49 protein-coding genes and 2 pseudogenes are annotated in these 56,043 nt (G+C 65.4%); 16 read left to right on the forward strand and 35 right to left on the reverse strand.

The genetic code is table 11. The features are described 5' to 3' along the window. Positions 1–173: 173 nt before the first annotated feature. A pseudogene (locus C7443_RS20630) lies at positions 174–284 on the reverse strand (DUF736 family protein); the annotation flags it as partial. A 707-nt stretch (positions 285–991) separates the two neighbouring features. Here C7443_RS20630 and C7443_RS14945 point away from each other — a divergent pair. Next, on the forward strand, positions 992–3,412 hold the full coding sequence (locus C7443_RS14945) for an SIR2 family protein (RefSeq protein WP_170123633.1): 2,421 nt from the start codon (positions 992–994) through the stop codon (positions 3,410–3,412). A 75-nt stretch (positions 3,413–3,487) separates the two neighbouring features. On the opposite strand, the gene C7443_RS14950 is transcribed toward C7443_RS14945, so the two are convergent. The 3 genes from C7443_RS14950 to C7443_RS14965 form a co-directional block, all read right to left on the reverse strand. Continuing rightward, positions 3,488–5,521: a ParB/RepB/Spo0J family partition protein gene (locus C7443_RS14950; protein WP_110019426.1), complete on the reverse strand. Its 2,034-nt coding sequence runs from the start codon at positions 5,519–5,521 to the stop codon at positions 3,488–3,490. A gap of 79 nt (positions 5,522–5,600) precedes the next feature. Then, a complete protein-coding gene (locus C7443_RS14955) occupies positions 5,601–6,428 on the reverse strand; it encodes a DUF932 domain-containing protein (RefSeq protein WP_110019427.1) in 828 nt (275 codons plus the stop codon). A 764-nt stretch (positions 6,429–7,192) separates the two neighbouring features. Then, positions 7,193–7,579 (reverse strand): hypothetical protein, encoded by a 387-nt coding sequence (locus C7443_RS14965; protein ID WP_053245393.1) that lies wholly within the window; start codon positions 7,577–7,579, stop codon positions 7,193–7,195. A 774-nt stretch (positions 7,580–8,353) separates the two neighbouring features. On the opposite strand from C7443_RS14965, the gene C7443_RS14970 reads away from it, so the two are divergent. From C7443_RS14970 to C7443_RS14980, 3 genes are all read left to right on the forward strand, one after another. Next, positions 8,354–9,139, forward strand: a complete 786-nt coding sequence (locus C7443_RS14970; RefSeq protein ID WP_146213318.1) for a hypothetical protein — start codon at positions 8,354–8,356, stop codon at positions 9,137–9,139. Positions 9,140–9,178: 39 nt separating this feature from the next. Further along, complete coding sequence (locus C7443_RS14975) at positions 9,179–10,126, forward strand: phage exclusion protein Lit family protein (protein ID WP_110019429.1); 948 nt, start codon at positions 9,179–9,181, stop codon at positions 10,124–10,126. Between the two features lie 277 nt (positions 10,127–10,403). Then, the gene (locus tag C7443_RS14980; protein WP_146213319.1) at positions 10,404–10,946 is read left to right on the forward strand and encodes a hypothetical protein; all 543 of its coding nucleotides are present in this window, start codon (positions 10,404–10,406) and stop codon (positions 10,944–10,946) included. On the opposite strand, the gene C7443_RS14985 is transcribed toward C7443_RS14980, so the two are convergent. Both C7443_RS14985 and C7443_RS14990 read right to left on the reverse strand, forming a co-directional pair. Then, complete coding sequence (locus C7443_RS14985) at positions 10,927–11,982, reverse strand: PDDEXK nuclease domain-containing protein (RefSeq protein ID WP_110019431.1); 1,056 nt, start codon at positions 11,980–11,982, stop codon at positions 10,927–10,929. The genes C7443_RS14980 and C7443_RS14985 overlap by 20 nt on opposite strands. Continuing rightward, complete coding sequence (locus C7443_RS14990) at positions 11,979–13,178, reverse strand: tyrosine-type recombinase/integrase (RefSeq protein WP_110019432.1); 1,200 nt, start codon at positions 13,176–13,178, stop codon at positions 11,979–11,981. Before C7443_RS14990 ends, C7443_RS14985 begins: the two co-directional genes overlap by 4 nt. Positions 13,179–13,468: 290 nt before the next feature. On the opposite strand from C7443_RS14990, the gene C7443_RS14995 reads away from it, so the two are divergent. Further along, on the forward strand, positions 13,469–13,849 hold the full coding sequence (locus C7443_RS14995) for a COG4315 family predicted lipoprotein (RefSeq protein ID WP_110019433.1): 381 nt from the start codon (positions 13,469–13,471) through the stop codon (positions 13,847–13,849). A 5-nt stretch (positions 13,850–13,854) separates the two neighbouring features. Here the strand turns inward: C7443_RS14995 and C7443_RS15000 are convergent, their stop codons facing one another. The 7 genes and pseudogenes from C7443_RS15000 to C7443_RS15020 form a co-directional block, all read right to left on the reverse strand. Continuing rightward, the gene (locus tag C7443_RS15000) at positions 13,855–15,057 is read right to left on the reverse strand and encodes an adenylosuccinate synthetase (RefSeq protein ID WP_110019434.1); all 1,203 of its coding nucleotides are present in this window, start codon (positions 15,055–15,057) and stop codon (positions 13,855–13,857) included. A gap of 1 nt (position 15,058) precedes the next feature. Beyond that, positions 15,059–15,991 (reverse strand): hypothetical protein, encoded by a 933-nt coding sequence (locus tag C7443_RS15005; protein ID WP_246004682.1) that lies wholly within the window; start codon positions 15,989–15,991, stop codon positions 15,059–15,061. Between the two features lie 137 nt (positions 15,992–16,128). Next, positions 16,129–16,269, reverse strand: a complete 141-nt coding sequence (locus tag C7443_RS15010) for a hypothetical protein (protein WP_342774241.1) — start codon at positions 16,267–16,269, stop codon at positions 16,129–16,131. Between the two features lie 148 nt (positions 16,270–16,417). After that, positions 16,418–16,870: a hypothetical protein gene (locus tag C7443_RS19955; protein ID WP_146213320.1), complete on the reverse strand. Its 453-nt coding sequence runs from the start codon at positions 16,868–16,870 to the stop codon at positions 16,418–16,420. Positions 16,871–17,041: 171 nt separating this feature from the next. Continuing rightward, complete coding sequence (locus C7443_RS20155; protein WP_170123634.1) at positions 17,042–17,182, reverse strand: hypothetical protein; 141 nt, start codon at positions 17,180–17,182, stop codon at positions 17,042–17,044. Between the two features lie 11 nt (positions 17,183–17,193). Then, positions 17,194–18,354 carry a Fic family protein gene (locus C7443_RS15015; protein WP_110019435.1) on the reverse strand — a complete coding sequence of 387 codons (1,161 nt, stop codon included), beginning with the start codon at positions 18,352–18,354 and terminating at the stop codon, positions 17,194–17,196. A gap of 212 nt (positions 18,355–18,566) precedes the next feature. Beyond that, positions 18,567–18,968: pseudogene (locus C7443_RS15020) on the reverse strand (type I restriction-modification enzyme R subunit C-terminal domain-containing protein); the annotation flags it as partial. A 276-nt stretch (positions 18,969–19,244) separates the two neighbouring features. Between C7443_RS15020 and C7443_RS15025 the strand changes: the two are divergent. Both C7443_RS15025 and mdcB read left to right on the forward strand, forming a co-directional pair. After that, positions 19,245–19,907, forward strand: a complete 663-nt coding sequence (locus C7443_RS15025) for an NUDIX hydrolase (RefSeq protein ID WP_110019437.1) — start codon at positions 19,245–19,247, stop codon at positions 19,905–19,907. Between the two features lie 453 nt (positions 19,908–20,360). Next, positions 20,361–21,230, forward strand: a complete 870-nt coding sequence (mdcB, locus tag C7443_RS15030) for a triphosphoribosyl-dephospho-CoA synthase MdcB (protein WP_246004683.1) — start codon at positions 20,361–20,363, stop codon at positions 21,228–21,230. A 59-nt stretch (positions 21,231–21,289) separates the two neighbouring features. On the opposite strand, the gene C7443_RS15035 is transcribed toward mdcB, so the two are convergent. From C7443_RS15035 to C7443_RS15050, 4 genes are read right to left on the reverse strand one after another with little or no spacing between them, the layout of a single operon-like run. Next, the gene (locus tag C7443_RS15035; RefSeq protein ID WP_110019438.1) at positions 21,290–22,924 is read right to left on the reverse strand and encodes an MFS transporter; all 1,635 of its coding nucleotides are present in this window, start codon (positions 22,922–22,924) and stop codon (positions 21,290–21,292) included. Next, positions 22,924–24,756 carry an amidohydrolase gene (locus C7443_RS15040; RefSeq protein WP_110019439.1) on the reverse strand — a complete coding sequence of 611 codons (1,833 nt, stop codon included), beginning with the start codon at positions 24,754–24,756 and terminating at the stop codon, positions 22,924–22,926. Before C7443_RS15040 ends, C7443_RS15035 begins: the two co-directional genes overlap by 1 nt. 31 nt (positions 24,757–24,787) lie before the next feature. Beyond that, positions 24,788–25,363, reverse strand: coding sequence for an antibiotic biosynthesis monooxygenase (locus C7443_RS15045; RefSeq protein ID WP_246004684.1), 576 nt, complete (start codon positions 25,361–25,363; stop codon positions 24,788–24,790). Then, the gene (locus tag C7443_RS15050; protein ID WP_110019441.1) at positions 25,360–26,031 is read right to left on the reverse strand and encodes a hydrolase; all 672 of its coding nucleotides are present in this window, start codon (positions 26,029–26,031) and stop codon (positions 25,360–25,362) included. Before C7443_RS15050 ends, C7443_RS15045 begins: the two co-directional genes overlap by 4 nt. Before the next feature lie 253 nt (positions 26,032–26,284). Between C7443_RS15050 and C7443_RS15055 the strand changes: the two genes are divergently transcribed. Next, entirely contained in the window at positions 26,285–27,958 is a 1,674-nt protein-coding gene (locus C7443_RS15055; protein WP_170123635.1) for a sigma 54-interacting transcriptional regulator, read from the forward strand. Between the two features lie 3 nt (positions 27,959–27,961). On the opposite strand, the gene C7443_RS15060 is transcribed toward C7443_RS15055, so the two are convergent. Continuing rightward, the gene (locus tag C7443_RS15060; protein ID WP_110019443.1) at positions 27,962–28,627 is read right to left on the reverse strand and encodes a hypothetical protein; all 666 of its coding nucleotides are present in this window, start codon (positions 28,625–28,627) and stop codon (positions 27,962–27,964) included. Between the two features lie 122 nt (positions 28,628–28,749). Between C7443_RS15060 and C7443_RS15065 the strand changes: the two genes are divergently transcribed. From C7443_RS15065 to C7443_RS15080, 4 genes are all read left to right on the forward strand, one after another. Next, entirely contained in the window at positions 28,750–29,778 is a 1,029-nt protein-coding gene (locus C7443_RS15065) for a ChuX/HutX family heme-like substrate-binding protein (protein ID WP_110019444.1), read from the forward strand. A 105-nt stretch (positions 29,779–29,883) separates the two neighbouring features. Continuing rightward, positions 29,884–30,447 (forward strand): alkyl hydroperoxide reductase subunit C, encoded by a 564-nt coding sequence (gene ahpC, locus C7443_RS15070; protein ID WP_110019445.1) that lies wholly within the window; start codon positions 29,884–29,886, stop codon positions 30,445–30,447. A 142-nt stretch (positions 30,448–30,589) separates the two neighbouring features. After that, positions 30,590–32,152 (forward strand): alkyl hydroperoxide reductase subunit F, encoded by a 1,563-nt coding sequence (gene ahpF, locus C7443_RS15075; RefSeq protein WP_110019446.1) that lies wholly within the window; start codon positions 30,590–30,592, stop codon positions 32,150–32,152. Between the two features lie 142 nt (positions 32,153–32,294). Further along, on the forward strand, positions 32,295–35,228 hold the full coding sequence (locus C7443_RS15080) for an EAL domain-containing protein (RefSeq protein WP_170123636.1): 2,934 nt from the start codon (positions 32,295–32,297) through the stop codon (positions 35,226–35,228). A gap of 26 nt (positions 35,229–35,254) precedes the next feature. On the opposite strand, the gene C7443_RS15085 is transcribed toward C7443_RS15080, so the two are convergent. The 4 genes from C7443_RS15085 to C7443_RS15100 form a co-directional block, all read right to left on the reverse strand. Beyond that, positions 35,255–36,946 (reverse strand): family 2A encapsulin nanocompartment cargo protein cysteine desulfurase, encoded by a 1,692-nt coding sequence (locus tag C7443_RS15085; RefSeq protein WP_246004685.1) that lies wholly within the window; start codon positions 36,944–36,946, stop codon positions 35,255–35,257. Between the two features lie 85 nt (positions 36,947–37,031). Continuing rightward, positions 37,032–37,961, reverse strand: a complete 930-nt coding sequence (locus C7443_RS15090; RefSeq protein WP_110019449.1) for a family 2A encapsulin nanocompartment shell protein — start codon at positions 37,959–37,961, stop codon at positions 37,032–37,034. Between the two features lie 37 nt (positions 37,962–37,998). Beyond that, positions 37,999–38,967, reverse strand: coding sequence for a serine O-acetyltransferase EpsC (gene epsC, locus C7443_RS15095; protein ID WP_110019450.1), 969 nt, complete (start codon positions 38,965–38,967; stop codon positions 37,999–38,001). Positions 38,968–39,012: 45 nt separating this feature from the next. Next, complete coding sequence (locus tag C7443_RS15100; RefSeq protein WP_110019451.1) at positions 39,013–39,504, reverse strand: rhodanese-like domain-containing protein; 492 nt, start codon at positions 39,502–39,504, stop codon at positions 39,013–39,015. Positions 39,505–39,790: 286 nt separating this feature from the next. Between C7443_RS15100 and C7443_RS15105 the strand changes: the two genes are divergently transcribed. Together C7443_RS15105 and C7443_RS15110 are read left to right on the forward strand one after the other, a co-directional pair. Further along, positions 39,791–40,396: a TetR/AcrR family transcriptional regulator gene (locus C7443_RS15105; protein WP_110019452.1), complete on the forward strand. Its 606-nt coding sequence runs from the start codon at positions 39,791–39,793 to the stop codon at positions 40,394–40,396. Next, positions 40,393–43,011 (forward strand): PEP/pyruvate-binding domain-containing protein, encoded by a 2,619-nt coding sequence (locus C7443_RS15110; protein WP_110019453.1) that lies wholly within the window; start codon positions 40,393–40,395, stop codon positions 43,009–43,011. Before C7443_RS15105 ends, C7443_RS15110 begins: the two co-directional genes overlap by 4 nt. Positions 43,012–43,044: 33 nt before the next feature. Here the strand turns inward: C7443_RS15110 and C7443_RS15115 are convergent, their stop codons facing one another. Beyond that, entirely contained in the window at positions 43,045–44,052 is a 1,008-nt protein-coding gene (locus tag C7443_RS15115; RefSeq protein WP_425467097.1) for an SDH family Clp fold serine proteinase, read from the reverse strand. Between C7443_RS15115 and C7443_RS19960 the strand changes: the two genes are divergently transcribed. Further along, the gene (locus C7443_RS19960; RefSeq protein WP_146213321.1) at positions 44,051–44,641 is read left to right on the forward strand and encodes a hypothetical protein; all 591 of its coding nucleotides are present in this window, start codon (positions 44,051–44,053) and stop codon (positions 44,639–44,641) included. The two genes, C7443_RS15115 and C7443_RS19960, sit on opposite strands and share 2 nt — an antisense overlap. Positions 44,642–44,644: 3 nt before the next feature. On the opposite strand, the gene C7443_RS15120 is transcribed toward C7443_RS19960, so the two are convergent. The 10 genes from C7443_RS15120 to C7443_RS15165 all read right to left on the reverse strand — a co-directional run bounded on the left by C7443_RS15120 (position 44,645) and on the right by C7443_RS15165 (position 53,562). Next, entirely contained in the window at positions 44,645–45,238 is a 594-nt protein-coding gene (locus C7443_RS15120; RefSeq protein ID WP_110019455.1) for a 2-hydroxychromene-2-carboxylate isomerase, read from the reverse strand. A gap of 82 nt (positions 45,239–45,320) precedes the next feature. Further along, complete coding sequence (locus C7443_RS15125) at positions 45,321–46,193, reverse strand: SphA family protein (RefSeq protein WP_110019456.1); 873 nt, start codon at positions 46,191–46,193, stop codon at positions 45,321–45,323. Between the two features lie 121 nt (positions 46,194–46,314). Then, positions 46,315–47,106, reverse strand: a complete 792-nt coding sequence (gene dmpH / locus C7443_RS15130; RefSeq protein WP_110019457.1) for a 2-oxo-3-hexenedioate decarboxylase — start codon at positions 47,104–47,106, stop codon at positions 46,315–46,317. Then, positions 47,103–48,140, reverse strand: coding sequence for a 4-hydroxy-2-oxovalerate aldolase (gene dmpG / locus C7443_RS15135; RefSeq protein ID WP_110019458.1), 1,038 nt, complete (start codon positions 48,138–48,140; stop codon positions 47,103–47,105). The genes dmpH and dmpG overlap by 4 nt, the downstream gene beginning before the upstream one ends. Positions 48,141–48,154: 14 nt before the next feature. After that, positions 48,155–49,054, reverse strand: a complete 900-nt coding sequence (locus C7443_RS15140; protein WP_110019459.1) for an acetaldehyde dehydrogenase (acetylating) — start codon at positions 49,052–49,054, stop codon at positions 48,155–48,157. 24 nt (positions 49,055–49,078) lie between these two features. Further along, a complete protein-coding gene (gene dmpE, locus C7443_RS15145) occupies positions 49,079–49,864 on the reverse strand; it encodes a 2-oxopent-4-enoate hydratase (protein WP_110019460.1) in 786 nt (261 codons plus the stop codon). Then, positions 49,861–50,724, reverse strand: coding sequence for an alpha/beta fold hydrolase (locus C7443_RS15150; RefSeq protein ID WP_110019461.1), 864 nt, complete (start codon positions 50,722–50,724; stop codon positions 49,861–49,863). Before C7443_RS15150 ends, dmpE begins: the two co-directional genes overlap by 4 nt. Before the next feature lie 7 nt (positions 50,725–50,731). After that, positions 50,732–52,192 (reverse strand): 2-hydroxymuconic semialdehyde dehydrogenase, encoded by a 1,461-nt coding sequence (locus C7443_RS15155; RefSeq protein ID WP_110019462.1) that lies wholly within the window; start codon positions 52,190–52,192, stop codon positions 50,732–50,734. Between the two features lie 66 nt (positions 52,193–52,258). Continuing rightward, positions 52,259–53,182: a catechol 2,3-dioxygenase gene (locus tag C7443_RS15160; protein ID WP_110019463.1), complete on the reverse strand. Its 924-nt coding sequence runs from the start codon at positions 53,180–53,182 to the stop codon at positions 52,259–52,261. A 17-nt stretch (positions 53,183–53,199) separates the two neighbouring features. Next, on the reverse strand, positions 53,200–53,562 hold the full coding sequence (locus tag C7443_RS15165; protein WP_110019464.1) for a 2Fe-2S iron-sulfur cluster-binding protein: 363 nt from the start codon (positions 53,560–53,562) through the stop codon (positions 53,200–53,202). A 200-nt stretch (positions 53,563–53,762) separates the two neighbouring features. Between C7443_RS15165 and C7443_RS15170 the strand changes: the two genes are divergently transcribed. Beyond that, positions 53,763–54,500: a GntR family transcriptional regulator gene (locus C7443_RS15170; protein WP_110019465.1), complete on the forward strand. Its 738-nt coding sequence runs from the start codon at positions 53,763–53,765 to the stop codon at positions 54,498–54,500. Positions 54,501–54,507: 7 nt separating this feature from the next. On the opposite strand, the gene C7443_RS15175 is transcribed toward C7443_RS15170, so the two are convergent. Both C7443_RS15175 and C7443_RS15180 read right to left on the reverse strand, forming a co-directional pair. After that, the gene (locus tag C7443_RS15175; RefSeq protein ID WP_110019466.1) at positions 54,508–55,569 is read right to left on the reverse strand and encodes an NADH:ubiquinone reductase (Na(+)-transporting) subunit F; all 1,062 of its coding nucleotides are present in this window, start codon (positions 55,567–55,569) and stop codon (positions 54,508–54,510) included. A 76-nt stretch (positions 55,570–55,645) separates the two neighbouring features. Then, complete coding sequence (locus C7443_RS15180; protein ID WP_110019467.1) at positions 55,646–56,008, reverse strand: phenol hydroxylase subunit P4; 363 nt, start codon at positions 56,006–56,008, stop codon at positions 55,646–55,648. Positions 56,009–56,043 lie beyond the last annotated feature (35 nt).

Below are 56,043 nucleotides of genomic sequence, written 5' to 3' on the forward strand. Positions count from 1 at the left end.
CGTCTGCATTGAGCGGCATGTTTTTCCACACAGCAACGGCGCTCATCTGTAATTACCCGATGTGGCGGGCACGTTGCTGACTCGCTTCGAGGTCGTGGCATTGCGCTGAACACCGCACCATGCGCGACCGCCCCGCCCGGCCGCAGGCAGATCAAAAAAGTTCCGGTGTCAAGATTCTCGCTGTCGCCCTTGTCGTTGGGAACCAGCTTGACCTTGACGTTGAGCGTCAGGGTGCGAAGCGTGCCGGTGAAGCCGTCTTTCTCTGCGGTGAAGGTGCTAGCCATGATGTTTCTCCTTTCGGGTTGAACAAGGTCGCGCCAGTGCGTCCTTGTTGTGATCCGGCCGGCGGGGGATGGGCTGGCCGCACCGCGCAGCGGTCGCAACACCGTGGAGAACCTGGAAGCGAAAAGAATTTGTCCCGCGAGGAATGCGCGCAGCGCAGGGGAAATTGTTTTCGCTGGAAGGTTGCGGCCATGAAGCCCAAGGCGCAGCCGCTCCCTCGCCAGGATTCACGACAAGCCAAGGACGCACAGGCCGCCCGCTCCCGAATGGAGACGTGGCCGACTCGGCATCCCCGCGTGACGGCTTCACCGGCTTGCACCCTGACACTGGCAAGGCCAACACCCCAACGACAAGCGAGAACGCTCCTTGCCGCAGATTGCGGCGACGGGCTTGAGGCGTGGCATGGATGCTCCGTAGCGAGGCCGGGTGGCATGTCGGTGAACCGCCCTTCGTGACGTACAGGCGCGAACCGCCAGCGTCGAGGACGGCACGCTTTGGCACAACCTGCCGCAGCAAGCCGGGGCGTAGCCCGACAAGCCTTGCTACGGCAACCTTTGTGTGGCGCAAGCACGCCGTAGCACACAGGTGCACGATGCTCCGGTGCCATCAAGCGTGCGTGAAAGCAATGGCCACTCACCGGCATGATGAACCTTGGCTGGCCAATGGTATATCGTCATGGTTTCAGAGATTTACGGATATGGAGGCTACCTTGAGTTCCGATGATTTCCCTACGGTATTTGATCCTTCTAGTTGCGTTATTTTTCTCGGAGCAGGTTTCTCCGCCGACTCGACAAACAAGGCAAATGGCTGCCCCCCTGTTGGAGACGGGTTAAACAAAGCGATAAAAGAGCTGGCAAATATCCCAGCAGACGAGCCTTCTGATTTTACCGATTCGGCAGGGTATGCCATATCGCAGAAGCTTGACCTATTTAGCTTGCTTGAAGGGCTTTACACTATTAGAAAACTCACGGATTCTCAGCGAAAAATCCTGTCTTTGCCTTGGCGGAGAATATACACAACAAATTACGACAATTCGGTTTCTGTCTTCAGGGCGGAGAAGAATGGAAACGCCAGCGGGGATATTTTTGACCTGACAGACGATCCGCCTCGGCAGCTCCGCAAAGGTGTCGTCGTCCATCTGCATGGATCAATTGCCAAGTGTCAACCGGACAACCTAGATCAGTCGCTTGTCTTAACTCGTCGCTCATACGTAGAGCAGAGAGTTAAGAAATCCCTTTGGTGGGATTGGTTTGATCGGGATATCAAAACTTCACAGTACGTATTTTTCCTCGGGTATGACATAAACGATTTTGAACCCGCAAGCTATTTAATTAAATATCCAGGCATGGAGGGGAGGCGGCACTTTATTCTGAGAAATCCCAAGAGTCCGATAATTGCATCAAAGCTAGTGGACTATGGTGTGCGACATTCGTTTGAGCTGACGGGGTTCGTAGATAGACTGGATCGAGCTAAAGTTGAGGCAACCCCGGCTCACGAAAGAGAACTGAGTTCTTTTCGTTATGTTGATCTCTCAAAAGATAATAAGCTGCCATCAAAGCCAACTTCCGCTGAAATTCAAGAACTGCTTGCATTCGGCAGAATCAGATTTGATGCCATAAGGTCATCTTTTCCCAAGTCGGAATACGTTGTAATCAGGGCAAGTTCGCTGGATGCATGCAAGAATGCGTTAGAAGAAAACAAAACACTTGTTATTCATAGCAAAATTGGAAATGGGAAAACAATTGTCAGCGATGAGTTGAAAATTGTGTTGTCGCAAGAAGGACGCCGCTGCTTTATATTGAGAGATAACATTTCTCCGCTCCCTCAGGACATCGAATTCCTGAAGGGTATTGATGCACCAGTAATATTTTTCCCCAACTACGATAGTGCGATTGCAAATATTCATTTGTTTGACGGACTATCTGAGAACTCAAGATATGTCGTGGAACTATCATCCAGCACACTACAGGTTAGGATGCAAGAGGTTCACAGCAGGCTCCGAGGTAAGATAGCTAGGATTGGAATTGATAGATTAGATCAAGACGATGCGACTGCTCTTGTTGAGCTACTTGGGAAAGCCGGGCTTACTGCTCTTTCCCGTGCTGTCGATATTCGTGAAGGAATAGAGTTTCGCGATTTTTTGCTAAAATCTTACGATTATCCAGAGATTGCGAAGCGGCTAAGATCTGTTATTGATCCGCTGCTTCAAAATGCTCCGGCAAGAAGATTGATATGCATTAGCTCAATATTGAAATCAGCCGGCCTTCCTGTTGATGTCGGATTTATCGAAGATGTCACCGGAGAAGATCCCTATGCAATATTGAGTGGCTTGGGAGAGAGCGTTCTTGAGTTAATGGCGTACAGCATGGATAAGCTTGAGCCCCACTCATCGGTTCTGTCCGAACACATATTGCAGAAGTATGTTGACTCCAAAGATTTTGTCGGAATTATCTTTGATCTCACCGCAGAGGCGGCGCGCCGAATTGATGAGGCACATGATTTTTCTTCGGAGCGGTTTCGCAGGGCGCGAGCACTTCTTTCGGCAGTGATTCGATTTGGATTTGTTAATTCAATTATCGGGCAAGCCGCCGACAAGCGGAAAACAATAGGAAAACTTTATGAATCATGCCGCCGTGATGCGTTAATTGAAAAGGAGCCTTTGTTTTGGCTTCAATACAGCATATTTTGGCAGGATGAGCCTCGATGGGACTTGGCTGAATCGCATATGGCTGAGGCATATTCGCGTGGAGCCGCACGCCCTAACTTCAAGACCTTTCAGCTTGATACAAATTATCTTGGGCTGCTGTGCGACCTGGAGCTATTTTTTTCCAATGTGGGGCAGCCCGTTGCCAGATTTGAAAAGCTTACTGGAATCATGGAAACCTGCCGCGCCATGATTGACGACGGAAATCACAGGAATCACGTAATAAAGGCATTTCTCAAATTAGAGCCAATGATTTCCAAGCGAAAAGGTGATTTTACTGATGTGCAATGCACAGCTCTTTGCTATAGTTTGAATTTGGTCGCGGAAAAGTTGGCCGCCTTGCCTACAAACGAGAAGGCACTCTGGGGGACTGAGCCATGCAGAATGAGTATCGAAAATTGTATTCGCATATTGACACGGCAGTAATACCATCAATCTTCGTCGGCAGCGTAGTCTAGATAGCGCCTCGGCCTGAACCGAGGCGCTGGCCTGCAATGAAGATCAAGCCGCCAATACCTCGATCTGCTCATCCTCCACAACGACGGCTTTCTCCGCATTCTTCGATTCTGCTCTCTGCGGACTTTCCGCCGTGAGCACGGCGGGCATCCAGCCCGTACCACCGGCCAGCCGTTCCGCTTCGCTGGCAATGTCGGCCTTCTTCAACTTCGCCAGCCGGGCAGCGTGCGACGGTGCGAACTCGCCCACGGCTTCCAGAATCGCGGCCTTCGGCACATGCTGGAAGTAGCCGTCTGCGGTGGGCTGCCACCATGCGGCCATGTCCAGCCCCACGGCCTGCGCCAGTTCCGCGCCCGGCTGGTGCGCCGTGGCGCGAGGCGTCACCACGTCCACGGTCGCCGCTGCGCATACCGCCAGCAGCCGCACCAGTTCGCCTTGCTCCATCACCAGCAGCGCGGCGAACAGTTCGGCGCTGTCCTGCGGCAGCGCTTCGCCCGCGAGCTGCTGCAACTCGCGCAGGGCCACGGCGGCGGGCGACTCGGGCCAGTCGGGGGCCATGCCTTCCAGCCGGTCTTGCACTTTCAGGCTCACGCCCAGCGGCAGGTCGTGGCCGTAGTGGTTGTCCTGCAAGACGCTCTGCACCATGCCATGCACCAGCGCGGCCAGCGCGACGTGCGGATGCCGGGCGACTTCGATTTGCAGCGCGGCGGTGCGGTGCGCGCTCAACCGCTGCGCCAGCCGGTCGGACAGGCTCGCGGCCTTGGGCTGTTCTGCGTCCTCGCCTTCGTCGTCGTTCCCGGCTTCGCCTTCCGCGCCGCCGAAACCCTGCCGCAAGCGTTCCAGCGTGCGCAGCGCCTTGGCTTCGGCTTCGCGCAGCAGCCCGCGATGAATCACGGCTTCGCCGCTGCGGTCGAGGGTGACGATGGCACCGGCCACGGCGCGCACATCCGGGGCGTAGCCCTGCAAGGCTTCCTCCACGGCTTGCAGTTCCCCGGCGACCTGTTCGCGGCGCGGTTCCAGCGCCTCGGTCTTGTCCTCGTCCTCGGCGTCGTAGGCGTCTTCCAGTTCGGCGTCGATCTTGTCGAGGCGGGTTCGCAGCGAGGCGATGCGGCGGGCTTCGCGGGCGTTCGGTTCGCGGCGCTGGCGCGGCGCGTTCTGGAACGCCTGCCGCTCGGCATAGCTCATGTGCGGTACGGCTTCCACCCACGCCCAACCCTCGGCGCGCACGTCCCCGGCCAGTGCATCCAGCTTGCCACGCACCAGCGATTCCAGCAGCGCGGCGTCGGTCAGGTAGGTTCCGGCATCGCCTTCCGCGAACAGGTCGCGGCGGATACCGCCGCCCGCCGCCGTGTAGGCATCCAGCCCGGCGAAGCGCACCAGCGGATGCGTGACGTCGATTTCGCGTTCGGTCAGGCGTTCGCGCAGCGCGGACGCTCCACGCTGCCATTCGGGCGCACCGTAGAACGCGCTTTCCTGCGCGGCGTGGTCGTCGGTGATGGTCAGGGCCATCAACTGTTCCAGCGTGACGGCTCCGTCCCGGTAGTCGGCCAGCAGGCGCGGCGAGACGCTGGCGAGTTTGAGACGGCGCTGCACCACCAGCGGGGTCACGCCGAAGTCGGCGGCAATGTCTTCGATGGGGCGGCCTTCCTTGACCAGCGCGGCGAACGCCTCGAATTGGTCGGCCGGGTGCATCTGCTCGCGCAGCAGGTTTTCCGCGAGGCTGACGGTACGGGCCGAAGCGTCGGGCACCAGCAGGCACGCCACTTCGTAGTCGGCAGGGATGCGCTTCTTCTTCGCCAGCAGCTTCAAGGCGGTCAGGCGGCGGTCGCCGGCCACCACTTCGTAATGCTCGCCATCAGCGGCAAGGATGACGACGAGGTTTTGCAGCGGGCCGACGCGGGCAATGCTCGCGGCCAGTTCGGGGATGGACATGCGCGAGGTCGTCCGCGCGTTGCGCTTGGAGCGGCGCGGCAGCAACTGCGAGAGCGGAACCAAAATCAGGTTCTTGCTCGGGTCGGCCACTTCCAGCGGCGCGGCGGTTTCGATGGCGATGGTTTCGGTTTTCAGGACGGCGTTCATGGTGATGACTCCTTGCGGTTAGGGATGCAGCAGCGAGAGAAGCGGCAAGGGCTGCTGCCTGCCCCTGCCGCGTGGGGATTCAGGCTTTCAACTGGCGCATGCCATCGGCCAGTAGCCAAAGCGCACGGTTGAGGCGGATGTTCTGGTCGATGCCCTGCACCGGGCGGGTTTGTTGGCGGCGTCCGTTGGCGCTGCGCCCGCGCAGGCCGCCTTGGGTCAGGTTCTCTTGCGTGCGGTTGAACACGCTCCACAAGTCCGGGCGGCGGTCATCGAAGCGGCGCGGCATCAGGATTTGCGATTCCGTGATGGGCGCGGGCTTGTCGGGGTCGTCGTACTTGAGGGCCAGCGCGGCGCGGGCGAACACTTCGGATTCGCCATCGTTCAAGGTGATGGCGCGCATGGAATCGCGGGATTCCTGCACGCGGTCGAAGCCTCTCAACACTTCGTAAGCGCCTTCGATGACGGAACCGGCCACGTCGCCTTTGTGGGGCACGCGCACATCGGCCACGGTGTCGCCGCAGACAAGGCCATTGCTGCACACGAACCGGAACATGCCCGCGAGCATTTGGTAAGAACTGGTGCCGTCGTGCGAATTGAGAAGCACGATTTCATTTGCTTCCGCGCCGTTGATCTGGCTGGCGTGGCGCAGGCGCAGCATGTGTTTGGTGTAGTCGCGGCGGTCGTCGTGGCGCACGCGGGTCTGTGCTGCCATGAAGGGTTCAAACCCTTCCTTGCGCAGTTCCGCCAGCACGGCGGCGGTCGGGATATAGGCGTACCGCTCGGAACGGCTTTCGTGCGGGGCGTCCGCGAAGATGGACGGGGCCACGCGGCGGATTTGGTCATCGGACAGCGGGTAATCGCTGCGCAGCGAGGGGGAGCGGGAAGCGAATCGGGATGCGAGTCGCATTGCATTTCTCCTGACTAAAAGGGTTTGCTGTTCAAACCGCACACCGGATTCCTAGATTCGGAAGCCCAGCCTTTCGGCTGTTCGGTGCGGTCGGCACGAGGAACCCGGTTGGCCTCGTTGCCACCGTCTTTCCTGAGTTCATCGCCCGCGGCCAAAGGAGCGCGCGGACGGGGGCCGTCAAGGAGGCAAGCGCAGGGTTGGTGCGGCCCGCAGGCGCAGCCGAGGACACGGCCCTGCGCGCCTTGACGGCACACGGGAGCGGGCTACGGTCGCGGGTAAGGTGATGAAGTCAGGGGAGACGGTTGGATAAGGCAACGGCCGCCCTTGTGTGCTGAACCGCACGCAAGCGAAGCGCGCAGGCCCGAAGCTGGAAGCCGGGCCGTAGGCGTCAGCCGAGCGGAGCGAGGGAACGATGGAAGCCCGTCAGGGGCGAGACGCCGCAGGCGGCTCGATGCGAAGCACGACAGCGCGACCGGCCATGTTTCTTGGCCGGGGACGCCTATGCAGTCGTGGAGATGCAGCGTGGATCTTCTGTGGTGGACAAGCAGCCTTTGCGGCATCGGTATTGCCGCGCCGGCGCAGCCGGGGCGGCGGTGTTGCAGGGGCGCCAAGCGAAGCGCGGCGCGGATGTGCCGAAGGCACTTCCCCCGGAGTGCAAGCGTCAGCGCGCAGCGCCGCAGGCGCGAAGTCATCGGCACCAGGGCGCAGCAGAAAAAAAGGTGCGCCGCCCCGCAGGGCAGCGCACCGGATGGCGCCAGGCGCGATCAGTTCGCCGTCATCGTCTGCAACTGCTCGATCACGCCGGGTTCGACGAAGACGCACGGCTGGTCGGCCGCGATCGGCACGTTGAACACCTGTGCGAAGGCTTCGCGCTTGAGGTGCGCCAGGCGGCCCGTCCGGTACGCCTGTTCGGGCTTCACGCGGCCACCGCCCGCCGGCGAGCCGCTGCGCTGCGGGTCGCACTCGACCAGCGCGACAAAGCCGTCGTCGGACAGCTTCTGATGCTCGGGGCACAAGCCCCAGCCGGTTGCCGTGTGACGCTCCATGCTCGCGCGCAGGCGGCGATCCAGCAGGATGGCGCCGGTGTCGAAGCGAGTACCGCAGACAAGGCAAACGTGTTGTTCAAGCGAAACGTGCGATTTGTCGTTCATAACGATCTCCGGTTGCACGGGCGGAATTGCCCGGAACCGTCGCCAGCACGGCGCAGCGCAAGCAGTCAGGGGTCGCAGACGGCCGCCAGGACGCAAGCGCGCAAGGCGCGTGCAGCCCTTTGACGGCGAGAACGCCGTGATACGGTGGAGGGACACAGCAAGACCGCCCCCACCTTGTCTGTCAGCCAACAAGCAAGCGGAGTGCGCAGGCCCGTATGAAGTCGGGCGGAAGGCGTCAGCGATATGGAAGGCTGGCGAACGCCAGTCCCGTCAGGGATGAGCGAACAGCGAACCTGAAGCAGCGCGATCCGCGAAGCGGAGACGCTCAGGGTTGTTCTGCTTGCTATCCATTTCCGAATAAACTGCTTGTACGCTGCCAGAAGCAGGCTATTTGACTCATCGCACCAGGCTGTAAATCACATTGCCATAGTGAACAGGGGCTTACTCGTACATCTTATGTCGCCATCCCTCGATTCAGCCATCAGAGCGTCCGCCAATCGGATCAGCCATTACATTGAGGTGCATCGAGGCCATCGCCAGGTGCCTCTCTACGACCACATTAGGAAGCGACGTAGCGAAAGGGCCGCCCGTGCGCGTCCACTCAAACTGATTTATCTCGACACGAACGCATGGAAGTGTGTGTCGGACTTCCGGCGAAATAAGGAAAATCTTACGCCCGCAATGAAGACGTTTGGGGTAAGCATCGAACGGGCTGTTCAGACGGGGCGATTCGCATTTCCCATCGGTGTTCCGACATACTTCGAGTTGGACTCGATGACTGACCCGGCGACACGAGAAACGCTTACTCGACTGGTTGATGAGCTATCTCAAGGGTTCTGCATCCCCCCCTTTCCCGATCGTGTCGGCTCTGAGTTGCGCAAGCTGCGGATGGGCAAGCTGGATGAGCCAGAAGAACTAGAAGATTTTTTATGCAGCCCCATCGAACTAATGGGAATACCGACGATTTCTACGCTCGGATTTCTCGAATCGCACGTAGATAAAGAGACTTTCAACAAGGCTTTTTTTGATGCTTTGTCAGAGCTGCCATTTTCCTTTCAGTTGGAAGTTGCCGGAACGTACCCTGGGGCAAAGTGGGATAACTCGCGTGGCATTGCCGATCTGAACGGTGGAAAGGCGGCGCACCAGTCGGAAATGGTGAATCTCAATACGGGCATATTCGTTGAGCTGAAGGGCTGTATAGAAGCGTGGTTCAGAGAGGAAGTGATAACTATTTCTCAACAAGAAGTTGGGCTATATGCGCTTCAGGCGCAATACCACTGGCATGAGACCCCAGCCTCACGGGCACTGCCAACACTGAGAGTATTGAGTTCACTTTATGGGTTGATGCGATTCGATCCGCAGCGCCGATACCAGAACGGAGATCCAAGCGACTTCATGGTGGCGGCATCTGCACTTCCCGTAGCGGATGCTCTTTTCACGGACAGAAAACTTGCGAATCTTTTATCCGACAAACGAATCGGACTGGACAGATTTTCGGACTGCACGGTAGTCAGTGGGTTCGAGAGTATGGCGATGTATCTCGAAGAACAACTGCGGTGAGAAAAGTGCCGCGCTTATGCGCTGCATGGGGATATAGAGATGAATTCAAACACGCCTCCGCGCGAGGATGAACAGGTAAAAACCGCAGTTCGGAACGTCCTGCTAGGTTCGGCCCCAGAACGTGAAAGCGAGTTGGCCTCCTTGTGGAGCTTGCTTGAGCCTCGTTTTCAACTGACTGCCGACACGCACAACGGCGAGCGATTGGTCATGGAAGCGGGGATGTATCGCTTCGTCCGCTTTAACCATCGCGTAGTGCGTGCATTCTGGATCGCGGGCTTTGCAGCTTGGGAAGCGTATCGCGTTGTAGCGGAAACACCCGAACTAGATCCACTAGACCTCAAGCGCCTAGTGGAGTTGATTGATGCGTTTGAGCGCGTCTTGGAGAGCGATACCCCGGAGCTGGAAGCACTTCCCAAAGATGTTCCCGAGCCGGGCCACTACGACGACAACCCACAACTTCGCGCACCGGAGGAGCTTGCAACGCTGGGTGTTGGTTGGGCGCTTCTGCACGAGGTTCGGCATCTGAAGCATCAGCAGGATGGTGATTCGGCCGACCCCGATGAGGCAGACCCTACCCAGCGCAGGAGCGAGGAACTGTCATGCGACGCCTTCGCGACGAAATTCCTGCTTGACCAGCTTGTTCCTTATGCCCAACGGGAAAATGTAAGCCCGAACCTTGTTCGCAGAAAGAGAGAACTCGGAATCTATTTCGCGCTATTTGCAATGACCTTGATGGCACGCGATAAGTGGGGTGCGTCCCAAAGCCATCCGTCCATTCAGGCCAGAATCGACGCAGTTCGTGCCTTGATGGGAAGCCAACGCGATGAAGTGGCCGAGGCAATCGCAAGTGTGGCATTTGCGACGCTTCATACGCTGATGCCCGGTTCTCCGGGCATTGTTCCTGCCCCAGACGATGCAGGCCCCTCCCACCCAGAAGAAAGACTTTGCGGGCGAACCAATCCTCAAGGAAATGCCGTGTGTTCTTGAATGGCTCAAGGGAAAAGGGCTTAACGCACTAAACTCACGGTACTCAAGATACGAGAAAGACATAGATCAATTTTTCTCGTGTGACGATCCCACTTCCGCTGACGGCCGGGCCAAGTTTGACAAGCTGACCAACTCGTATATCGAGTGCTTGAGCATTGTTCTAATTCACCGGGCATTTCGAGACGAAGCGAGTCAAGGCTTTGTCGATAGACTAAGCAAGGTGACAGACGGGCAAGATCATCCTGATGCCAGTTCGGCAGGATCATCAAGAGACTTTTTGTTCGAGCTACTGATTGCAGCAAGAATGTCGCTGTCCGGCTACAAGATCGACTTCAACAAAGTCACGGATGTTGTCGCCGAAGACGATGAATTCCTTGTTTTCGGCGAGTGCAAGCGACTGTCTTCCGAGAAGAAGTTTGAGGAAAACTTCAAGAAAGCAGGCAAGCAAATTATCGCCCAAGCCGCAGGGATGTCCCAAAGGGTCTATGGCTTGGTCTTCTTGGATGTGTCCAGTTGTCTTGACGGGATTCCAAAGATGGAGCTTCCCAATGTCGAAGCAGCTCAGCGGGCAATTCACGAAAGCCTTGAGGCATTCGTGGCGAGAAACGCATCAAAAATAGAGCAGTTGGCCGAACGATTTTCTGAGTCTTCGCTTGGAGTCTGCCTAATTGGGCAGGCTCCGATTTGGACACGAGACGGCACCCTCTACATCGCGGCCAGGACAAGGGTAGTCGCATCACAGAGTTTGTCGGATGAGGATTTCAACTCCCTCAACAAAATATTGGGCAGATTTTCAAGTTCTATGCTTTCCCTTGTTTGATCTGCGATTCCGCTCGACGTGCCGCCTGTTGCAACCGTTCCCCCAACACTGCACGCGGCGGCAGACTGGTCAGGTATTCGGCAACGTGGATGCCCGACTTGTCCAGTTCCAACAACTCGATCTGCTCGCGCTTCTTGCCGGTGCAAAGGATGATCCCCAGCGGTGAGGCTTCCTCCGGCTCCCGCTCGTGCTTGTCGAGCCAGCGCAAGTAAAGCTCCATCTGCCCCTTGTAGGCTGCCTTGAACTCGCCGATCTTCAATTCGACGGCCACCAGCCGGCGCAGCTTGCGGTTGTAGAACAGCAAGTCAAGGTGGAAATCCTCGTCGTCGATCGGGATGCGCTTCTGCCGGGCGACGAATGAGAAGCCCGCGCCCAGCTCCAGCAGGAAGGACTCCATTTCGCGGATGATCGCCGCTTCCAAGTCGCCTTCCTGCCAGGTGTCCCGCAGGCCCAGGAAGTCGAGGATGTACGGGTCGCGCATGACCAGGGCCGGCGACATGCGCTGCGCATCGCGCAGGGTCGCCAGTTCCTGCGCGATGGTTTCTTCCGGCTTTTGGGACAGCGCCGTGCGCTCGTACAGCATCGAGTCGATGCGCTCGCGCAACGTCCGCGCGCTCCAGCGTTGGGTGCTGGCCATCTGTGCGTAGTAGTCCCGCTGGAGCGGGTCTTTCAGCGGCATCAGGGCGATGAAGTGCGTCCAGCTCAATTCTCGTATCAGTGATACGAGAATTGGCTCGTCGGGGAAGGTGGCGGCGAACTGCACCATCCGGCGCAGGTTCTGCTCGGCAAAGCTGCCGCCGTACTCCTTCACCAACTGCGCCGCCAGGTTCGGCAGGACTTCCTTGCCATAGGCCCCCCTGCGCCCGTCCAAGACCTGCGAACGGATGCGCTGGCCGATGCGCCAATAGAGCATCGTCAGCTCGCTATTCACCGTCGAGGCGGCGCGCTTGCGCGCCGCCTCGATCAATGCCCGAATGTCGCCCAGCAGCGCCGAAGGCGCTGCGGGCGAAGGAACGGATGCCTTGCGCCTGTTCATGCGATGGCCTCCTGGGGCTGCCGCGCGCCCGTGATGGCTTGGCGTCGGCTCGCCACCAGTTCGGCCGCATCGCGCACCGGCTTGTCCTCCGTGTGGACGTAGTGCATGAACATCGCCACGGTCTTGTGGCCCGTCAGCTTCATGCCTACCTTGGTTGGCACGCCCGAATTGGCAATGTCGGTCGTGGAGCGGTGGCGGATGCCGTGCGTGCCGACATGCGGGACGCCGGCGGCCTTGAGCACCCGGCACCAGCCGCCGTAGTGCTCGCCAAAAGTCAGGTGCTTGGTCGGGTCGTTGGGCGACGGCAGGACATAGGGGCAGCCCTCCCGGCGCGGCGCCGTCGAAAACAGCCGGTAGGCTTCCGCGCTCATGGGCTTTGAAAGGCCGCCGGTCTTGCTGTCGGGCCAGACCACGCGCCGGTTCTCCAGATCGACCCAAGCCCATTCGAGCGTGCAGATTTCGGAGCGACGGCCAGCGAACTCAAATTGAAGGCGGATCGCCAGCGGGATGACGTAGTTCTCCAGTCCTTCCGCCTCCAGCTTCTCCAGATGGCGGAAGATCAGCGCCAGCTCGTCGTCCACGATGAGCCGGGGTTCCTCGCCGGGCGGGTACATCGGGACGTGGCGGCACGGGTTGGTGCCGTCCGGGCGGTAGCCCCACACTTCGGCCAGGTTGAACATCTTGCGCATCACGCCGAAGGCGTTGTTCGCCTCGGCCGGCTTGTAGGCCAGCTTCTCCATCAGTCCGGCAATGTCGGGCCGCTTCACGTCCTGCACCTTCTTGCGGCCGATCAGCGGGACGATGCAGGGGTCGATGACCGCCTGATAGCCGCGCTGCGTGCTCGGCTTGTTGCGCTTCTTGGAGTAGTCCTCCATGAACTTCTTACACAACGCTTCGACCGTGGGCGCTTTGCGCGCCTCGGCCTTGGCCCCGCCGGGGTCGCCGCCCCGGCGAACCTCTGCCAGCCAGTCCTGCGCCATGACGCGGGCCTGCTCAACGGTCAGTTCCCCGAACAGGCCCAGCGAAGGCTTGCGGGGCTGTCTGGAGTTCGTGCGGTACTGGAGCATGAACACCCGGCGGCCCTTCGGGGTAATCTTGCACAGGAAGCCTGGCACCACGGTATCCCGTAGTTCGATGTCTTTGGCCTGGGGTTGCGCTGACTCTACGGCGGTCTTGGTGAGCTTGATCTTTGCCATGATGACTCCTTGGAACGACCCGAATTCCAAGAGCCAGATAGGAGCGGCGCGAGGGAAAACCGGGTCAAGTTTCAGAAAGCACCGGCATATGATGGACGCGTATAAACTTTTGATAAACCTGACGTATCTAGCTACGGCGCAGTCCAGCGAAGTACCGGGCTGGAGTCATCGTCAAACAAAAAAGTTCTCGTCTGCCTGTCTCCAATCCCCCGTCGCCGGCGTATCGGCTGCAAGGGGGCCACGGCTTCCTTGCTGACAAGCTCATGCATCGCCAAACGGAGATCCACATCATGCGCGCTCATCCCATCGCCTTTGTCGCCGCCCTCGGTTTTGCCATGACAGCCTGTGCCGGCACGCCGGGCGCCGGCATGCTGACCAGTGCCGACGGGCGCACGCTCTACACCTTCGATCAGGACACCGACGGCAGCAGCCACTGCCAGCAGGCGCCGTGCTCGACCAACTGGCCGCCGTACAGCGTCGAGGCAGGCGCGCCGCAGCCGGCCGGGCTGACGATGATCAAGCGTGACGACGGCAGCCAGCAGTGGGCGCTCGGCGGCAAGCCGCTGTACTTCTTCGCCGGTGACCGCAAGCCGGGTGATGCCTTCGGCGACGGCCTCAAGGGCGTGTGGCATGTCGCGCGCAAGGCCAGCAGCGGCGGTTACAGCTACTGAGTGACTCAGGCCGCCCGCGCCAGTGCGCCATCCAGCCGCTGCAGCGTCGCCCGCGTCGGCCCGTAGCTGCCGTAGAGCGCGTGCAGTCCGAGCCGGCTGCGCAGCTCGTCGAGCAAGGTGCCGACGCCGGCTTCACACGGCCGGCCGTCGCACCAGTAGCGCAGCCGCGGCGGGCACTGGTCGAGGCAGCTGAGCAGCAGTTGCGGGCGCAGCGGCAGCGGGCCGGCATCGCTCAGATCGGCGGCGATGTCGGCGCACAGGCGGTCGGCATCGAGCCAGGCGAAGCGCAGGCTGCCCTGCCAGGCGTTCGGCCGGTTGGTCGGATCGTCGATGCCGGCATAGGGCGGCGCACTGAGCTCGTGCGCCAGCGGCCCGGCGCCGTGACGGGTGACGTAGGCGCGGCTGGCATAGAGCACGTCGAGCGCATCGATGCCGGCCTCGCGCACCAGCGTAACGACGTTGCGCAGGCCGGTGTGTGAACGGGTGACGTGCGGCCAGTCGCCGCGATCCATGTCCAGACGCAACCCCTGCGCGCCCTCGAACACCACCCGCCCGGCGCTGCGCAGCCGCTCGACATCACCCAGACGCACATGATCGAGGAACTGCGCACAGTCGCCGGCGAAGCGCTCGATCAGCGCATCGGCCGCCAGCGCCGGCGGCAGCGCGAGGCTGAGCTCACCCAGGCGCAGCGGCAGCCAGTCGCGGCGGATCGCCTGCAGCCGCTCGCGCAGCCGGCGCGGATCGAGCAGATCGCTGACCTGCAGGCGGTAGGCCGCATCGCGCTCGTGGCGCTCCAGCGTCTCGCCGAAGCCGACGCCGCAGGAGCCGTGCCGCGCCGCGCCGCGCGCGGCTTCGAGCATCTGGTTCATCCACATGTCCCACGGCGTGCTCACCGCGCAGGCGCCGTCGACCCAGACTTCCGGCACTACGCCGAGCGCCCGCAGCGCCGCCCGCTCGCGCAGGTACAGCAGCGGATTGACCACGAAGAAGCGGCTAAGAAAAGTCGGCGCGCCGACGAAGGCGCCGCTGCCGATGTGGCCGAAGACGTGGCGGCGGCCGTCGGCGCACTGCACCGTGTGCCCGGCCTGCGCACCGCCGTTGGCGCGCACGACCAGCGTGTCCGGCCGTGCCGCGGCGAGCCAGTCGGTCGCCAGCCCCTTGCCCTCGTCGCCGTAGCCGGCGCCGATCACCGCGATCGCGCGCGCCATCTCAGCGCCCCCCGAACAGGTTGCGCCAGCCGCTGCGCCGGGTCGGCGGTTCGGGCGGTGCCAGTCGCGCCAGGCCGCGGGCGACCACTTCGGCGGTCTCGCCGCGCCAGCTGCCGGCCACGCTCGCTGCATCGCTGCCTTCGTTGACCGCGATCGCCGAGACGATCAGCTCGGCGAGCCGGCGATAGTCGGCGAGATACAGCACGCGCTGACCGAGCAGCGCCTCCCAGCCGCGGCGTACCGTACCGCGATCGCTGCGGTAATAACTGCCTTGCTCGACGACGACGTGGAACACCTCGTACATACGCTGCGCCGCCGCCAGTACCTCGCGGGTGCTGAGGTCGCGCGGCAGTGCATCGCCGCAGACCTCGCGCACGTGGGCGGCGAGCAATGCCGGCGGTGGCGGCTCATCGCCGACGGTGAACAGATACCCCTTGCGCCCGCGCTTCTCGAAGCAGTCGATCGCGGTGTGACAGGCAGCGAAGTACCACGGCAGATTGTAGCTCTCGAAGCGGTTGCCACCGCCACCGCCTTCGAGCCACAGCCGCGTCAGCTGCTCGGCGATGCGGATGTCGGCCTCGAACTGTGTCACCTGCAGTGGCGCCGAATCGCACCAGGCATCGCCCAGCCCCATGATCATCACGTGCGGATCGCTGACCGGGCGGCGGTTAAGGATTTCCTCGACCAGCGTGCCCAGCCCTTCACGGACGAAGGCATCGGGGATGCTGCCCATCGAGCCGGTTTCATCGAAGGCGATGATGATCGCGTTCGACTGCGGGTTGAGGTCCGAATCGCGCGACTCGCGCATATCGATGCGGCGCGGGTCGAAGTCGGGGTCGAGGCTGCGGCGGGCGAAGACATCCTCGCGGCTGCGGCCGCTGGTGCTGCTCGCGTAGTCGCTCCAGTCGGTGGAATCCCAGCGTGCGAAACCCATGATCGTCACTCCTCTGTCGTCGTGCCGGCGTCTTGCGGCATGGGCATCAGCTTGGGCTTGTGACTTGTAAAATGCAATATGCAATTTACAAATTTATTCGACAGAGGCCGACGCCGGGATGGCATCGGTCCGGCGACTCAGGCAGACGTATCCGAGGCCGGCCGCCGCCCGCGCCTGGCCTTCGGCGCCGCCGCCCGACTGGCAGCCAGCCGCTTGAGCAACTCCGCCGCCGGCTCGTCAGCCGGGTCCGGCGGCACCAGCTCGCCACGAAATGTCATATTAGTTGCTTTAATTAAGAGCCCGATTTAACCGCATGGGGGGTTAAGATTTTTAAATCGGATTTGACATAATAAAAAACGACGACTCATTTGGTTTTTTATATGATTTTGTCATCAGTTTTATATCGTGCCTATTTAGCCAAATAAATCATTCGTCTACAAACACCTGGACCAATCGCCACCCTTCCGGCGTGAGATCAAAAACCCATGCGCCTACATACAATTGATTTCCTCCTGAGTTGCAGAACCCATTTAAAATGCTCTGAGTACCATTAATCAGTGATGCCATCGTTGTTGAGCTTTGATATAGCCCAGGGTCTGCTTTTAGCAGGTTGTTAAATTTTTCAGTAAATTTTTCAGTAATGTATGTGACCTCACCATCATCCAGTGTTTGACTGATTTTCACAGGAAACCGCGTCGCAGCGACGATCTCAAGCATATCGTTATTTAGAACCGCCGAGCGAAACTTCATCCAGAATAGTTGTGCTTCATCCGGACAAGTATTTTTGCTTTCATCTGCAAAAGATGATGCACACCACAAAACAAGCATAATAAAAATCAGATGCTTAATCCATTTGAGTACATGTGCTGGTGACGTCATTTATTAAAAATCCATTTTATGCCGATAGGTGCCAGGTGATAGCCGTAGCTTCTCCTGCATACGCCTATTCAAGCTTATTACCACTCCGTGACGGCGTCAGCAGCTTCGTGTAGCTGCCATTTACGCACGTTCATCTCACTATTGCCGCAGCGCTCGGGGAAACTGGCCGATTCAGTCGGCGCACTCGATTTGTGCACGAATCGCCGAAGTGATGTAAAGATTTTTACGCAGTTGCATCTGCATCAAAATGCCGTCGTCGCGCAGAACGTCGCAGAGGTTCCAGAGTTTCTGGACGATTTCGGTATTGCTCATGGTCGATCCGGTCAGGGAAACAGCGGCTCGCCGGCGGCGGGCCAGATAATCTGGTAACGGGTCGAGCGACCGCCGCCGGGCAGCCGGTACAGACAGCCTCTGGCGACGAGGTCGGCGAGGTGGCGGGTGGCGGTGGCTTTGGACACCTGCGTCAGCGCCTGATACTGACGGGCGCTGATGCCCTGCTCGAAGCCGCCGCGGCCGGGACGCGCGCCGTCGAGCAGGCGATTGAGCACTTTGACCTGTTCGGCGGACAACGCCTGTGCATCGTGCTCGCGCCAGAAGCGGCTCTTGCCGAGTACACGCTCGATCTGCGCCGCAGCATTCTCGATCGCCTGCAGCAGCGTGTGCAGAAACCACTGCAGCCAGGGCGTCAGATCGAGCGCATCGGCGGTGCGCATCTGCTGCGCGGCTTCGAGTTCGGCGTAATAGCGCTTGCGCTCGGTGAGGATCGCCACCGACATTGCATAAAAGCGAATGCTCTGGCGCTCGCCTTGCGCCAGCGCCAGATCGGTGAGCGCGCGGGCGATGCGGCCGTTGCCGTCCTCGAAGGGATGCAGCGTGACGAACCAGAAATGCGCCAGCGCCGCCCGCAGCAGTGGATCGAGCGCGGCGTCGGTGCGGCTGGCGGCGAACCAGTCGAGAAAGGCGTCGATGCGCGTGTCCAGCCCGTCGCGCGGCGGCGCTTCGAAATGCACGGTCGGCCGATCGAGCCGCCCGGAGACCACCTGCATGGTGTCGGCGCCGCGCCAGTCACCGATGCGCAGCCGCCGGCCAAGGAACGCCTCTTCACCGGCGAACAGCCAGGCGTGCCACTGCCACAGGCGTGCGGCGTCGAGCGGCGCGTCGAGATTGGCGGTGGCGTCGCACATGATCTGCGCCAGCCCTTCGCTGCCCGCCTCGACTGGCCCGCCCGCTTCCAGCCCCAGCCGCCGCGCCAGGCTCGAACGCACCGAGCCGACGTTCAGCGGCTCACCCTCGATGGCGCTGGAATCGACGAGGTTGCGCAGCAGGGCATCGAGCGTGAATTCCGCCTGCAACGCCGGCTCACTGCCCCGCGCCCGGCCGAGCAGTGCCCCCTGCGCCAGCGTTACCTGCCGCAGCAGCGGCGCCAGCACATCGGCCTGCCAGCGAAACCGCGGCCACTCGGGGTGTTGCCAGATCCAGCGCATCAGAACGGTATCGAGAAGGGAAATGAGCCGAATGCTAACAGTATTCGGCTCATAATATTGATATTCATGAGCCGAATGAAGCGACCGATTCGGCTCATCCGTTCGCGAGCACCGATCAGTGCAAGGCAGACAGGCTCTCACAAACCTGCGCGAACTTAAAATAAGCAGGACGCTTATTTTAAGTTCGGCCCTAAGTTGAAATAAGGCGCCGCTCAGGCCGCCGGCCACAGCCCGTCGGCGAGCTGATCGAGCACCGTGCCGAGCTGGCCGCCGAGGATTCGGTCGAGCCGTTTGGCGCCGCCGTCGGTGGCGAAGGCGCGGTTGATGAATTCCTGGTCAATGATCGTTTCGTGCTGGAGCTGCTTGCCGATGCGCTCCAGCCATTTGCGCTGCAGCGGCGTCCACGGCGCCAGCGCGTAGATGCGCGTCATCGCCTGCTCGACGCGCTGGCCGAACGGAATCAGCGCCTCGCCGAGCGCGGTCTGACGGATGTAGCCGACGATGCTGGCGGCAATGTCCTGATTGGTCTTGCCGCGCCACGCCGTCTGCAGGCGGGCTTCCTTGAGCTGCTCGCGGCTCAGGTCGCGCGGACGCCCGACCACCACGCCGAGCGCGCCGCGATCAACGAGGAACAGAATGCTGCGCAAGCGCTCGGCCTTGGGCAGCCGGTACTTCGGGTCGATGACGGGGCACGTCTTGCCGGCATTGCCGACAGGCAGCGGCGCTGATCGTAACCATCTCCTGAGGATTCATCATCGAACGCCTGTCCTGCGCATCGCCAGTCGACGGAATGTAGCGCGGCCGCGCCTTTGGCGGGGTGAGTCGTGACACACTGCACGGCTGCGGCCGCGCCCGGCGGCCACCGTTCCCTCTGATCCACACAGACTGCGATGAGCGCTTACGAAAAACCGATCGCCACCGTCGACGTGGCGCTGTTCACCCTGCGCGACGCTGCCCTGCAGGTGCTGCTGAGCCGGCGCGAACGGGCGCCTTACGCCGGCGAATACGCCCTGCCCGGCGGCTTCGTGCACACCCAGGAAGACGCCGACACCGCCGCCACCGCGCGCCGCGTGCTGCATGACAAAGCCGGCGTCAGCTCGCCGTACCTGGAGCAGCTCTACACCTTCAGCGGCCGCGACCGCGATCCGCGCGGCTGGTCGATCAGCGTGGTCTATTTCGCGGTGGTGCCGGAACAGGCCCTGCAGACGCTGCCGGCCGGCAGCCGGCTGCAGGCGGTCGATACCCTGCCGGCGCTGGCCTTCGATCATGTGGCGATCGTGCGCAAGGCGCTGGCGCGCATCCGCGACAAGGCGACCTACTCCTCGCTGCCAGCCTTCCTGCTGCCGGAAACCTTCACGCTGCCCGAGCTGCACGCGGTCTACGGCCAGGTGCTCGGCAGCACGCTGGACCCGGCTTCGTTCCGCCGCAAGATCGAGAGCCAGGGCTTCATCGAGCCGGTGCCCGGCGCCCGCAGCCAGACCCGCTCGACGCGCCCGGCGCAGCTCTACCGGCTGGTGGCGCGCGAGCTGCGCGCCTTCGACCGCACCATCTGAGCAGAACCAAGATTTCATCGTGCGTGTATTTGTGCGCTGCAAAAAAACACTCGCTCTAGTCTGCTGCCTAGGCATAGACTGTTCTGTACTCATGATTCGCAGGCAGACAAAAACTGTGCTGCGAATCCCGTTTCCCGAACAGTCGGTCACCGCCCCCGCCGGTGAGATCACGCAGGCAGCCGCACGGCTGTGGCGATCGCTGGTTAGCGCTACCATTGCGCGATCCTGCGGAGCCGATGACGGATGTACGGCAAACGGTGCCGACGCGCCGCGGCGTCAACCGCGCACGACCGCCGACAGTGCTAGCTACATGCGGGGCCTGCTCGCCGGCCGCCGCCGCGCCCGGCGTGGCGGCTTGCAATCCGGTCCGCAGGTCATGGATGGCGGCTCGATTCACGCACTTCGCCGAATACGGCAGGTGCTGTCAGCCACAGGCCGGACCGAGGACTAATCGTGATTCCCACTCAGATCGCCTGCCCACTGCGTCGCTCCCGGGCGCGCATCCCTGATCCCGGGCGCACCGCGGTGCGTGCGCTGTACGAGGAGCTGGCCCTGTACCCGAAACCGGGGCTGGTCAGCCCGGTCGATGCCGGCAGCCACAGCGACATGAACATGCAGACCTTTCTGCGCAGCCTGTTCGCGCTGCGTGGCTACTTTCGCGAGATCAGCGCCGCCGGTGCCGCGGATGCCGACTTCACCACGCTCAACGCCCTCGGCCGCACCGCCGAAGCGCGCATGCTGACGGCGACCGGCGGCATCAACACGCACCGCGGCGCGGTGTTCGCGCTCGGCCTGCTGGCCGCCGCCGCCGGTTATCTGCGCGCCCGCAGCGAGGAGCTCGACGGTCAGCAGCTCGGCCGCACCGTGGTCGAACGCTGGGGCGCGGCGATCGCCGCCGCGACGCCGCCGGCCCATGCCGCGCCGAGCAGCAACGGCGAACGCGTCGCCCGGCGCTATGGCGCCGGTGGTGCCCGTGCCGAGGCGCTGGCCGGCTTCCCGGCGATCTTCGAACTGGCGCTGCCGGCGCTGCAGAGCACGCTGGCCGCCACCGGCTGCCTGCGCCGCGCGCGCATGCAGGCGCTGTTCGTGACGATGGCACGCCTCGAAGACACCAATCTGCTGCATCGCGGCGGCACCGCGGGACTGGCCTTCGTGCGCGAGCGCGCGCAGCGCTTCGTGGCCCGCGGCGGCACGCTGTGCGACGACTGGGTGCACGAAGCGCAGGCGCTGCACGAGGCATGCGTCGCCCGCCGCCTCTCCCCCGGCGGCAGCGCCGACGTACTCGCCGCCACCTGTTTCGTGCACGCCCTGCAGGACGCCTGAGCGCGCGACTCAGGCCAGATGCCGGCGCGACGTCGACATCGACGGCAGCGCCGCCCGACTCAGTGCCCGCCAGTTACCGCGGGCAGCCGGTGCGCGGCGTCGGCGGCGACGTGGTGGCGGATGCGCGGTCCGTCGGCGGCGCGGTGCAGTGCGCGGACTCTGGCCTCGCAGGCAGCTTCGCTGCGGGTAACGCGGCCGTGGTGGCGCAGGTGTTCGAGCCAGGATTCGTCGATGAAGAATTCGAGCCAGCGCGTCGGCGTCTCGGTGTCCTGGAACAGGCCCCAGCTGATCGCGCCGTTGCGCCGGCGCATGCGCGCAACCTCCTGCATCGCGGTGATGAAGGCAGCGCTGTCCTCGCTGGCGATGCTGTACTCGACGGTGATCAGCACCGGCCCGCGATCGTGCTCGACTTCGGCACCGACAATCGGCGCCGGCCAGTGCAGCGAGGGTGAAAGATCCGCCGCCGCGTGGTGCGCCAGGCGGAAGCGCTGCAGCAGCGGCACCGCCAGCGCCAGTCCGGCGGCAGCGCTGAACAGCGCGACGCCAAGCCCCTGCCGGGCCGCGAGCGCCCCCCATAGCGCCGCGCCGCCGGCCATCGCGCCGTTGAAGGCGAGCATGTAGACGGCCAGTGCCCGCGCCCGCACCCAGGCCGGGGCCGAGGTCTGCGCCGACACCTGCAGCGAGGACAGCGCGGTGATCCACAGCGCGCCGGCCAGCAGCATCACCGGCACCAGCAGCGCCAGCAGGTGCACGCCGGCCAGCGCGCACAGCACCAGCGCGTAGCCGAGGCTGGCGGCGGCGAGCAAGGTATCGACCGGGTAACGCTGACGCAGCCGCGGCAGCACAAAAGCGCCGGCGACGGCACCGACGCCGACACAGGTCAGCAGCCCGCCGTAGACGATCGCCTCACCACCGAGCTCGCGGCGCACCAGCAGTGGCAGCAGTCCGAGCCCGGCGCTGGCGAACACGAAGAAGGCGACGGCGCGCACCAGCACCGTCTGCAGGGCCGGGGCGCTGCGCGCGTAACGCCAGCCGGCGCGCAGCGCGCCGAGGAAGCGCTCGGCCGGCAGCGGCGCCAGCGTCGGCGTGCGCCGCCAGGCGGCGAGCACCAGGATCACGCCGGCGAAGGAAGTGGCATTGAGGGCGAAGGTCGCCCACGGCCCGACGCTGCTGACGATCAGCCCGGCCAGGGCCGGACCGATCGCCCGCGAAACATTGATGCCGACGCTCGACAGTGCCACCGCCGGCTGCAGCTCGGCCGCCGGCACCAGCTCCGGCGTCAGCGCCGCCCAGGCCGGTGCCATCAGCGCCGAGCCGATGCCGAGCGCGAACGTCAGCGCCAGCAGCCGTTCCGGCGTCATCGCGTTGGCGTGGCTGAGCAGCGCCAGTGTCAGCGCCACCGCCGCCATCCAGCACTGCACGCCGATCAGGTAGCAGCGGCGGTCGACGATGTCGGCCAGCGCGCCGGCCGGCAGCGCCAGCGCGAACATCGGCGCGGCACCGGCCGCCTGCACCAGCGATACCAGCAGCGGATCGTTCGCCAGCGAGGTCATCAGCCAGCCGGCGCCGACCTCGTGCATCCAGGTGCCGATGTTCGAGGCGATCGCCGCCAGCCACAGCCAGCGGAACAGGCGGTGACGCAGCGGGCTCCACGGCCCGGCGGCTGCGCTTGTGTCATCGGCCGGGGCGCTCATCAGAAGGCGAAGCAGGAGCAGCCGAACACGCCCCAGAAGCCGGCGTGGTCACTGACCGGCATATCGGCGCCGCGCGCGCGTTCATGGGCATGGCCGTGCACCGCGCAGGCGCCGGCACAGCAGTGCGGCACGGCGAGCGCGGCGGCGCGGTGATGGCCCGGTGCGATCGCCACCGGCGACCATTCCGGCAGTACCGGCAGCGGCGGCGGATCGAGGTGCGCGAACTCGGCAGCGGCGTGGACGATGCGGCCGCCAACCAGTGTCAGCACCGATTCGATGCCGCGGATCGCCTCCTCCTCGACGCTGAAGTAATCCGCCGACAGCACCGCAACGTCGGCCAGACACCCTTCGCGGATCATGCCTTTATGCCCCTGCTCGGAGGAAAACCAGGCACTGCCGAGCGTCCACAGCTCCAGCGCGGTCTCGCGCGACAGGCCCTGCGGCGCCAGCGGCAGGCCGCCGACGGTACGGCCGCTGGCCAGCCAGTAGAGCGCGGTCCACGGGTTGTAGCTGGCGACGCGGGTAGCGTCAGTGCCGGCGCCGACCGGCACGCCCATTTCCAGCATGCGTGCCACCGGCGGGGTTTCGCGCGCCGCCGCCGCACCGTAACGCTCGACGAAATACTCGCCCTGGAAGGCCATGCGGTGCTGGATGGCGATGCCGCCGCCGAGGGCGCGCACGCGCTCGATGTTGCGCGGCGAGATGGTCTCGGCATGGTCGAAGAACCACGGCAGGCCGGCGAAGGGAATCTCGCGGTCGACGCGCTCGAAGACGTCGAGCATGCGCGCGATCGATTCGTCATAGGTCGCGTGCAGCCGGAACGGCCAGCGCTGCTCGACCAGGTGGCGGACCACGCCTTCGAGCTCGGCCTCCATCGCCGGCGCCAGGTCCGGGCGCGGCATGACGAAGTCCTCGAAATCCGCCGCCGAGAACACCAGCATCTCGCCGGCGCCGTTGTGGCGGTAGAAGTCATCGCCGGCATGCAGCGTCACCTGCTGCGTCCAGTGCTTGAAATCGTCGAGCTCCTGCCCCGGACGCTGGGTGAACAGGTTGTAGGCCAGACGCACGGTGAGCTGCTGATCGCGGGCGAGCTGCTCGATGACGGCGTAGTCGTCCGGGTAGTTCTGGAAGCCGCCGCCGGCATCGATGGCGCTGGTGACACCGAGGCGGTTGAGCTCACGCATGAAGCGGCGCGTCGAGTTGAGCTGCTGCTCGATCGGCAGCGTCGGTCCCCTGGCCAGCGTCGCGTAGAGGATCATCGCGTTCGGCCGCGCCAGCAGCAGGCCGGTCGGCTCGCCGCTGGCATCACGTTCGATGCTGCCGCCGGGCGGCTGCGGCGTATCGCGGGTGTAGCCGACGGCGCGCAGCGCGGCGCGGTTGAGCAGCGCGCGGTCGTAGAGATGGAGCACGAACACCGGGGTGTCCGGCGCCGCGGCGTTGAGCTCGTCGAGCGTCGGCATGCGCCGTTCGGCGAACTGGAATTCGCTCCAGCCGCCGACCACGCGCACCCACTGCGGGCTCGGCGTGCGCGCCGCCTGCTCGCGCAGCAGGCGCAGCGCATCGGCCAGCGACGGCAGCCCTTCCCAGCGCAGTTCGAGGTTGTAGTTGAGGCCGCCGCGGATCAGGTGCAGGTGCGAGTCGTTGAGCCCGGGGATCACGCGGCGGCCGCCGAGATCGATGACGCGGGTCTGCGGCCCCTGATGCGCCATCACCGTGCGCTCGTCGCCGACGGCGAGGAAGCGGCCGTCGGCGATGGCCAGCGCGCTAGCGGCGGGCCGGGCGCGGTCGACGGTGTGGATGCGGGCGTTGAGCAGGATCAGTTCGGCAGTCATGGCGAAGATCTCCTCGAAACGATGCGCGCCTTCAGCGCGACAGCCAGCCGGCCAGCACCCGCGTCAGCGCCGGCATGATCAGGCACACGACCAGCAGCACGATGGTCAGCGCGACCAGGAAATGGCCGAGCAGCCAGCCGCCGAGCCAGGGCCAGCGCGTGAACAGCGGCTGCCACAGCGGCGGCACCAGCAGCGTCAGCGGATAGATCACCGCCAGCGTCAGCAGCACCTGCTTCCAGCGCCGCGGCGGGCTCGCACCCGGCGGCGTGAACCAGAACTCCGGCCCGGGATGCGCCTCCGTCGCGTCGACGCCGTCGACCAGCAGCGGGCGGACCTCCTCGACCAGCATCGTGCGCTCGGCTGAAGCCAGCCAGGCTTCGAGGTGCGCGGCGGAGTCGAAGCGCACCACCACCGTGTACGGCGCGCCGCCCTGCGCCGGGCGGATCACGCTGACGCCGAGGTGGCCGGGCCAGTGTGCGGCGACCGGCATGATGCGGGCCAGCCAGCGCTCGTAGTCGCTGCCGTGGCCGGGATGCACGCGGTGACGGATGACGACGCTGACGTGCTCGACGTGGCCGGGCGGAAAGGCGCTCGGCACGCTACTCACGTGCGGAGGCTGCCGTGCCACTCGCCGCGCTGCGGCGCGCCGTGCACGCGGGTATAGGCGTAATCCACGCCCATGCCGTAGGCGCCGCTATGCTCGCGCACGATCGCCATCACTGCGTCGTAGTGCTCGCGCCGCGCCCAGTCGCGCTGCCATTCGAGCAGCGTCTGCTGCCAGGTCAGCGGGCGGATGCCGGCCTGGATCATGCGCATCATCGAGTAATCGTGCGCCATCTGGCTGGTGCCGCCGCAGGCATCGGCGACGACGTAGACCTCGTAGCCGTCGAGCATCGCCGAGTTGGCCGCCGAGTTGATGCAGACCTCGGTCCACAGCCCGGAGAGGATCAGCTTCCTGCGGCCGCTGCCGTTGATGGCATCGCGCACTTTGACGTCATCCCAGGAATTCATGCTCGAACGTTCGAGCAGATCGGCCTGCGGGTAAACGTCGAGCAGTTCCGGCCACGTGTAGCCGCTGAACGATTCGGTCTCGACGGTGGTGATGAAGGTCGGCACGCCGAACACTTGCGCCGACTTGGCGAGGGCGACGACGTTGTTCTTCAGCGTCTGGCGGTCGATGTTGGCCACGCCGAAGGCCATCTGCGGCTGATGGTCGATGAACAACAGCACGCAGTTGTCCGGGGTCAGTTGTTCGAGGGCGGTACGGTCGGACATCGTCAACACTCCTGGCGGGGGGAGAAGCCTGCAGCCACCCGTTCGGTGGCCAGCCGGTCGTTGCAGCCTCCGGGCCAGGCGGCGTAACTGCGCTGCCGCGCTGGAAAATCCACGCCCCCACGCGGCCGGCGTCACACTCGACGTTGCAGAATCCGTTGCAGCGGCGTTGCAGGGCTGCGGCAGGACTGCAACCTTGATGCGACATCCTTGCCCGCGTACTGCCGAAGGAAGCGGCCATCACCGAGGTAGCGCCATGCCTTCCGCCGAACAGTTCGCCGCCATCCGTGAACGCCTCGAACCCCTGTCGAGCTTCGTCCCGCAGCAGCAGGCGGCGCGGCTGATGCTCGGCACGCAGCGCATGTTCCTGCAGTCGGCGTCAGCCTTCGGCCAGATGCGTGCGGAGCTGATCCACACGCTGGGCAGCCCCCTCGCCCGCGGTGTGCTCAAGCGCTACGGCTACCACGCCGGTTTTCACGACGGCCACGTGCTGTCGGCCGAGTATCCGCAGCTCGATACCGAGGAGCAGATGCACCTGGGCACGCTGCTGCACGAACACGAGGGGCACGCGCGCATCGAAACCGAACTCGAAGGCACCCGCGTCGATCTGGCAAACGGTGTGCTTGAAATCCATTCGCGCTGGCATGACTCGATCGAGGCCGAACAGCATCTGGCGCAGCACGGACGCTGCAATGAACCCGCCTGTTGGACGCTGGCCGGCTACGCCTGCGGTCATCTGAGCTACTTGCTGCGCCGCGAGGTCGTCGCCGTGGAAACGGCCTGCCGCGTCCAGGGTCATGACTGTTGCCGCTTCCGCGTCGGCTTTCGAGAGGACATGGAAAAACACTTCCCCGGCTGCGCCGACGACTTCCGCCGCATCGACCTCGACCGCCTGTTCCGCGAACTCGAACAGACGGTGGCAGCGCAGCGGCGCACGATCAGCGAGCTGCGCGTGCAGCTCGGCGCCGGCGACTCCGGCGAGCCGGCGGCTTTTGCCGCGCTGATCGGCCAGAGTCCGGCGCTGCGCCGCGCCATCGACATCGCCCGCGCCGTCGCCGCCGTCAGCTCGACGGTGATGATCAGCGGCGAGAGCGGCACCGGCAAGGAACTGCTGGCGCGCGGCATCCACGATGCCTCGGCGCGCGCCGGCGGGCCGTGGATCGCGCTCAACTGCGCGACACTGACCGAGTCGCTGCAGAGTGCCGAGCTGTTCGGCCACGTGCGCGGCGCCTTCACCGGCGCCAGCAGCGACAAACCGGGACTGTTCGAGGCGGCCAGCGGCGGCACGCTGTTTCTCGACGAGGTCGGCGAGCTCAGCGCCTCGGCGCAGGCGGCGCTGCTGCGCGTGCTGCAGGAAGGTGTCGTCACCCGCATCGGCGAGCACCGCGAGCGGCGCGTCGACGTGCGCATCATCGCCGCCACCCACCGCGAGCTGGAGGACTGCATCGCCGCCGGCCGCTTTCGCGCCGATCTGTGGTACCGGCTGAATGTCGTCAGCATCGCCATGCCGGCGCTGCGCGAGCGCGACAACGACCTGCTGATCCTCACGCAGGCGCTGATCGAGCGCTTCAACGCCCGCTTCGCCCGCAGCGTGCGCGAGCTCGACCCGGAGGTGCTGCGTCTGTTCCTGCACTATCCGTGGCCGGGCAACGTGCGTGAGCTGGCGAACGTGCTCGAACGCGCGGTGCTGCTGTGCGGCGGCGAGCGCATCACGCTGCACGACCTGCCCGAGCGCCTGATCGACTGGCGACCGCCGGTGGAGTTCGAACCGACGCTCGCCAGCGTCGCCGACAGCGTGCGCCAGCAGGAGCGCGAACAGCTCGTCGCCGCGCTGCGCGCCAGTGGCGGCCGCCGTCACCTCGCGGCCGCGCAGCTCGGCATCAGCCGCGCGACGCTGTGGCGGCGGCTGAAGCGGCACGGCCTCGACTGAGACTCAGCCGGCGGCGAGACCGGCAAGCAGCGCCCGCGCCGCGGCATCATCCGGCCGACCGTCGAGATACTGCTGCAGGTAGCGCCGCGCCTTGCGCGGTCGGCCGAGGACGGCGAACACCTCGCCGAGCAGGCGCGCCGCGGCATCGAGCCCCTTGCCGAACGCGCGCTGCAAGGGCACAACCGCCGCCTGCGGCTGTCCGGCGCGGGTGGCCAGCAGCTCGCCGTACTGCAGATTGGCCTGCGGATGATCGGGCACGGCGGCGAGCAGCGTTTCGAGGTGCGTGCGGGCCCGCTGGTCGCGTCGTGGCAGACGCAGGCCGCTGCCGAGCAGTGCCAGCTGCGCGGCGCGCAGACGCAGCTGGACGGCGTCCGCCGGTGCGATCTGCAGCAGATGATCGAGCACGCGCTCCAGATACAGGTAATCGGCCAGCGCCGCCTGCCGCGGCTCGCTGCTGGCGCACGGGTGCTGCGGCACTGCCGCGTGAGCCTGCAGCGCGGCGAGCAGCGTATCGAAATAGCTCAGGTTGACGCTCAGCCGGCGGCTGCCGGAGCAGCTGCAGCAACGCAGCAGCGGGTACATGTCCTGTGCGCGGTAAACCGACGCCGCCGCGGCGTCGGGCTGCGGTTGGTCGACCTGCGTGGCGCTAGCGGGGAACTGCGGACTCATGCGTGGACTCCCTGAGGACTGGAGGAAATGACGACGGCTTGCTGTTTAAATGAGAATACTTATCATTTGTCAGCAATCGCAAGTCGTCCATCTCCCCGATCCCCCCGCTGTGGAGTCACTGCATGAATGCCCCCCGCTTCCCCGTCGTCACCGATCCGGCCTACCTGCTCGCCGCCCGGCAGATGCTGCGCCAGCGTGAACCGGGCCTGCGTCCGCTGGAGGCCGCGCAGCGCCTCGGCGTCAGCGAGGCTGAACTGATCGCCGCGGAAAGCGGCCGCGATGCGCTGCGCCTCGGCGGCAACTGGGCGCGCCTGCTGCGCGCACTGCCCACGCTCGGCACCGTCGAGATCGAAACCGCGAATGCTTTCGCCAGCCTGCGCCGGCACATGGATCTGCGCGGACTGCGGGTCGATGCCCGCCATGCCCGCCTGGAAACCGGCAGCGACGTGCTGCGCCTGCGCTTCGCTCACTGGCACTCGGGTTTTGCCGTGCGTGAAGGCGAGCGCGTGGCGCTGCGTTTTTTCGACCGTCGCGGCAGCGCGGTGCTCAGCGTGCGCAGCCTGCCGGGGGCCGACACGCAGGCCTTCGGTGCGCTGTGCAGCCGCTATGCGTTGCGCGGGCGGGCACAGCCGCTGTGCATCGGCCGTCATGATCACGCGGCATTCTGGCCGGCAAGCACGCTCGACGCCGGCTGGCTGCGCGCGCGCTGGGCGCAGCTCACGCAGGCGAGTCTGGCGACGACGCTGCTGCGCAGTTGCGGCCTCGGCCGCCAGCAGGCGCTGCGGTTGCTCGGTGACCCGTGGGCGCGGCGCCTGCCGAGTACCGACGCCCGACAGGTGCTCGAACATGCCTGGGAAAACGCTGAGTTGATCCAGGTCACCGTCAGCAGTGCTGGCGCTTTGCAACGTACCGTCTACTGTCCAAAGTCGCTGCGCCGGCAGCGGTGCGGCATTGCAGCGGACGGCGAAGACGTCTACCTGATGTGGGGCACTTCGCCCGCCACCGCCCTGTGGCAGGTCCGCACCCCTGACCCGCGCGGAACATGCACGACCGTGGAGGCGTTCGATGCCAGTGAACGGGCTCTGGCCAGCCTCGGTGGCACGACGATCGCGGCGGCTCTGACGATGCCGATGGCATTGGCTGAGGCTTGATAGTTTTTAAATATCGATTCAATTTCAACAATCAATTTCCACTAAACGACCGCAGCGCCTAATCTGCACCCGTCCCAACGCTCCACCCAACGAGAGGTAAACCCGATGTCCCTGATCAACACCGCTGTCAAACCCTTCAAGGCTACTGCGTTCAAGAACGGCAAATTCGTCGATGTCGACGAGACCAGCCTGCAGGGTCAGTGGTCAGTGTTCGTGTTCTACCCGGCCGACTTCACCTTCGTCTGCCCGACCGAGCTGGAGGATCTGGCCGATCACTACGCCGAGTTCAAGGCGCTCGACGTCGAGGTCTACTCGGTATCGACCGATACGCACTTTGCGCACAAGGCCTGGCACGACACCTCCGAGGCGATCAAGAAGGTCGAGTACACGATGATCGGCGACCCGACCGGCGTGATCACCCGCAACTTCGACGTGATGATCGAGGAAGAAGGTCTGGCACTGCGCGGCACCTTCCTGATCAACCCGGAAGGCGTCATCAAGCTGTGCGAAATCCACGACAACGGCATCGGCCGTGACGCCACCGAGCTTCTGCGCAAGGTCAAGGCCGCGCAGTACGTCGCCAGCCACCCGGGCGAGGTCTGCCCGGCGAAGTGGAAGGAAGGCGAGAAGACCCTGACCCCGTCGCTCGACCTGGTCGGCAAGATCTGAACGTCTCACCCTCGGTGCGCGCCGGCGACCCCGGCGCCTCACCCTCCCCGACTGCACTCGCCAGACCGCGCGTTGTCCGGAGCGATCCTCCGTGCCGGCGCGGTCACGGCCCTCCTACGCCCTGACGCACGGGAACACCATCATGTTGGACGCCAATCTCAAAAATCAGCTCAAAGCCTACCTCGAACGCGTCACGCAACCGATCGAGATCGTGGCATCCATCGACGATGGCGCGAAGTCGCAGGAAATGCTGTCGCTGCTGCAGGACATCGCCGGACTGAGCAGCTACCTCAGCGTGCGCGAAAGCCGTGACGGTAGCGCCCGCACCCCGTCATTCAGCCTCAACCGCCCCGGCGCCGACATCGGCATCCGCTTTGCCGGCATTCCGCTCGGGCACGAATTCACCTCGCTGGTCCTGGCGCTGCTGCAGGTCGGCGGCTATCCGCCGAAGGCCGAAGCCGACGTCCTCGAACAGATCCGTGCGCTGGACGGCGAGTATCACTTCCAGACCTACATCTCGCTGTCCTGCCAGAACTGCCCGGACGTGGTACAGGCGCTGAACCTGATGGCGGTGATCAATCCCAGGGTGCGCCACGAGATGATCGACGGCGCGCTGTTCCAGGACGAAGTCGAGCGCCTGCAGATCATGGCGGTGCCGACCGTCATGCTCAACGGCGAGCCCTTCGGCCAGGGCCGCATGAGCCTTGAGGAGATCGTCGGCAAGCTCGACAGCAAGGCCGGTGCCCGCGACGCCGAGCGCCTCAATGCCAAAGAGACCTTCGATGTGCTGGTCGTCGGCGGCGGCCCGGCCGGCGCCGCGGCGGCGATCTACGCCGCACGCAAGGGCATCCGCACCGGCATCGCCGCCGAGCGCTTCGGCGGTCAGGTGCTCGACACGCTGGCGATCGAGAACTTCATCTCGGTCAAGGAAACCGAGGGGCCGAAGCTCGCCGCGGCGCTCGAAGAGCACGTGCGCGAATACGGCATCGACATCATGAATCTGCAGCGGGCAGCGGCGCTGCACCCGGCGGGCAACGGCCTTACCGAGGTCGAGCTGGCCAACGGCGCCAGGCTGTCGGCGAAGACGGTGATCATCTCCACCGGTGCGCGCTGGCGCGACATGAACGTGCCGGGCGAGCAGGAATACCGCACCAAGGGCGTGACCTACTGCCCGCACTGCGATGGCCCGCTGTTCAAGGGCAAACGTGTGGCCGTGATCGGCGGCGGCAACTCCGGCGTCGAGGCGGCAATCGACCTCGCCGGCATCGTTGCCCACGTCACGCTGCTGGAGTTCGCCCCGGAACTGCGTGCCGATGCCGTGCTGCAGCGCAAGCTGTTCAGCCTGCCCAACGTCACCGTCATCACCCAGGCGCAGACCACCGAGGTCAGCGGCGACGGCAGCAAAGTCAACGGTCTGGTCTACACCGACCGCGCCAGCGGTGCGTCGCAGCGCCTGGAGCTGGAAGGCATCTTCGTGCAGATCGGCCTGCTGCCGAATACCGACTGGCTCAAGGGCAGCATCGAGCTGACCCGCTTCGGCGAGATCGTCGTCGATGCTAGGGGACAGACCTCGCTGCCCGGCGTGTTCGCCGCCGGCGACTGCACCACGGTGCCGTACAAGCAGATCATCATCGCCATGGGCCAGGGTGCGACCGCGGCGCTCGCCGCCTTCGATCACCTGATCCGCAGCAGCGCGCCGGCCTGAACGAGCCCGCGCTGACCGAACGAGGCCGGTATTCCCACAAGGGTACCGGCCTTTTTGTCATCGATCGCCCCCGCGTATGTGCACAGAAAGCCGCAAGCCTGCTTACACTTGCGGCTTCGCCCACCGTGCACAGGGAATGTCGATGCGCCGTCTGCCCGCGCTGCTGATCGCGGTATCGCTGTACGGATACACCCCCGCCAAAGCGGCCTCCGAGCCGGTGCAGGCTCAGGCCGCGCAGCCGCTGCGCGTGGTGCTCGATGACGGTTATCCCCCCTACGCCTTTCGTGACGCCAGCGGTCGTCTGCGCGGCCTGTTGCCTGAGCTGTGGACGCTGTGGCAGCAGCAGACCGGCATTCACGTCGAGCTGCGCGGCATGGAAGCGAATGACGCGCTGCAGACGTTGCGCGACGGCCAGGCCGATCTGTTCGATGGCCTGCGCAGCAAACCGGGCACGATCTATCCGGATCTGAGCACGCACGCCTACGCCCGTGTCGAAGCCGACATTTATGTCAGCGCCGGCATCAGCGGCATCACCGATCTGCCCTCGCTGCGCAGTTTCAAGGTCGGTGTGCGCGACGGCGATGCCTGCATCGATCATCTGGTCGCCGGCTACGTCGGCACGCTCAAGCGCTACGAAAGCTACGAAAGCCTGGTGCGCGGCGTCGTCAACGAAGACGTGCGCGTGTTCTGCATGGATCAGCTGCCGGCGCGCCACTACCTCGCCCGCTACGATCTGCAACCGGAATTCCCGCAGGCGATGCCTGCCTTCAGCAGCGAACTCAACCGCGCGGTGCGCCGCGATCATGCGGCACTGCTGGCCGATGTCGAGCATGGTTTCGAGACCTTGCCGGAGGCCCGTGTGCAGGCGCTGGAAAAACGCTGGCTCGGCAGCGGCGACACCCCCTTCAGCCTGCTCGCCAGCCGCTACGGGCCGCACGCGCTGGTCGGTATCCTCCTCGGCGCGGTTGCCCTGCTGGTCTGGAACCAGACCCTGCGCCGGCGCGTCAGCCTGCGCACGCGTGAACTCGCCGCGACGCTGGAAAGCCTGCGTGAAACCGAAACCCTGCAGCGCGCGATTATCCACACACTGCCCGACGGCATCGTGCTGACCGACGAACAGGGCATCATCCGTCACGTCTCCGACCGTATGCTCGAACTCGGACACTTCGCACAGGCGCAGCTGCTGGTCGGACATTCCCTGTTCGAATTCATTGGCGACGGTGAGCACGAGCGTGCCCGCGCCGCGTTCGAGCATGTCATCAGTACCGGCGGCACCCGCGCGCAGATCGTGCGGCTGCGCCGCGGCGACGGCCTCGAATACCTCGCTGAAGTCGATGCCGCACTGCTGCACGATCAGGCGGGTCACAACACCGGGCTGCTGCTGGTGCTGCGCGACGTCACTGAGCGGCAGCGCACGCAGGAGGAGCTGCGCCGTGCGGCGGTGGTCTACGAAAGCACCACCGAGGCCATGATCATCACCGACGCCACCGGCAGCATCCTCGCCGTCAACGGCGCCTTCACCCGCATCACCGGCTACGCCAGCGAAGCGGTGATCGGCGGCACGCCGCAACAGCTGCACCGGCATTCCTGCTGCTGTGACGCCGAAGTGTACGCAAGCATCCTCACCCAGCTGCGCAATGGCGGGCACTGGCAGGGTGAGGTCCGCGCCGAGCGGCAGTCCGGCGAGCACTTCCCGGCCTGGCTGACGATCAACGAAGTCCGCGACGAGCACGGCGACGTTGCCAACTACGTCGGCGTGTTCTCCGACATCAGCCAGCTCAAGCGCTCGGCCGAGCAGCTCGACTACCTTGCGCATTTCGATGCACTGACCGAGCTGCCGAACCGCACACTGTTCCACGCCCGTCTCGATCACGCGTTGGCGCGTGCCGCCCGCGACGGCCAGCGCATGGCGCTGCTGTTCCTCGATCTCGACCGCTTCAAGGATGTCAACGACAGCCTCGGTCACGGCGCCGGTGACGAGTTGCTGATTGCGTTCTCCCGTCGCCTGCGCCAGCGCGTGCGCACCGAGGACACGCTGGCGCGCCTCGGTGGTGACGAATTCGTCATCCTCATCGAGAACATCCACAGCGATGACGAGCCGGCCACGCTGGCCAGTGACATCGTCGAGCTCAGCGCCGGTGCGTTTTTGCTGTGCGGCGGTACTGAAGTGTTCATCGGCGTCAGCATCGGCATCAGCCTGTACCCGGACACCTCCGGCGATGCCAGCAGCCTGATCCGCGATGCCGATGCCGCGATGTACCTGGCCAAGACCAGCGGCCGCAGCACCTTCCGCTTTCACAACGAGGCGCTGACCCTGCGCGCCCAGCAGCGCTTCGCGCTGGAAACCAGCCTGCGCCGCGCGCTCGAACACGAGGAGTTCGTCGTCCACTATCAGGCGCAGATCCGCGTCAGCGACGGGCGACCGGTCGGTTACGAAGCCCTGCTGCGCTGGCGGCGCAACGAGCGCCTGGTCGCGCCGGATGTGTTCGTGCCGCTGGCCGAGGAAACCGGGCTGATCGTACCGATCGGCGAACATGTGCTGCGCACGGCCTGTCGCGAGGCCGCTGCACAGCGCAGCGCCGAGCCGTTCACGATCGCCGTCAATCTGTCGCCCTGCCAGTTCCGCCAGCGCCGGCTGGTCGAGCGTATCGCGGCGATCCTCGAAGAGACCGGCCTGGACGGCCACCGTCTCGAACTTGAGATCACTGAATCAGCGATCACGGCTTCCGCTGACGACGCCGTGCGCACGCTCTCGGCGTTGAAAGCGCTCGGTATCACGCTGTCGATCGACGACTTCGGCATCGGCTGTTCCTCACTGGCCAGCCTCAAACGCCTGCCGATCGACAAGCTCAAGATCGACAGAAGTTTCGTCGCCGGCCTCGGTCACGCCCGCGACGATCAGGAAATCACGCTGGCGATTATTTCTATGGGCCACAACCTGGGACTGCAGGTATTGGCGGAAGGCGTCGAAACCTCCGAGCAGCTGATGTTTTTACGAAAGCACGGCTGTGATCTGGTGCAGGGATTTCTGCTGGCGGCACCATCACCCGTCGCGGAATTCATCCCCTCGGCCTGAACGGCCGAGGGGATGAGGCAGCCCGCTCAGGCTGGCAAGCGACTACGACCGCGCACCAACTGATGCAGCGCGCGCAACAGTACGTCGATCTCCTCGCGGGTGTTGTAGAACGCCAGCGAGGGACGCACTGAAGCCTCGACGCCGAAACGACGCAGGATCGGCTGGGCGCAGTGATGCCCGGCACGCACGGCGATGCCTTCGCGGTTGAGCGCGCGACCAACCTCCTCGGGGCGGAAGCCGTCGAGTGTGAAGGCCGCAACGCTCGCACGCTCGGCGGCATTGCCGAGCAGATGCAGGCCCGGCACCGTGCGCAGCCTCTGCAGCGCGTATTCGAGCAGCCCATGCTCATACGCGGCAATACGCTCCAGGCCGATACGCTCGACGTACTCCAATGCGGCGCCGAGACCGACGGCATCCGCAATGTTGCCTGTACCGGCTTCGAAGCGCGCTGGCGGCCCCTGATACAGCGTGCGCTCGAAGGTCACGTCCTGAATCATGTTGCCGCCGCCCTGCCATGGCGGCATCGCTTCGAGCAGTGCCGCCTTGGCATAGAGCACGCCGATGCCGGTTGGAGCGAAGACCTTGTGTCCGGAGAACACGTAGAAATCGGCATTCAGCGCCTGCACGTCGACCCGCAGGTGCGACACCGCCTGGGCACCATCGACCAGTGCCAGCGCACCGGCTGCATGGGCCAAGCGCACGATCTCGCCCACCGGCAACACGGTGCCGAGTGCGTTCGACACCTGGGTGACGGCAACCAGCCGGGTGCGCTCGTTGAGCAGTTTGCGGTACTCGTCGAGCAGCACCTGACCGTCGTCGTCGACCGGGATCACCCGCAACCGCGCCCCCTTCTCGGCGGCCAGCTGCTGCCAGGGCACGATGTTGGCGTGGTGTTCGAGCAGGGAAACGATGATTTCGTCCCCCTCGCCGATCGATTGCCGTCCCCACGACTGCGCGACCAGATTGATCGCCTCGGTCGCACCACGCACGAACACGATCTCCTCCGACGACCCGGCACCGAGGAAGCGCGCCACGGTGTCGCGGGCATGCTCGTAGGCATCGGTTGCGCGCGCCGCCAACTCGTGCGCGGCGCGGTGGATGTTGGAGTTTTCGTGCGTGTAGAAGTACGCGAGGCGGTCGATGACGGCCTGCGGCTTCTGCGTTGTCGCGGCATTGTCGAACCACACCAGCGGCCGGCCGTTGACGCGCTCGGCAAGGATCGGGAAATCCCGCCGCACCGCCTGCACATCGAGCACGCCCGGCGCCGCCGCCGGCAGCACGGCCGGCGTGGCATCCAGGAAGTAAAAGCGCTCGTCGCGATGACGGGTAGCGTTCGGCTGTGCGGCCACTTCGCGCAGCAGGTCGACTGCCTGCGCTTCGCCCGGCAGCCCGAACGACTGCGCGACGATGCGCTCGGCAGGGTCTGCGACGCCAGCGCTGCTCGCACGCGCAGCCGTATCCGCCAGTGACGTGCCGAGGAAATAAAACGCCGGATCCGCCGACAAGGGCACCGCAGCCGCGAGCCCGCTCGGATCGAGCAGCGGCGGCAATGTCGGCAATGCCGCGGCATAAGCCGCCGGTGGTCCAAACTGCGCGCTGCGCAAAACAGCCGCTGGGGGCGTCGCCGGCACCGCCACCAGGCTCGGTGGCGGAAGTGTCGACGGCTGGGCACTCACCGGCGCCTGACCTGGCAGCAGGGCGAACAGGACGTTCGCCATCTGCGCCAGACTCTGCTCATCCGGCAAACCGCCCCCTCCTTGCGGCACGAGGCTGTCCACACCGACGGCGCGACGCTGCGGCCACTCACTGGTAGACATGGGCGTACTCATGGAACTTGTCGACCTCCACGTCTTCGAGCACGGCGATGGCGTCTTCGGTCAGCACCGCCAGCGAGCAGTACAGCGAGATCAGATACGAGGCGATGGCGTTGCGGTTGATGCCCATGAAGCGTACCGACAGTCCCGGACTCTGCTCACCCGCCAGACCCGGCTGATACAGACCGACGACACCGCGGCGCTGTTCACCGGTACGCAACAGGATGATGCTGGACTTGCCATCGACTACCGGCACCTTGTCGGATGGCACCAGCGGCAGCCCCCGCCAGGTGATGAACTGGCAGCCGAACAGGCTTACCGTCGCCGGCGGCACGCCACGACGGGTGCATTCGCGGCCGAAGGCGGCGATCGTGCGCGGATGTGCGAGGAAAAAGCCCGGTTCTTTCCAGACCTTGGTGATCAGCTCGTCAAGATCATCCGGTGTTGGTGCACCGGTCAGCGTCGAGATGCGCTGGGCATCGTCGACGTTGGCGAGCAGACCATAGTCGGGGTTATTGATCAGCTCCGACTCCTGCCGCTCCTTGATGGTCTCAATGGTCAGACGCAGCTGTTCCTTGATCTGATCGTGCGGGCTGCTGTAGAGGTCAGAGACACGGGTGTGCACATCGAGGATGGTCGTCACCGCATTGAGAAAATACTCACGCGGCTGCTCTTCGTAGTCGACGTAGGTCTGCGGTAGTGCAGCTTCGTCGCGCTGCGTGCAGGCGACCTGCACGTCGAGTGGATTCTTGACCTTGTTGAGCCTGTAGATGCCGGCCTCGACCGGCAGCCATTGCAGCAAATGCACCAGCCAGCGTGGCGAAACGGTGACCAGCTGCGGCACGGTCTTGGTGGCGTTGGCGAGTTGGCGCGCGGCATTGTCGCCAAGCGCGGTTTTCAGCTCATTCGGGGCAGACATGATGGCTCCTTTATATTCAACAGCTACGAAAAAACCTTCAAATACCGGCGCCGGCCTCAAGCACTTCCTGATGCGTGCCGGCTTGGCTGACATGGCTGCCGGGCGGCACCGGATGGGTCAGCCAGACGTTGCCGCCGATGACCGAGCCGCTGCCGATCTCGATGCGCCCGAGGATGGTGGCACCGGCGTAGATCACGACGTCATCACCAACCCGCGGATGGCGGGCCACGCCTTTGACCAACGCGCCATCAGCGTCGGTCTGGAAGCTTTTGGCGCCGAGCGTCACGGCCTGGTAGATGCGCACTCGTTCACCGATGACCGCGGTTTCGCCGATGACGACGCCGGTGCCGTGATCGATGAAAAAACTCCCGCCGATGCTGGCGCCGGGATGAATGTCGATACCGGTGCTCGAATGCGCCAGTTCGGCCAGCATGCGCGCCAGCAACGGCAAGCCCAGGCCATACAGGGCATGCGCCAGACGGTGGTGGATGACGGCCAGCACCCCGGGGTAGCACAGCAGCACTTCATCGACGCTGCCGGCCGCCGGATCACCGAGAAATGCCGCCTGCACATCGGTATCGAGCAGGCTGCGGATCGCCGGCAACTGCTCGGCAAAGTGCCGTACCAACTCACGTGCCCGCGTATCGAGCGCGATCTCCCCTTCTGAGCTGGTGTCCTGCCGCCCCTGCAGGCGCAGTTCGCGCTGTACTTGCAGGAACAGCGCGCGCAGAGCATGGCCAAGGGTATGACCGACATAGAAATCTTCGCCTTCGCGCCGCAGGTCGGCCGGCCCCAGGCGCAGCGGAAACAACACGCCGCATAAATCACGTGCAATCAGACGTAACGCCTCACGCGACGGGAATTCGCGTTCACCATGCTCACGCAGCCGCTGCTGCGACTGGCGCCAGTGATCGCGAGCTGCCCGCAGCCCAGCAACGATCTGGGCCAATTCCCAGCCATCAAGGGCATTGAGGTCTTCAGTCAGGTCACGCTCGGCGTTGCTCATGCCGGTATCTCCTTCAGTAAGCGCACGCCGGCGCCCTTGCTCGGCTCAGTCCTGAACCCATGGCAGCTGCTCGAAGCGCCAGCCGCCCAGCCCGCCGCGATGACCTTCACCATCGAGCGCACCTTCAAAACCAGTGAGTACGTTGAAGACTTGGGTGAAACCCGCCGCCGTTGCGGCCGCGGCCGCAGCCGCGGAGCGATTGCCGCTGCGACAAAGCAGCAGCAGCACGGCGTCTTTCGGTACCAGTTTTTCCAGCTCACGCAGGAAGCGCGGGTTTTTGCTCATGGATGTGCCGGTTTGCCAGGCGACATGCAGGCTGTTCGGAACGCGGCCGACATAGGTGCACTCCTCGATCGTGCGCACATCGACCAGCTGTGCGTGACCGTTGCTGAACAAGGTCCAAGCATCGCTTGGCGATACGCTGCCGGCGTAGTCAACCGACGTCAGGCGGGCCAGCTGACGCGCGGTTTCGAGAATGCTTTCGGCGTGGGCAACCGCATCGGTAGCGGCTTCGGTTTGGAATAGTTGAATGGTCATTGCTTGCCTCCTTATCCAAAACGCGTTGAGTGCCAGTCGGGTTGAGGGGGGCTGGCGAATGGTTGGAGTGTATGGAGGCCTTATAAATAATGAAAAATAATAAATTTTATTTTTTTGATAACTTTTAGGAATTTATTGTTTTTGAATGCTGTTTTTAATTGTTTGATGTTTTTATGGTTTAATAAAAAATGATGATATAAAATAATATATACAAGCATGATTGATATATTTGCGATTATTTGAACGTTGTATATTTTTATACGTCGTTCAAATAATGAGTTTCATCATGACGAAAGAACCCACCGGGCGCCGCGAGCGCAAACGTCAGCAGACCGCTGATGCCATCGCCGATACGGCTTGGCAGTTGTTCGAAAGCGAGGGCTACGCGACGGTGACGATGGAGGCCATCGCCGCCGCCGCCGATGTCGCCAAAGGCACGTTGTACAAGCACTTTCCGGTCAAGGAGGCGCTGCTGCGCCATCGCTTTCACCGGGAGCTGGCCGAGGCGCTGACTGATCTGCTGACCGAGCTCGACGCCCTGCCCTCCGCCGCCGCGCGGCTGCATGCGTTCTTCGCACGCAGCGCCGAATGGTCACAGACGCGGCGCGACTACCTGCCGCACTACCTGCGCTACCGTCTGAATGAGCCCTGCAATGAACGCCTGCAGCAGCAGCGCAGCGGCCTGGAAGACATCTTCACGCGCCTGATCGCGGCCGGTCAGCGCAGCGGTGAATTCCGGGCGCAGCCGTCGGCAGCGGTTGCGGCGCAGTACCTGAGCTTCCTGCAGCTCGGTGCGCTGATGCGCTGGCTCAACGAACCAGCGATCGAGCTCGGTACCGAGTACGGAGCGATGCTCGATTTGTTCCTGCACGGTCTGGAGGTCACGCCATGAATGCCCTGCTGCAGGACTGGTCAGCGGTACTCGACACCGGTGCGCAACTCGCTGGTGGCAAAGGCTGGAATCTCGCCCGCCTCGACCGCTACGGCCTGCCGGTGCCAGCCGGTGCGGTACTGACGATCGAGGCGGAGCGCGCCTGGCGCGAGGCCAGCGGACTCGGCGAGCAGCTGCTCGCAGCCTGTGCCGAACTCGACAGACTCGAAGCGCCCCGTGCGGCGCTGCTGCGCACGCCATTGCCGCAAACACTGATCAGTACGCTCGATACCTTCCTCAAGGCGCGCGGCTGGGACGGCATCGCCCTTGCCGTGCGCTCATCGGCACCGCAGGAAGATGCCGCCGGCACCTCGTTTGCCGGCATTCATCACTCCTGCCTCAACGTCACCGGTACCTCGGCACTGAGCGAGGCGATCCGCACGGTGTGGGCCTCGCTGTGGACGCCGGCCGCGGCGGCCTATCGCCAGCGCGCAGGGATCGCCCACGCCGAAGCCGGCATGGCAGTGGTGATCATGCCGCTGCTGCCAGCCGTTGCCAGCGGCATCGGTTTTACCTGTGATCCGCGCGACGGCCGCGACGACCGCGTGCTGCTGCACGCCCTGCCGGGACTGGGCGAGGCACTGGTCGGCGGCCAGAGTGAAGGCGATGAATGGCTGTTCGACGAAGACCCGCTCGACGACAGCCTGCGCCTGCTCGACAAGCAGCTCGGTCGCAAACCACTGCAGACGGTGACGCTCGCCGCCGGCGGCACCGCCAATCGAGCGCTCGATGCGCAATCAAGCGCTCGTCCCAGCCTCGACGACGACACTGCTCTGCGGGTCGCCGAAACCCTGCGCGATGCTGCCGGCGCACTCGATTTCGCGGCGCCGCGCTTCGATCTGGAATGGGTCTGGGACGGCCACCAGGTCTGGGTGGTGCAAGCGCGGCCAGTCACTGCGAGTGCCCGCAACACCTATCCGGCGCTGCAGGAGCAGCCCGATATCTGGTCGCGCGGCAATACCTGCGAGGTGATGCCCGAGCCGGAATCGGCGCTCGACTGGGCGCATTCGCGCAAGCTGGTCGACGCGCTGCTCACCCCCGGCTACGCGCTGTCCGGCTACGCCTTGCGCCCCGGCGTCACCCGCGCCGGACTGTTCCACGGCCGCCTGTACCTGAATGTGGCGCTGATGCAGTGGGAAGCCTGGGATGCGCTCGGTCTGCCGCCGGCGGCACTCAACGAGCTGATGGGCGGCCACCAGCCCGAAATCCGCGTCCAACCGCCGAGCTGGCGTCAACGGCTGGCGCGTTTCGGTCGCATCCTGCGTTACCTGCGTGGCGTGCCGGCAGTACGCCGTGCCGGACTGCAGCGCATCGACGCCATCCGCGCCGAAACCCGCGCCGCGCGGACTGCCGCACTGCCCGAGGATGACGCCGGTCTGCTCGAACTGACGCTGAAGCTCGGCCGCCGCGCCCGCGCCACCGGCCCGCTCGGGCTGCTGCAGGGCTCGGGTGGTGCGACGCTGGCGCGGCTGGTACAGACCATCGAGCAGAAACTGCCGGGCGAAGGCGCCACGCTCGCCGCCGCGCTGCTCACCGGCGGCGAAGCCAGCGTCACCGCCGCGCAAGGCTATGCACTGGTCGAACTGGCGCAGCTCGCCGCCGCCGAGCCAGCGGTGCGCGACTGGCTGGTCGCGCCCGATCGCGGCGAGGACTGGCAGTCGCTGCCGGCCGACAGCCGCTTCCGGGCGGCTTTTGCCGACTTCCTCGAACGCTACGGTCACCGCGGCGTTTACGAGACCTACTGCCGCAATCCGCGCTGGCGCGAGCACCCCGCGTATCTGCTCGATCTGCTGCCCGGCCTGGCGACCACCGATCTCACGGCCCTGCGCGCGCGGCAGACGCAGGCTGCACAGGCGGCCTGGCAGCGCCTGCGCGCCGCCGTGGCCTGCTGGCAGCGACCGCTGCTGAAGATGATGATCAGGCAGGCCGGTGTCGAGACCCGCCAGCGCGAAGCGGCGCGCAGTGCGCTGATCGCCATGCTCGAACCCGGCCGCCGCGTGCTGCTCGCCGCCGGGCAGCGCCTGCAAGCGCGCGGTGCGCTCGAACACGCCGAGGATATTTTCGAGCTGCTGCTGCATGAGATCGTCGGTGCACTGCGCGGCCGCATCCCGGCCAGCGGCCTGCGCGCGCGCACCGGCGACCGCCGCCGCCTGCGCGAGGCCCAGGCGAGCTGGGAGCCGCCGCACGTGCTCAGCGTCGCCGGGCGCGCCGTCACCGCGCTCGCCGAAGCCGCCACGATCAATCCGCATGCCGAACGCCTGCACGGCGTCGCCGTCGGCTGCGGCCGGGCACGCGGCGTGGCGCGGCTGGTGCGCACACCGCAGCAGGGCACGCGCCTCGCCGCCGGCGAGATCCTGGTCGCGCCATCGACCGACCCGTGCTGGACACCGCTGTTCCTGCGCGCCGGCGCGCTGGTGATGGAGACCGGCGGTTATATGTCGCACGGCGCCATCGTCGCCCGTGAATTCGGCATCCCGGCGGTGGCCAATCTGCATGGCATCTTCGAGGCCCTGAATGACGGCGAACTACTCGAAGTCGACGGCGACCACGGCGAAATCGTGCGCGTGAGCGGATGACGCCCCGCTCCTGCAGGCCGTGTGGCTCGTGGCTCAGGTGAAATGCATCGTGCCGCGGCGGATGCGGCCGCCGACGCGCTCGATGCGGCGCCAGCCGCTGTTGTCGTTCATCGTGATCCAGCGCCGTTCCTCGATGCGGTAGAACCAGTCCTGATCCTGCTGGAAGTAGACCTGGAAATCCTGGCCCTCCCAGATGTTGAGGATCTCGTTGCCGTGCGCGTGGATCTCGTCGAAGTCAGTGGTCGCCTTCTGCCCCATCTCGCTGTAGAGGCGGTTGAGTTCGAGCAGCAGGGTGTTGATCGGCGCCGGCAGCGGCTCGGCGTTGAGGCCGATCTTGCGCGCCTCGGCGAGCAGGATCGGATAGCTGTGCGAGGGGTATTTCGAGTTCAGCGTCGCGGCGATCGCCTGCGCCCGGGCATCGTCGCCGATGTGATGCGCCAGCAGCTCGCGGCAGAGCATGATCGACAGCGACTCGGCGCGGTCGACGGCGCCGATGACCAGCGGGTGGACGTAGTTGAACAGGCTCTTGTACGGGTTCTCGGTGCTGTCGCCCTGCTGCTCGCGCCACAGGCGGATGACGCGGTTGAGCTCATCGAGGCTGACGCTGACGCGGTCGTTGTCCCGGTCGACCGGCGACAGCGCGTGATTGAGCGAGGTGTCGACCGCCGTCAGGTAGGCGGTCGGCCCCATCATGATCTGGTCGGCACCGAGCGTGATCATCGTCGCCGCCGAGGCGCATTCCAGCGGCACCAGCACCACCAGGCGCTGGCAGTGCTGGCGCAGCAGGCTGACCAGGCGCAGCGACACCTGACCGCCACCACCGCCGGACTTGATGAACAGATACAAAGTATCGTGGCGGCCGAGCCGTTCGAGGATTTCGTAGAGCGCCAGCACGTCGCTCTGGCAGACACAGCCGCGCGGATTGTTCCAGTAGGTGATCAGCGGGCCACCGAGGTGCTCACTGGCGGCGCGGATGACCTGTTGGGTTTTGGCGAACAGCACCGGCGGCTGCTTGACCTTGGGGGAAACGGCTTTGTCCATGTCATTCATCGAGCATTCCATCAGCGATCGTTGTCCGCAGCGGCACCATGCCGGCGGCCCGCTACGATGCCACAGGCCGGGCATTTTTCCGGTATCCGGCAGATGGCTGGCGCGTCTGCTGGCGCTGGCGCTCGCATGGTCCGCCGCCGGCACGCTGTCGGCGGCGCCCGCGAGCATCACGCTGGAACCCTCCGGGCGGCTGCAGCTGCAGCTGTCGAACGGGCAGACGCTGAGGCCGGCGCCCGCGGCCGATCAGGTCGGCTTTGCCCAGCCCGCGCTCAGCCGCGACGGGCGCAGCGCCGGCTGGCTGGCGCTGTATCCGAACTGCTGTACCTCGTACCCGATCGCGCTGGCACTGGTGATCTACCACGACGGCCGCATGCAGCCGTTTCGCGGCAATGAGCTGGCGATCACGCGCTGGCGCTTCGAGCGCGGGGACCGGGCCGTCGCCTTCATGCAGGAGACGGTGCACGGCCACCTCGGTGTGCATTTCGAGCTGCGCTCGCTCGCCGGCGACCTGCTCGAAGTCTATGAAGGCGACCCGCAGGCCGACGCACCGGCGTGGGTGCGTCGGCTGGTCGCCGAGTAGCGCCTACAGCCGGGCCAGGCGCAGTTCGCGCAGGTGCTCGTCGAGGAACTCGATGCGGTCGTTGCCCCAGAAGATCTGCTCGCCGACGACGAAGCTCGGCACGCCGACCACGCCTTTCTGGTCGGCCTCGGCCCAGTTGTCGGCGAGCTGGCGGCGCAGCGCCGGGTCTTCGAAGCTTGCCGCCAGCGCATCGCGCGCCAGGCCGATGCGCTCGCCGATCGCCAGCAGCACCTGCGGATCGCCGATGTCCTGGCCCTCGCCGTAGGCGGCGCGCATCACTTCGACGATGTAGGGCCGCAGGCAGCCGGCCGCTTCGGCGTACAGCGAACCGGCACCGGCGATGGTCGGTTCGGTGGTGAGCGGCGGCGGGTTCACCGGAATGCCCATGCGCCGCGCCCAGCGCGCCATGTCCTGCCGCGCCAGCGGCACGCGCTTGGGTGCATCCTGCGGCGGTGAACGCCCGTCCCAGCCGCCCAGCGGCCGCCACTGCAGATTGACGTGGTAACGCTCGATCACGTCGAACAGCCGCTTGCTGGCGAGATAGCAGTACGGACTGCGGAAGTTGAAATACAGGTAGACATCAACCGGCTGAACCATCGCGAACTCCTCACGACTGCGCAACGCAGGGAATAAAAAGACACCGCGCGCATGCGCCGGCGCGCGGCAATGGGGGAAAACGTCAGAAGCGGGTGACGAACTTCAGCCACACCTTGTCGCCTTCGAAGCGGTTCTCGGCCTGGGTCTCGATGTTCCAGGTGGCGATGAAGCTCATGCCCTTGTAGTCGTACTTGATCTGCGGGCCCCAGGCGAAGACCTGGCCGCGATTGCCGTCGCCGACGGTATCGCCGTACTGCTCATCGTCGGTGGTCTGCTTCAGATAGTAGCCACCGAGGCCGAAGGCCCAGTCACCGACGTGCTGCGCCAGCGTGTAGTCCATGTGGAACTCGTCACCGGACTGGTACTTGGTGTCGTTGTTGCGCGTCTTCATGTTGTACATGAGCTTGGCTGAGGCCTCGAAGCCGCCGTCGCTCAGGTAGGTCATCGCCAGCAGCGGCTCGAAGCTCCAGTAGTTGGCGCCGATCGAGGCGGTCGGATCGTCCTTGTCGTACTTGCCGGTCGGCAGGTTGATGTCCACCGCTGCGGCGACATGGAAGTTCGGAAAATGCCAGGCGAGGATGAACGGATCGACGGTGATGTCGCCGAGGCCGTCGGCGGTGCCGCTGCCGCCCGGCGTGTGCATGCTCTGGTGCACGATCGGCACGATCATGTGCCAGCCCCAGTCAGCGCCGAACACCTTGAGATCGCTCATGTGCACCCAGCGCAGCGCATCGAAGGTGGCGTTGACCGACACCGGCAGCTTGTTGCCGTGGCTGTCGCGCAGGCGGCCGTTGTAGTGGCCGAGGTAGTTGAGGAAGTAATCGCCGGGCGGCGGCAGCGCGCCGGACATGAAGTTCTCGACGCCGTTGGGGTACTGGTCCGGCCCTTCCTTGGCGAAAACCGGCACGGCGGCGAGGCCCGCCAGCACGGCGAGCGCAATGCGCTTCAGGGTCATGGATGCTCTCTCCTCTGGGCTGCCCGTCTGCTGCGGGCATGCGCGGCCCCCGCGTGCCGCGAACGGCACGCGTTGGGGCGCTTTTTTTGGTAAAGCGGGCGGCCGGGCCGCCCGGCCGGCTTCAGACGAAGTGCATGCTGACGCTGCCGAGATCCTGGTAGCGCACGGTGATGGCGTCGCCGCGGGCCACCGCCACCGCCGCGGTAATGCCGCCGGTCATGATGAAGGTCCCTGCCGGGATGCTCTCGCCGCGCGCGCCGAGCATGTTGGCGAGCATCGCCACGCTCGCCGCCGGATGGCCGAGCACCGCCGCGCCGGCGCCGGTCTCCACCACCTCGCCGTTCTTCTCCATGACCACGCCGAGGTTGCGCACGTCGACCGCCGCCGGCGCGGCGATGCGCCCGCCGCAGACGAAGCGCGCACTCGACGTGTTATCGGCGATCACGCTCTTCAGGTCGAAGCGGAAGTTCTCGTAGCGCGAGTCGATGACCTCGACCGCCGGGATGACGAAATCCGTCGCCGCCAGCACCGTGCCGATGTGGCAGCCCGGCCCCTTCAGCTCGGCCTTGGTGACGAAGGCGATCTCGGCCTCGACGCGCGGATGCACCAGCGCGTCGATGGCGATCTCGGCGCCGTCGGGCTGCGCCATGTAGTCGGCGAGGAAGCCGTAGACCGGCGTCTCCACGCCCATCTGCTTCATCTTCGCGCGCGAGGTCAGCCCCATCTTCAGCCCGGCGAGGCGGTGGCCGCGACCAAGCTTGCGGGCACGGATCGCGTACTGGATGGCATAGGCGTCATCCCAGTCCATGTCCGGGTATTCGTCGGTGATCTTGGGGATCGCCCGGCGCTGCAGCTCGGCGTTCTCGATGTGCTCGGCGAGCGCGGCGATGGTCATTGCGTCCAGGGTACTCATGCCGACATCTCCACACTGCGGGCGCGGGCCATGTCCAGCGCCAGATCTTCGATCATGTCTTCCTGACCGCCGACGGTACCGCGGCGGCCCAGCTCCACCAGCACGTCGCGGGCGCTGACGCCGTACTTGGCCTCGGCGCGCTTGGCGAACAGCAGGAACGACGAATACACGCCGGCGAAGCCCAGGGTCAGCGCATCGCGGTCGAGGCGGATCGGGTGATCCATCAGCGGCACCACCAGATCCTCGGCGACGTCCATGATGCGGTAGGTGTCGACGCCGGTCTCCACGCCCATGCGCGCGCAGACGGCGACGAACACCTCCAGCGGCGTGTTGCCGGCACCGGCACCGAGCCCGGCGCAGGAGCCGTCGACGCGGCTGGCGCCGGCTTCGACCGCCGCCAGCGAATTGGCGATGCCCATCGCCATGTTGTGATGGCCGTGGAAGCCGATCTCGGTCGCCGGATCGAGCGCCGCGCGCAGCGCCGCGATACGCACGCTGACATCATCGGGCAGCATGTAGCCGGCCGAATCGGTGCAGTAGATGCAGTTGGCGCCGTAGCCCTGCATCAGCCTGGCCTGCTCGATCAGTTTTTCCGGGCTCGCCATGTGCGACATCATCAGGAAGCCGACGGTGTCGAGCCCGCGCTTCGCGGCGGCCTTGATGTGCTGCTCGGAGACATCGGCCTCGGTGCAGTGGGTGGCGACGCGGATGGTGCCGACGCCGCAGTCCTGCGCCATCGCCAGATCGTCGACGGTGCCGATGCCCGGCAGCAGCAGCGCCGAGACCCGCGCCTGCTTGAGCTGCGGAATCACCGCGCGCAGGTAGTCCTCGTCGCTGTGCGCCGGAAAGCCGTAGTTGATCGAGGCACCGCCGAGGCCGTCACCGTGGGTGACTTCGATCAGCGGCACGCCGGCGGCGTCGAGCGCCTTGGCCACGGCGACCATCTGTTCGAGGCTCATCTGGTGACGCTTGGCGTGCATGCCGTCGCGCAGGCACATGTCGTGCAGCGTGACCTTCTTACCTTGCAGATTCATCGTCTGGAGTCCTCTCAGGCGGTGGCGGTACGGGTGCGCAGCAGTTCTTCGGCGAACATTTCGGCGGTGCGCGCAGCAGCGGCGGTCATGATGTCGAGGTTGCCGGAGTACTTCGGCAGGTAGTCGCCGAGGCCCTCGACCTCAAGGAAGATCGACACCCGGTTGCCGTCGAACACCGGCCCGTTCTTGATGCGGTAGCCCGGCACGTACTTCTGCACCTCGGCGAGCATCGCGTGCACCGACTCGGTGATCGCCTCGCGGTTGGGTTCTTCCGCGGTCAGGCAGTGCACGGTGTCACGCATGATCAGCGGCGGCTCGGCCGGGTTGAGGATGATGATCGCCTTGCCGCGTTCGGCACCGCCGACCTTCTGCACCGCCCCGGAGGTGGTGCGGGTGAACTCGTCGATGTTCTTACGGGTGCCCGGTCCGGCCGACTTCGAGGCCACCGTGGCCACGATCTCGGCATAGGGCACGCGCTGCACGCGCGACACCGCGGCGACCATCGGAATCGTCGCCTGGCCACCGCAGGTGACCATGTTGACGTTCATCTCGCCCTTGCCGACGTGCTCCTTGAGGTTGACCGGCGGCACGCAGAACGGGCCGATCGCCGCCGGCGTCAGGTCGATGACCAGCACGCCGAGCTCGGTCAGCCGGCGCGAGGTTTCCGGGTGCGCATAGGCCGAAGTGGCATCGAATGCGATACGGATATCATCCTCACGCACATGTGCCAGCAGGCCGTCGATGCCCTCGGCGGTGGTTTTCAGGCCCATGTCGCGAGCGCGCGCCAGGCCCTCGGAGGCCGGATCGATGCCGACCATCCATACCGGTTCGAGCAGCGGGCTGCGCTTCAACTTGTAGAGCAGGTCGGTGCCGATGTTGCCCGGCCCGATCAGGGCGCATTTGATCTTGTTCATGATGAATTCCTCTGGCTGTGCCGATCAGGCAAAGCGCACCGAGCAGCCGCCGACACCGCCGACACTCAGGCGCATGAAGTCCCCGGCCTGCACCGGCTCCAGCGGCACCAGCGAACCGGACAGGATCACCTCGCCGGCCTTGAGCGCGATGCCGAAGCCGCCGAGCGTGTTGGCGAGCCAGGCGACGGCGTTGAGCGGTGAGCCGAGTGCGGCGGCACCGGCGCCGGTGGCAATGATTTCGCCGTTCTTCTCGACCACCATGCCGGCCAGCGCCAGATCGACGCGGCGCGGATCGACCGCCGCATCGCCGAGCACGAACAGCCCGCATGAGGCGTTGTCGGCGATGGTGTCCTGGATGCGGATCTTCCAGTCGCGGATGCGCGAATCGACCACCTCGAAGCATGGCATCACGCACTCGGTGGCGCGCAGCACGTCGGTCAGCGTCACCCCCGGCCCTTCCAGGTCGTGCTTGAGGATGAAGGCCAGCTCGCCCTCGGCACGCGGCTGGATCAGCTGGCTGGACACCGGCATCTCCTCGCCTTCGCTGTAGACCATGCGGTCGGTGAGGTAGCCGAAATCGGGCTGGTGCACGTCGAGCATGCGCATCACCGCCTTCGAGGTGACGCCGATCTTCTTGCCGATGATCTGCTCGCCGTCACCGAGCCGGCGCTGCAGCATGTGCAGCGAAATGTGGTAGGCGTCGTCGATGCTGAGATCGGCGTGGCGCGCCGTCAGCGGCTCGACGCATTCGCGGGCGCGCAGCGCCTGATACAGCTCGTCGCCGAGCGACTTGAGCAATGCCTGTTTCATGCAGCGGACTCCTGTTGGGCGGCCGCGTCGGCCTCGGCGAGGAAATCCTCGACCAGGCGGGCGAAGCGGCCGGCGTGTTCGATCTGGGTCCAGTGGCCGCAGCCGCCGAAGACGTGCAGCTGCGCGTGCGGGACCCACTCGGCCAGCGTCAGCGAGGTCTGCAGCGGAATCACCCGGTCCTCGCGGCCGTGGATCACCAGGGTTTCGTGGTGCAGCGCGCGGATGTCGGCCTCGCGGCTGGCCAGCGCATCGAGCCAGCGCTGGCGCGGTGCCGGGAACATCGCCGCGAACGACTCCTGATAACCGGGCTGGATGCTGGTGCGGTAGCGCAGCTCGGCCAGCTCGTCGTTGACCAGCGTGCGGTCATAGGCGAACAGATCGAGCAGCGTGCGCATCGCCGCCGGCGAAGGCTGGTAGCCCCAGACGGCGTCGAGCCCGGCGCTGAGCTCACTCGGCACGCCGACGCTGCCCATCAGCACCAGCCGGCGCACGCGCTCGGGGTGGGCGATCGCCAGCTTCAGCGCCAGCGCGCCACCGAAGGAATTGCCGACCAGGTCGGCCTGGGCGATGCCGAGCGCATCGAGCACGCCGAGCGCATGCTCGACCCAGCGCTGCGCCGTGTAGCACTGGTCGGCCGGCCGCTCGCTGGCGCCGAAGCCGAGCATGTCCGGTGCGATCACCCGCCGCCCGCGCGCCAGCGCCGGCAGCACCGTGCGCCAGTTGGCCCAGGCACTGACCCCCGGCCCGGAGCCGTGGATCAGCAGCAGCGGAAAACCGCTGCCCTGCTCGTGCAGATGCGTGCGATAGCCGGCGGCGAGGATCTCGCGGCCGCTGTCGACACTGGGGACAGTCGCTGTCATGGCCGCCTCACAGCTTCACGCAGACGTTCTTCAGCTCGGTGTAGAACTCAAGCGAATGCACGCCGCCCTCGCGGCCGATGCCCGACTGCTTGCTGCCGCCGAACGGCGTGCGCAGGTCGCGCAGGAACCAGGAGTTGATCCAGACGATGCCGGCATCGAGCGTCGCCGCCATGCGGTGCGCGCGGCCGAGGTTGCCGGTCCACACCGCCGCGGCCAGGCCGTAGGGGGTGTCGTTGGCCAGGCGCACGGCTTCCTCTTCGCTGTCGAAGGGGCGGACGTGGCAGCAGGGGCCGAAGATTTCCTCGCGCACGCAGGCGGCGTCATCGGCCAGGCCGGTCCAGATCGTCGGCTTGACCCAGCAGCCCTCGGCAAGCGGACCTTCCATGACGAAGGGCTCGCCGCCGGTGACCACGGTCGCGCCCTGCTCGACCGCCTTGGCGTAGTAGCCGAGCACCTTGGCGCGGTGCTCCTGGCTGACCAGCGGACCGAGCGTGGTCTGCGGGTCATCCGGGCGGCCCGGGCGCAGGCGCTCGGCGCCTTCCTTGAGCGCGGCGACGAAGCGCTCGAACAGCGGCCGCTCGACGTAGACGCGCTCGGTGCCGAGGCAGACCTGGCCGCAGTTGGAGAACGCCGAGCGCAGCGTGCCTTCGATCGCGGCGTCGAAATCGCAGTCGGCGAACACCACCGCCGGGTTCTTGCCGCCGAGCTCGAAGGAGACGTCGCGCACGCCGACGGCGGCGGCCTTCATGATCGCCGTGCCGGTGCGCGTCTCGCCGGTGAAGGTAATGGCGTCGACACCGGGGTGCTCGGTGAGAAAAGCGCCGGCCGATTCCGGGCCGAAACCGTGGATGACGTTGTAGACGCCGGCGGGAATGCCGGCGGCGTTCATCACCTCGCCGAGCAGCGCGGTGGTCAGCGGAGTTTCTTCCGAGGGCTTGACCACCACGGTGTTGCCGCAGGCCAGCGCCGGACCGACCTTCCAGGTCATCAGCAGCAGCGGCAGGTTCCACGGGCTGATGACGCCGATCACGCCCTTGGGCCGGCGCAGCGCGTAGTTCAGCGCGCCGGCGCCGTCCGGCGTCGCCATCGTGAAGCTCTCGGTGGCGACGTTCTTCACCATGTCGGCGAAGACCTTGAAGTTCGCCGCGCCGCGCGGGATGTCGACGTGGCGCGCCAGCGAGTACGGCTTGCCGGTGTCGAGGCATTCGGCTTCGAGGAACTCGTCGAAGCGCGCGTTGATGCCGTCGGCCACCGCATACAGCCGCTCGACGCGCTCGGCCACCGTCAGCCGCCCCCAGGGGCCGGCCAGCGCCGCACGGGCGGCGCGCACCGCGGCGTCGACTTCGTCGCGGCCGGCCTCGTGGACCACGGCGATCTGCCGGTTGTCGGTCGGGCTGCGGTCGGCGAAGGTCCGCCCGGAGGCCGAGCCGACGTAGGCGCCGTTGATGAAATGCTTGATCTCTCTCATGTTTCCCACCTGTCTAGGGATTGGACCGGCGGGGCGCGCGACGGCGTCCCGTCCCCTGCGCGCGGCTCAGGTCACCACCGTGAGGAAGCGTTCGTTGAGCGCCTGGTCGTGGTAGAAGATCGCGCCGCCGAGGGAATCCGCGGTCCAGCGGATCGGCTCGTAGTCCGGGTAGTAGGTGTAATCGCCGGAAAACACCTCGTTGCGATTACCCGACGGGTCGAAGAAGTAAATGGTGCGGCCGCGGGTGATGCCGTGGCGGGTCGGGCCGATGTCGAGCGGAATTTTGAAGCGGCCGATGATGTCGGCGGCGCGCAGCACGTCCTCCCAGGTGCCGAGCATGAAGGAGGCGTGGTGGAAGCGGTTCTTCTCCGGGTGGCGGATGATCGCCAGGTCGTGCGCCTTCATGCCGCAGGTGAGGAAGCAGCCGATGCGCAGCTCCCCGTCCATGACGTTTTCGGAGATGTGGAAGCCGAGCACCTCGGTGAACAGCTTCACCGTGCCGTCGAGGTCGTCGCCGTAGAGCAGGCAGTGGTCGAAGCGCTGCACCTGCATGCCCTTGAGACATTCCTCGTGCCACGGATCGGGGTTCTGCAGTCCCATCGCGGTGCCGAGGTAATCCTTCTGCGCATACAGCTCGAAGCTGTGGCCGGTCGGTGAATCGAAGCGCACGCGCTCGCCGCAGTGCTTGAGCTCGCCGGCGGGAATGCGCTCGACCTTGCAGCCGAATTCCCGCAGGCGCCCGGCCAGCCGGTCCAGCGTCGCCGGGCTGTCGACCTTGAAGCCCATGTAATCCATGCCGGGGGCATCGGCCTCGCGCAGCACGACGGAGAACCAGTCGCGCTCGTCCCAGCCTTTGAGGTAGACGCGACCCTGTTCGTCGCGGTCGCTTTCGATCAGCCCGAGGCGATCGACGTAGTGAGTCAGAGCCGCCGGCAGATCGAGTACGCGGATGCTTACGTGGCCGGGGCGCAATACGCCAGTCAGGGACATGGGTGTTCTCCTTGCTCTCAACGTTGGTGGGTAGCGGCCTCTGCGGGCCGTAAAGTCGGGACATTGCTCTGCATTGCGCTGCTGCCGAAAACCCGCTGCATGTGACCGAGCACGCGCAGTTGCACGGCGCTGCGCGGGCAGGCACGGCAGGCGAGGACGATGCCTTTCGCCTGTTCCTCGTGGGTGATGTGGGCACGGCTCATGCGGCCGGTTTCCACCTCGCCGCTCAACAGCTCGACCTTGCACACGCCGCAGCCGCCGCTGCGGCAGCCGAGCGGGATACCGCGGCGGCCGAGCTGGTGCATGGCACCGAGCAGGGTCTGTGCTGCGCTACAGGCGTAGCGCTCGCCGCTGTCGAGGATCTCGATCTCGAAGCTCATTGCTCTCTCCTCCTGCCTCCGGCCCCGCGCTCTGGCGTCGCGGGTGTCCGTTTTCTGTGGTTCAGAATACGCCAGTTTTAGCGATTTAAAACATTTTTATCGATATTTTTTTAGTTTATCCATAAACCGTCGATTACCCCTAAAATGTCGCCTCAACGCGTCCGTTCGAGACGCCCGCCGCACTGTCAGGACACCCCGCCATGAACGCCGCCACGCCCACCGAGCCGAATGACGCCGGCAGCGCCACGCTGACCGACATCGCCTACAGCCGCCTGAGCGACGACATCCTCAGCGGCCGCCTGCTGCCCGACACCAAGCTCGCCATCGAGCACCTGCGCCGCGACTACGGCATCGGCGCCAGCCCGCTGCGCGAGGCGCTGAGCCGGCTCGCCGCCGACGGCCTGGTCACCGTCATCGGCCAGCGCGGCTTTCGCGTCGCGCCAGCCACCGTCGCCGACCTGCGCGACATCACCCGGCTGCGCATCCTTCTGGAGACCGAGGCGCTGCGCGAAAGCCTGTGCAGCGGTGACGAGGACTGGGAGGCCGCCGTGGTCGCCGCCTGGTACCGGCTGTCCAAGATCGAGCCCGAGCGCGGCCAGCGCTTCCCGGAATGGGAGCAGCGCAACCACGAGTTCCACGAGGCGCTGGTCGCCGCCTGCCGCTCGCCGCGGCTGCTGCAGCTGCGCGCCGCGCTCTACGACCAGCACCGCCGCTACCGCAGCATCGCCGTGCACTACCGCTCGGCCGATCGCGACGTCAGCGGCGAACACGAGGCGATCTACCGCGCCTGCCTGGAACGGCGCATCGACGACGCCTGCGAACTGAGCCGTGTGCACATCCAGCACACCGCCGATCTGGTCGCCGAGGTGCTCGCCGCCAACAGCGCGCTACCGCAGCCGGCGCGCGGCCGCGGCCGGCCGCGCAAGGTGGCCGGCTGAGCCGCGCTCACAGCGCGCGAAACAGCGGGCTGCGGCGGTTGGCCTGCGCCGCGTCGGCCGCCGACAGGAACTTCTCCATGTAGATGTCGCGCTCGAACAGCCGGCCCTGCATCAGCGTGCTCAGGCAGGCGTCGATCATCGGCGGCGGGCCGCACAGATAGGCCTTGTGGCCGCGGAAATCGCTGTTGAAGTACGCCTTCGCCACCTCGTGCACGAAGCCGGTGACGCCCTCCCAGTCATCGCCGGGCAGCGGATCGGACAGCGCCGGCACGTAGGCGAACTGCGGGTACTGCGCCGCCAGCGCGCGCAGCCGCGCGTCGTCGTAGAGCTCGGCACGGTGACGGGCGCCGTAGATCAGCGTGATCGGCCGCGTGTCACCGCGCTCCAGCAGATCGACGATCATCGACAGCGGGCTGGCCAGGCCGGTACCGCCGGCGAGGAACAGGTGCGAGCCGGGCGCCGAGCGGCGCACGAAAAAGCGCCCGTACGGCCCGCTCAGACGCAGCGTGTCGCCGACGGCGAGGCGCTCGTGGATGTAGCCGGTGGCCTCGCCGCCGGGCACGCGACGCACCTGCAGCTCGACGCGGCGCGACTGCGACGGCGGGTTGGCCAGTGAAAAAGCGCGCGGGCGCTCGATCTGCGGCAGCCACAGGTTGATGTACTGGCCGGCCTGAAAGCTCAGATCGGCGTCGAGTTCGAGCACCACGCGCCGGGCGGTCGGCGTCAGCGTTTCCAGCTCGACCACGGTGGCGTTGAAGTCGCGCACCGGATGCACTTCGGCGTCAGGATCCTCGTCGATGTCGGCCTCGATGGTCACGTCGCTGCTGAGCGTGGCGCAGCAGGCCAGGCATTTGCCCTCGTCGCGCTCGAAGTCGAGCAGCGCGAACGGCGAGGCATCGTTGTGTTCGATCTCGCCGTCGCTGACCTGCACCTTGCAGGTCGCGCACAGGCCGTGGCAGCAGGCGTGCGGCAGCCAGATGCCGGCGCGCAGCGCGGCATCGAGGATGGTCTGGTCCTCGGCGACCTCGATGGTCTGGCCGAGCGGTTCGATGGTCAGCAGATGGCTCATCGTGAACGTCTCCCCGGTGGATGGCCGGCGCAGGCCCGGGCTCGGGCCTGCGGGTGGGCGTGATCGCGGCAGCGCCTCAGCTGGCACTGCCGCCAAGGCCGTCGAGGCCCGGCGTGCGCAGGCGCAGCAGCGACTTGTGGCCGATGCCCTGCTCGGCCAGCGTGCGCGCCGGATCGGGCGTGAACGGCTGGCCGTCGAGCAGCCATTCGACGCGGTTCCAGTCGATGCGCGCGAAGTCCGGGTGCTGGGCGTAGGCCGCCGGCAGCACCTGTTCGGTCAGCACCGAGAACGGCGTATCCGGCGGCAGCGGCACGCAGACCGGGGCGCAGAACATCAGGTGCCGGTCCCAGCCGAGGTAGAGCAGATGGTTGCCGTGGAAATGCTCGGCGGTATCTTTCGGCTCGCCGCGGTAGGCGAGCACGGTGGCGGATGCGGACATGAGTCTCTCCCTGCGGCCGCGCGGGCCGCATGCGA

It is taken from the genome of Plasticicumulans acidivorans, assembly GCF_003182095.1.
GTDB classification, from domain to species: domain Bacteria; phylum Pseudomonadota; class Gammaproteobacteria; order Competibacterales; family Competibacteraceae; genus Plasticicumulans; species Plasticicumulans acidivorans.

What these genes read in the sequence shown, in the direction of transcription:
- C7443_RS15015 (WP_110019435.1), bottom strand. Translation starts at nt 18,354, where the DNA reads ATGCGCTGGATCTGGCAACACCCCGAGTGGCCGCGGTTTCGCTGGCAG.
- C7443_RS15165 (WP_110019464.1), bottom strand. Translation starts at nt 53,562, where the DNA reads ATGAGCTTCGAGATCGAGATCCTCGACAGCGGCGAGCGCTACGCCTGT.
- dmpG (WP_110019458.1), bottom strand. Translation starts at nt 48,140, where the DNA reads ATGAATCTGCAAGGTAAGAAGGTCACGCTGCACGACATGTGCCTGCGC.
- C7443_RS15170 (WP_110019465.1), top strand. Translation starts at nt 53,763, where the DNA reads ATGAACGCCGCCACGCCCACCGAGCCGAATGACGCCGGCAGCGCCACG.
- C7443_RS15050 (WP_110019441.1), bottom strand. Translation starts at nt 26,031, where the DNA reads ATGTCCGACCGTACCGCCCTCGAACAACTGACCCCGGACAACTGCGTG.
- C7443_RS15115 (WP_425467097.1), bottom strand. Translation starts at nt 44,052, where the DNA reads ATGGACAAAGCCGTTTCCCCCAAGGTCAAGCAGCCGCCGGTGCTGTTC.
- C7443_RS15125 (WP_110019456.1), bottom strand. Translation starts at nt 46,193, where the DNA reads ATGACCCTGAAGCGCATTGCGCTCGCCGTGCTGGCGGGCCTCGCCGCC.
- C7443_RS14950 (WP_110019426.1), bottom strand. Translation starts at nt 5,521, where the DNA reads ATGAACGCCGTCCTGAAAACCGAAACCATCGCCATCGAAACCGCCGCG.
- C7443_RS15105 (WP_110019452.1), top strand. Translation starts at nt 39,791, where the DNA reads ATGACGAAAGAACCCACCGGGCGCCGCGAGCGCAAACGTCAGCAGACC.
- C7443_RS20155 (WP_170123634.1), bottom strand. Translation starts at nt 17,182, where the DNA reads ATGAGCAATACCGAAATCGTCCAGAAACTCTGGAACCTCTGCGACGTT.
- C7443_RS15040 (WP_110019439.1), bottom strand. Translation starts at nt 24,756, where the DNA reads ATGACTGCCGAACTGATCCTGCTCAACGCCCGCATCCACACCGTCGAC.
- C7443_RS15110 (WP_110019453.1), top strand. Translation starts at nt 40,393, where the DNA reads ATGAATGCCCTGCTGCAGGACTGGTCAGCGGTACTCGACACCGGTGCG.
- C7443_RS14975 (WP_110019429.1), top strand. Translation starts at nt 9,179, where the DNA reads ATGAATTCAAACACGCCTCCGCGCGAGGATGAACAGGTAAAAACCGCA.
- C7443_RS15140 (WP_110019459.1), bottom strand. Translation starts at nt 49,054, where the DNA reads ATGAACAAGATCAAATGCGCCCTGATCGGGCCGGGCAACATCGGCACC.
- C7443_RS15100 (WP_110019451.1), bottom strand. Translation starts at nt 39,504, where the DNA reads ATGACCATTCAACTATTCCAAACCGAAGCCGCTACCGATGCGGTTGCC.
- C7443_RS15150 (WP_110019461.1), bottom strand. Translation starts at nt 50,724, where the DNA reads ATGACAGCGACTGTCCCCAGTGTCGACAGCGGCCGCGAGATCCTCGCC.
- C7443_RS15005 (WP_246004682.1), bottom strand. Translation starts at nt 15,991, where the DNA reads ATGGGTTTCGCACGCTGGGATTCCACCGACTGGAGCGACTACGCGAGC.
- ahpC (WP_110019445.1), top strand. Translation starts at nt 29,884, where the DNA reads ATGTCCCTGATCAACACCGCTGTCAAACCCTTCAAGGCTACTGCGTTC.
- ahpF (WP_110019446.1), top strand. Translation starts at nt 30,590, where the DNA reads ATGTTGGACGCCAATCTCAAAAATCAGCTCAAAGCCTACCTCGAACGC.
- dmpH (WP_110019457.1), bottom strand. Translation starts at nt 47,106, where the DNA reads ATGAGTACCCTGGACGCAATGACCATCGCCGCGCTCGCCGAGCACATC.
- C7443_RS14965 (WP_053245393.1), bottom strand. Translation starts at nt 7,579, where the DNA reads ATGAACGACAAATCGCACGTTTCGCTTGAACAACACGTTTGCCTTGTC.
- C7443_RS15060 (WP_110019443.1), bottom strand. Translation starts at nt 28,627, where the DNA reads ATGAGTCCGCAGTTCCCCGCTAGCGCCACGCAGGTCGACCAACCGCAG.
- C7443_RS15120 (WP_110019455.1), bottom strand. Translation starts at nt 45,238, where the DNA reads ATGGTTCAGCCGGTTGATGTCTACCTGTATTTCAACTTCCGCAGTCCG.
- C7443_RS15025 (WP_110019437.1), top strand. Translation starts at nt 19,245, where the DNA reads ATGAGCGCTTACGAAAAACCGATCGCCACCGTCGACGTGGCGCTGTTC.
- C7443_RS14995 (WP_110019433.1), top strand. Translation starts at nt 13,469, where the DNA reads ATGCGCGCTCATCCCATCGCCTTTGTCGCCGCCCTCGGTTTTGCCATG.
- C7443_RS19960 (WP_146213321.1), top strand. Translation starts at nt 44,051, where the DNA reads ATGTCATTCATCGAGCATTCCATCAGCGATCGTTGTCCGCAGCGGCAC.
- C7443_RS15055 (WP_170123635.1), top strand. Translation starts at nt 26,285, where the DNA reads ATGCCTTCCGCCGAACAGTTCGCCGCCATCCGTGAACGCCTCGAACCC.
- C7443_RS14990 (WP_110019432.1), bottom strand. Translation starts at nt 13,178, where the DNA reads ATGGCAAAGATCAAGCTCACCAAGACCGCCGTAGAGTCAGCGCAACCC.
- C7443_RS15085 (WP_246004685.1), bottom strand. Translation starts at nt 36,946, where the DNA reads ATGGCGAACGTCCTGTTCGCCCTGCTGCCAGGTCAGGCGCCGGTGAGT.
- C7443_RS15175 (WP_110019466.1), bottom strand. Translation starts at nt 55,569, where the DNA reads ATGAGCCATCTGCTGACCATCGAACCGCTCGGCCAGACCATCGAGGTC.
- epsC (WP_110019450.1), bottom strand. Translation starts at nt 38,967, where the DNA reads ATGAGCAACGCCGAGCGTGACCTGACTGAAGACCTCAATGCCCTTGAT.
- C7443_RS14970 (WP_146213318.1), top strand. Translation starts at nt 8,354, where the DNA reads ATGACTGACCCGGCGACACGAGAAACGCTTACTCGACTGGTTGATGAG.
- C7443_RS15035 (WP_110019438.1), bottom strand. Translation starts at nt 22,924, where the DNA reads ATGAGCGCCCCGGCCGATGACACAAGCGCAGCCGCCGGGCCGTGGAGC.
- C7443_RS15000 (WP_110019434.1), bottom strand. Translation starts at nt 15,057, where the DNA reads ATGGCGCGCGCGATCGCGGTGATCGGCGCCGGCTACGGCGACGAGGGC.
- C7443_RS15065 (WP_110019444.1), top strand. Translation starts at nt 28,750, where the DNA reads ATGAATGCCCCCCGCTTCCCCGTCGTCACCGATCCGGCCTACCTGCTC.
- C7443_RS15160 (WP_110019463.1), bottom strand. Translation starts at nt 53,182, where the DNA reads ATGTCCCTGACTGGCGTATTGCGCCCCGGCCACGTAAGCATCCGCGTA.
- C7443_RS14985 (WP_110019431.1), bottom strand. Translation starts at nt 11,982, where the DNA reads ATGAACAGGCGCAAGGCATCCGTTCCTTCGCCCGCAGCGCCTTCGGCG.
- dmpE (WP_110019460.1), bottom strand. Translation starts at nt 49,864, where the DNA reads ATGAAACAGGCATTGCTCAAGTCGCTCGGCGACGAGCTGTATCAGGCG.
- C7443_RS15155 (WP_110019462.1), bottom strand. Translation starts at nt 52,192, where the DNA reads ATGAGAGAGATCAAGCATTTCATCAACGGCGCCTACGTCGGCTCGGCC.
- C7443_RS15080 (WP_170123636.1), top strand. Translation starts at nt 32,295, where the DNA reads ATGCGCCGTCTGCCCGCGCTGCTGATCGCGGTATCGCTGTACGGATAC.
- C7443_RS15010 (WP_342774241.1), bottom strand. Translation starts at nt 16,269, where the DNA reads ATGACATTTCGTGGCGAGCTGGTGCCGCCGGACCCGGCTGACGAGCCG.
- C7443_RS14955 (WP_110019427.1), bottom strand. Translation starts at nt 6,428, where the DNA reads ATGCGACTCGCATCCCGATTCGCTTCCCGCTCCCCCTCGCTGCGCAGC.
- C7443_RS15090 (WP_110019449.1), bottom strand. Translation starts at nt 37,961, where the DNA reads ATGTCTGCCCCGAATGAGCTGAAAACCGCGCTTGGCGACAATGCCGCG.
- C7443_RS19955 (WP_146213320.1), bottom strand. Translation starts at nt 16,870, where the DNA reads ATGACGTCACCAGCACATGTACTCAAATGGATTAAGCATCTGATTTTT.
- C7443_RS15180 (WP_110019467.1), bottom strand. Translation starts at nt 56,008, where the DNA reads ATGTCCGCATCCGCCACCGTGCTCGCCTACCGCGGCGAGCCGAAAGAT.